The organism is Paractinoplanes aksuensis, assembly GCF_024137025.1.
Taxonomy (GTDB): domain Bacteria; phylum Actinomycetota; class Actinomycetes; order Mycobacteriales; family Micromonosporaceae; genus Actinoplanes; species Actinoplanes aksuensis.
Genome location: NZ_JAMYJR010000038.1, coordinates 57672 through 115342, shown reverse-complemented (window position 1 = coordinate 115342; position 57671 = coordinate 57672). Strand labels below are relative to the sequence as shown.

At 69.9% G+C, this 57671-nt stretch carries 31 protein-coding genes (2 of these 31 cut by a window edge); 8 read left to right on the top strand and 23 right to left on the bottom strand.

What is annotated here, in order from left to right; translation table 11 throughout:
* Together M1L60_RS33525 and M1L60_RS33520 are read right to left on the bottom strand one after the other, a co-directional pair.
* Positions 1–771 carry the 5' end (the start) of a penicillin-binding transpeptidase domain-containing protein gene (locus tag M1L60_RS33525; RefSeq protein ID WP_253241580.1) on the bottom strand. The gene continues 1113 nt to the left of window position 1, outside the view, so 771 of the gene's 1884 nt are visible here — the first part of the coding sequence; its start codon is at positions 769–771; its stop codon lies off the left edge, out of view.
* Positions 772–909: 138 nt separating this feature from the next.
* Positions 910–1575: a trimeric intracellular cation channel family protein gene (locus M1L60_RS33520; protein ID WP_253241579.1), complete on the bottom strand. Its 666-nt coding sequence runs from the start codon at positions 1573–1575 to the stop codon at positions 910–912.
* A 324-nt stretch (positions 1576–1899) separates the two neighbouring features.
* Between M1L60_RS33520 and M1L60_RS33515 the strand changes: the two genes are divergently transcribed.
* Positions 1900–2685 carry an SDR family oxidoreductase gene (locus M1L60_RS33515; RefSeq protein ID WP_253241578.1) on the top strand — a complete coding sequence of 262 codons (786 nt, stop codon included), beginning with the start codon at positions 1900–1902 and terminating at the stop codon, positions 2683–2685.
* Here M1L60_RS33515 and M1L60_RS33510 read toward each other — a convergent pair.
* Both M1L60_RS33510 and M1L60_RS33505 read right to left on the bottom strand, forming a co-directional pair.
* The gene (locus M1L60_RS33510) at positions 2654–3466 is read right to left on the bottom strand and encodes an alpha/beta fold hydrolase (RefSeq protein ID WP_253241577.1); all 813 of its coding nucleotides are present in this window, start codon (positions 3464–3466) and stop codon (positions 2654–2656) included. The genes M1L60_RS33515 and M1L60_RS33510 overlap by 32 nt on opposite strands.
* Before the next feature lie 126 nt (positions 3467–3592).
* The gene (locus M1L60_RS33505) at positions 3593–3901 is read right to left on the bottom strand and encodes an SDR family oxidoreductase (protein ID WP_253241576.1); all 309 of its coding nucleotides are present in this window, start codon (positions 3899–3901) and stop codon (positions 3593–3595) included.
* Between the two features lie 152 nt (positions 3902–4053).
* On the opposite strand from M1L60_RS33505, the gene M1L60_RS33500 reads away from it, so the two are divergent.
* On the top strand, positions 4054–4611 hold the full coding sequence (locus M1L60_RS33500; RefSeq protein WP_253241575.1) for a MarR family winged helix-turn-helix transcriptional regulator: 558 nt from the start codon (positions 4054–4056) through the stop codon (positions 4609–4611).
* On the opposite strand, the gene M1L60_RS33495 is transcribed toward M1L60_RS33500, so the two are convergent.
* Positions 4559–5887, bottom strand: a complete 1329-nt coding sequence (locus M1L60_RS33495; protein ID WP_253241574.1) for an FAD-dependent oxidoreductase — start codon at positions 5885–5887, stop codon at positions 4559–4561. The two genes, M1L60_RS33500 and M1L60_RS33495, sit on opposite strands and share 53 nt — an antisense overlap.
* 212 nt (positions 5888–6099) lie before the next feature.
* Here M1L60_RS33495 and M1L60_RS33490 point away from each other — a divergent pair, with 212 nt between their 5' ends.
* Positions 6100–7197: a sugar ABC transporter substrate-binding protein gene (locus M1L60_RS33490; protein WP_253241573.1), complete on the top strand. Its 1098-nt coding sequence runs from the start codon at positions 6100–6102 to the stop codon at positions 7195–7197.
* On the opposite strand, the gene M1L60_RS33485 is transcribed toward M1L60_RS33490, so the two are convergent.
* The gene (locus M1L60_RS33485; protein ID WP_253241572.1) at positions 7136–7753 is read right to left on the bottom strand and encodes a hypothetical protein; all 618 of its coding nucleotides are present in this window, start codon (positions 7751–7753) and stop codon (positions 7136–7138) included. The two genes, M1L60_RS33490 and M1L60_RS33485, sit on opposite strands and share 62 nt — an antisense overlap.
* Positions 7683–7961, bottom strand: coding sequence for an SGNH/GDSL hydrolase family protein (locus M1L60_RS33480; RefSeq protein ID WP_253241571.1), 279 nt, complete (start codon positions 7959–7961; stop codon positions 7683–7685). Before M1L60_RS33480 ends, M1L60_RS33485 begins: the two co-directional genes overlap by 71 nt.
* Before the next feature lie 332 nt (positions 7962–8293).
* On the opposite strand from M1L60_RS33480, the gene M1L60_RS48025 reads away from it, so the two are divergent.
* Together M1L60_RS48025 and M1L60_RS33470 are read left to right on the top strand one after the other, a co-directional pair.
* Positions 8294–10837 carry a LuxR C-terminal-related transcriptional regulator gene (locus tag M1L60_RS48025; RefSeq protein ID WP_253241570.1) on the top strand — a complete coding sequence of 848 codons (2544 nt, stop codon included), beginning with the start codon at positions 8294–8296 and terminating at the stop codon, positions 10835–10837.
* Between the two features lie 106 nt (positions 10838–10943).
* Positions 10944–13448: an AAA family ATPase gene (locus M1L60_RS33470; RefSeq protein ID WP_253241569.1), complete on the top strand. Its 2505-nt coding sequence runs from the start codon at positions 10944–10946 to the stop codon at positions 13446–13448.
* A gap of 5 nt (positions 13449–13453) precedes the next feature.
* Here the strand turns inward: M1L60_RS33470 and M1L60_RS33465 are convergent, their stop codons facing one another.
* Positions 13454–16174: a helix-turn-helix transcriptional regulator gene (locus M1L60_RS33465; protein ID WP_253241568.1), complete on the bottom strand. Its 2721-nt coding sequence runs from the start codon at positions 16172–16174 to the stop codon at positions 13454–13456.
* A 138-nt stretch (positions 16175–16312) separates the two neighbouring features.
* Between M1L60_RS33465 and M1L60_RS33460 the strand changes: the two genes are divergently transcribed.
* Positions 16313–17278, top strand: coding sequence for an enoyl-CoA hydratase/isomerase family protein (locus M1L60_RS33460; protein WP_253241567.1), 966 nt, complete (start codon positions 16313–16315; stop codon positions 17276–17278).
* A gap of 3 nt (positions 17279–17281) precedes the next feature.
* On the opposite strand, the gene M1L60_RS33455 is transcribed toward M1L60_RS33460, so the two are convergent.
* The 15 genes from M1L60_RS33455 to M1L60_RS33385 form a co-directional block, all read right to left on the bottom strand.
* On the bottom strand, positions 17282–20182 hold the full coding sequence (locus tag M1L60_RS33455; protein WP_253241566.1) for an AfsR/SARP family transcriptional regulator: 2901 nt from the start codon (positions 20180–20182) through the stop codon (positions 17282–17284).
* Between the two features lie 336 nt (positions 20183–20518).
* Positions 20519–21292 (bottom strand): GNAT family N-acetyltransferase, encoded by a 774-nt coding sequence (locus tag M1L60_RS33450; protein WP_253241565.1) that lies wholly within the window; start codon positions 21290–21292, stop codon positions 20519–20521.
* Between the two features lie 111 nt (positions 21293–21403).
* The gene (locus M1L60_RS33445) at positions 21404–21943 is read right to left on the bottom strand and encodes a cupin domain-containing protein (protein WP_253241564.1); all 540 of its coding nucleotides are present in this window, start codon (positions 21941–21943) and stop codon (positions 21404–21406) included.
* A gap of 149 nt (positions 21944–22092) precedes the next feature.
* Positions 22093–25338, bottom strand: a complete 3246-nt coding sequence (locus tag M1L60_RS33440) for a right-handed parallel beta-helix repeat-containing protein (protein ID WP_256517659.1) — start codon at positions 25336–25338, stop codon at positions 22093–22095.
* Positions 25335–28166: a hypothetical protein gene (locus tag M1L60_RS33435; RefSeq protein WP_253241562.1), complete on the bottom strand. Its 2832-nt coding sequence runs from the start codon at positions 28164–28166 to the stop codon at positions 25335–25337. Before M1L60_RS33435 ends, M1L60_RS33440 begins: the two co-directional genes overlap by 4 nt.
* A gap of 6 nt (positions 28167–28172) precedes the next feature.
* Entirely contained in the window at positions 28173–29534 is a 1362-nt protein-coding gene (eccB, locus tag M1L60_RS33430) for a type VII secretion protein EccB (protein ID WP_253241561.1), read from the bottom strand.
* A gap of 5 nt (positions 29535–29539) precedes the next feature.
* Positions 29540–30922 carry a type VII secretion integral membrane protein EccD gene (eccD, locus tag M1L60_RS33425; protein ID WP_253241560.1) on the bottom strand — a complete coding sequence of 461 codons (1383 nt, stop codon included), beginning with the start codon at positions 30920–30922 and terminating at the stop codon, positions 29540–29542.
* 13 nt (positions 30923–30935) lie between these two features.
* Positions 30936–34904: a type VII secretion protein EccCa gene (gene eccCa, locus M1L60_RS33420; protein ID WP_253241559.1), complete on the bottom strand. Its 3969-nt coding sequence runs from the start codon at positions 34902–34904 to the stop codon at positions 30936–30938.
* Positions 34901–35242 carry a hypothetical protein gene (locus M1L60_RS33415; protein ID WP_253241558.1) on the bottom strand — a complete coding sequence of 114 codons (342 nt, stop codon included), beginning with the start codon at positions 35240–35242 and terminating at the stop codon, positions 34901–34903. The genes eccCa and M1L60_RS33415 overlap by 4 nt, the downstream gene beginning before the upstream one ends.
* A 3-nt stretch (positions 35243–35245) precedes the next feature.
* Positions 35246–37741, bottom strand: coding sequence for a hypothetical protein (locus M1L60_RS33410; protein ID WP_253241557.1), 2496 nt, complete (start codon positions 37739–37741; stop codon positions 35246–35248).
* A 249-nt stretch (positions 37742–37990) separates the two neighbouring features.
* On the bottom strand, positions 37991–38782 hold the full coding sequence (locus M1L60_RS33405) for a hypothetical protein (protein ID WP_253241556.1): 792 nt from the start codon (positions 38780–38782) through the stop codon (positions 37991–37993).
* A gap of 125 nt (positions 38783–38907) precedes the next feature.
* Complete coding sequence (locus M1L60_RS33400; protein ID WP_253241555.1) at positions 38908–39204, bottom strand: WXG100 family type VII secretion target; 297 nt, start codon at positions 39202–39204, stop codon at positions 38908–38910.
* 29 nt (positions 39205–39233) lie between these two features.
* Positions 39234–39566 (bottom strand): WXG100 family type VII secretion target, encoded by a 333-nt coding sequence (locus M1L60_RS33395; protein WP_253241554.1) that lies wholly within the window; start codon positions 39564–39566, stop codon positions 39234–39236.
* Between the two features lie 341 nt (positions 39567–39907).
* Positions 39908–41200, bottom strand: a complete 1293-nt coding sequence (locus tag M1L60_RS33390; RefSeq protein ID WP_253241553.1) for an amidohydrolase family protein — start codon at positions 41198–41200, stop codon at positions 39908–39910.
* The gene (locus tag M1L60_RS33385) at positions 41197–42408 is read right to left on the bottom strand and encodes a cytochrome P450 (RefSeq protein WP_253241552.1); all 1212 of its coding nucleotides are present in this window, start codon (positions 42406–42408) and stop codon (positions 41197–41199) included. Before M1L60_RS33385 ends, M1L60_RS33390 begins: the two co-directional genes overlap by 4 nt.
* Positions 42409–42644: 236 nt before the next feature.
* Here M1L60_RS33385 and M1L60_RS33380 point away from each other — a divergent pair, with 236 nt between their 5' ends.
* Positions 42645–43061: a YbaB/EbfC family nucleoid-associated protein gene (locus M1L60_RS33380; RefSeq protein WP_253241551.1), complete on the top strand. Its 417-nt coding sequence runs from the start codon at positions 42645–42647 to the stop codon at positions 43059–43061.
* A gap of 43 nt (positions 43062–43104) precedes the next feature.
* Positions 43105–57671, top strand: partial view of a toxin glutamine deamidase domain-containing protein gene (locus M1L60_RS33375; RefSeq protein WP_253241550.1) — the 5' portion only. 1420 nt of this gene lie beyond the right edge of the window; only the first 14567 of its 15987 coding nucleotides appear in the window; it begins with the start codon at positions 43105–43107; its stop codon lies off the right edge, out of view.

Genomic DNA, 57671 nt, shown 5'->3' with positions numbered 1-57671 from the left:
GCCGAGCAGGGCGCGGGCGAACATCCGGCTCGGCGCCAGCTCCCGCTTCTGCTCGGTCAGCGTGACCCCGCGCAGCCTCCGCAGCGCCTTTTCCACCTTAGAGAAGTCGGCCCGCCGCAGGGTGACGACCTCGACCGGGCCGGCGGCGGTGGCCACGTCCCCGGGGTCGATCTGCACGCCGATCGTCTTCAGCGCCGCAGCCAGCTCCTCGGTGGCGGTGAATCGGGCCGGGTCCACCGTCACGACAACGACCGGCCGGGCCTCGACGATCGGCCGGCCGCCGGCGCCCAGGATCGCGGCCCGGTCGGCCTGGACCCGGCGCAGCGTGAGCTTGTCCCCGGCGACGAGTTCTTTCTGCACGATGGCGGGTTCCCAGATCACCTTCCAGCCGCCCTCACCGCGGGCGGTCAGCCGGACCGCGCTCTCGTACGACCAGGGACCCGCGGCGGCCAGGGTCCAGCCGACCTTGACGGCGCCAACCGCGTCGTCACCGGTCTCGCGGATGTCGCCGGCCCGGGTCATCCGCAGAGTCTCGAGCGGCATGCCGCCGGCCAACTCGGTCAGCTCGGCCTCCACGGCGGCAGCCTCGATCGGCTTCCCGGCGCTGTCGACGAAGTCCACCTCGGACAGCTTGCGGTCGTGCCAGGCGTCGAGGAAATCGTCCAGCGCGCCCCCGGCCCCGTCGGAGCCGCAGGCGGCCACGCCGGCGCCGAGCATCATCGCGGTCAGCAGGATCGCAGGCGCCCGCCGGGCGCTTCGGTCGAGTCGCATTCGTCGCTCCTTTCCTGCGTACGGGATGCCCGACACAGACAATCGGCCGGGGCACGACTTTCCGCGCCTTCACCGGCCGATCACCTTCATCGTGGCCGAACCGAGTTACCTGGATGTGGAGCGGAAGTTGAACCCGGCTCAGGCGGCCTCGGCGCCCTTGGCCCGCCGGGGCGTGAGGGCCCGTTGCTCGGGGAAGGTCCAGCCGAACCGCACCGCGCCCAGCCGGACGACCGTGGTGACGACGAGGCCGGCGAGGCCGGCCATCACGATCGGTGTGCCCAGGGCGACCAACACGATGAGGGTGGCCACCCCGGCCCCGGCGGCCACGGCGTACAGCGTGCCGACCCGCAGGAACGAGATCGGCCGGCTCAGGATGAGGTCGCGCAGCATGCCGCCGCCGATCGCCCCGATGACGCCGACGACCAGCGCCCCGGCCGCGCCGACGCCGAGCGACAGCGCCTTCGAGGCGGCGATCGCCCCGAACAGTCCCATCACCACCGCGTCCAGCACCGTGATCAGCCAGTGGACCCGCGCGAGCAACGGCTGCAGCACCATGCCGAGCACGGCCGCGCCGCCGGCCACCACCAGGTACCAGTTCTTCCAGATCACGACGGGCGGCTGGTTGAGCACGACGTCGCGCAGCAGGCTGCCGCCGAGCGAGACGGCGAGCCCGATGACGATGACCCCGAGCAGGTCGATGCGCCGGTGCTTCTCCCCGGCCGCGAACAGGGCGCCCTGCAGGCCACCGAGCCCAGCGGCGAGCAACTCGATCCACAGCGCCACTTGGAACGGTATGACGGACATGCGTCTCCCCCTTCGTTCTCGCCCTGCTTCCCTCCGGTGATGTGCAATATATTGCATGCGAATCACCTGCTCAAGGTGGCGTCACGCACACATCTCTCTCAAGGCGCAAAAGCTCGAGAAGTTCATTCACGCCGGACGCCGATCGGGTGATGACCGGCACCTTGCATCCCCGCCGCCCTTGCCCTTGACTCGGGGACAGCAACTGTCCTAAGCAGACGGTTATGCCGTCCGACGGATCCCGGTCAGTCGGCCCGCAGTCGCCGCGAAGTCATTCCCCGCACAGCTCGCCGACGTCGGCCGTCACGTCGCTAGCAAAGGAGAATCATGCCGACGACACTGCCCGCCCGCGATTCGCTCCACGGCCGCATTGCTCTGGTCACCGGCGGGTCGAAGGGCATCGGCCAGGCGGTCACCGCCCGGCTGCGCGAGATGGGCGCCGACGTGTGGGTCACCGCTCGCAACCAGCCGGACCACGAGGACGACGACCGGTTCATCGCCGCCGACTTCGCCACCGCCGCCGGCACCGATCTGGTTGCCCGGCGGCTGATCGACGCCGGCGGTGTCGACATCCTGGTGCACGTCGCCGGGGGCACGTTTTCCCCGGCGGGCGGTTTCGGCGTGCCGACCGAGCAGGACTGGCTGAACGACCTCAACCTCAACCTCCTCAGCGCGGTCCGCCTGGACCAGCGCCTCCTGCCGGGGATGGTCGGGAAGGGATCGGGCGTCGTGGTCCACGTCTCATCCATCCAGCGCATCAAGCCGATGCACTTCAGCCTCCCCTACGCCGCGGCCAAGGTGGCCCTCACCGCCTACAGCAAGGGCCTCACCAACGAGGTCGCCCCGCACGGCGTGCGGGTCAACAGCATCTCTCCCGGCATCACCCTGACCTCGACGCTCGAGGCCTGGCTGGAGCAGAGCTCGACCGAGCAGGGCGTCGACCCGGCCACGGTGGCCGATCAACTGGTCGCCTCGCTCGGCGGGATCCCGCTCGGCCGCCCGGCCCAGCCGGTCGAGGTGGCCGATCTGGTGGGCTTCCTGGTGTCCGACCGGGCCTCGTCGGTCGTCGGCGCCGAATACATCATCGACGGCGGCACTGTCCACACGGTCTGATCGCGCGGAAATGGTCCGGCGCCGGCAGCGTGGAACTGCCGGCGCCAAACCGTTTCCGGTCAGCAGTCGCGCGACGGGCCGACCACCACGAGCGGTCCGTGTTGCGATAGAACGCGAGGGAGCCGGTGAAGCCGTGTTTCTCGTACGAATCCACCAGCGTCTCGAAGTAGTCCTCAGGCATCCAGGCCGGCCGCTGCCCGGGATCGGGCCAGATGTCGAGCATTACCTGTCCCGGTTCGAGCACCAGACGCCGGTCGACGTCGCCGGCCTCGTACTCGTGGCTGAGCATGTGGAAGATGCCGCGCAGGGATGCCCGCGGACCTCGGCCGAACTCGTCGTCGGCCGGCCCGACGTCCTGCAGGTAGTCGAGGTAGAACCGCCGGCCGTCGGTGAACATGCTCCGGGTGCCCTCGGCCAGGCCGACCGGCGCCCGGGAGATCTGCGGCGGCGCGCTGATCGCTACGACGCCCCGGACCAGGCCGGGGCGCATCATGGCCGGGCCCCAGGCGGTCAGGGCCCCCCATTCGCGACCGATGACGGCGACCGGGCCGGTGCCGAGGTGGTTCAGCAGCGCGACGAGATCGCCGACGACGTGCAGGACGGTGTAGGCGTCGGCCGCCGAAGGGTGCTCGCTGTTCCCGAAGCCTCGCAGGTTGAGTGCGATCACCCGGTGCCCACCGGCGGTGAGCGCCTCGATCTGATGGCGCCAGGTGCCAGCGTTCTCCGGGAAGCCGTGCAGCAGGACGACGGGTGGCCCGGAGCCCTCGTCGAGGTAGGCCACCCGGACACCGTTGACGATGGCTTCGTGCCATCCGTATTCATGGGTTACCGTGATCAGGCCCAGTCGTCGTTTCGGGGCAGCAGAATCATCCGGTGCGCCTCGAGCGCGGCCGCCCGTTCATTCCACTCACCACGTTGCTGTTTGTTGTTCTGGCCTACGTTCGGACCGCGGCGGCTCGGCGCCGGTCCACAAGCATCGGCAGGTGGCCGGTCGCGCCACCGTCGACGTTGATGCGCTGCCGGCGTCGGTCCACAACACGTCGAGCCGGCCGTAGGTCGCCACCGCGGTCTCGATGACCGCCGCCATGTCGCTCTCGATGCTGACGTCGCCCACGTACGGCGTGACTTCGAAGCCATCCTCGACCAGTTCCTTCGCCCGGTCGGTCACGGCCGGTGACAGATCCATCATCGCCACCCGAGCGCCCTCCGCGGCCATCGCCCGCACCCCCCGCGAGACCGAGGCTGCCGGCCGCGCCGGTCACCACCGCTACCTTCTCTTTCAACCGGTCCATGACCATCCCTGGTATGTAGTTGAAAATTCAGCAATACGGGGACGATATCATCGGCGCTGAAGTTTCAACTACCATTGTGAGGACGGCCATTGTGGACGGTCGCTGGCTGAACGATGACGAACAACGGACGTGGCGCAGCTTCCTGATGGCCACCCGGCTGTTGTTCGATCAGCTGGAGCGCGACCTGAAGGAGGAATCGGACCTCTCCTTCGCCTACTACGAGATCCTCACCCGGCTCTCGGAGGCGCCCGGACGCTCGATGCGCATGGCCACCTTGGCCGCCGCCTGCGTGTTCGACCGCAGCCGGCTGAGCCACGCCGTCGACCGGCTGGTGCGCGAGGGCTGGGTGCGGCGGGTGCCGGTCGGCCAGGATGGGCGGGGGCAGCTGGCCGAGCTCACCGACGACGGCATGGCGGTGGTCCGGCGGGCCGCTCCCCACCACATCGAACGGGTCCGGACCCTGATCTTCGACCGCCTCACCCCCGATCAGCAGCGGGTGCTGGCCGAGATCAGCGAGATCGTGGCCACCGGCATCACCGACCCCATCCGGTTGACCCGGATGGGGTGGCCGGAGGCAGAGCTCAGCGGGCCGGCTGCACCCGGGCCGCCAGGGCCGGCTCGAACAGCGAGGTGATCGGGTCCAGCATGTTCGCCACCCGCAGGAAGGCCGCGCCGACGGCCGGGTCGGTCGCGGCCGCGACCCGCAACAGGTCGAGGTACTGGCCGGCGGCCTCGCCCTCGGGGCTCCGCACACCCTTGACGCCCGGGAAACGCAGGTCGCTACCGGTGGCCAGGGCCCACGGTTCGGCCAGCAGCTGGGCCGCCTCGGAGAAGTAACGCCGTTCCAGCTGGTCGAATCCGGTACGCAGCAACGACGCGAGCAGCTCGGCCTCGAGGACGGCCACCGTGATGCCCTGACCGTAGAGTGGGTTGAAGTTGCCCATGGCATCCCCGACGACCAGGTAGCCCTCGAGATGGCGGTCCAGCTTCTCGAAGTGCTTGAGCGAGCTGGCCGGGTTCCGCATCTTGGCGGCGTCGTCGATCGGCACGGCCGTGCGCAGCAGCTCGGCGATCTCGGGGGCGGCCAGGGTCGAGGCGAACGCGAGCATGCCCTCGTCGTCGGTCGGTGGCTCGTCGCCGAGCATGCCGGCCAGGAACACGGCGATCTGACCGTCCTCCTGACGTACGGCGGCGCCACTGCGAGGGTTGGCCGGGTAGGCGCCCGACACCACGGCCTGCCGCCCGCCCGGCTGGTCCGGCTCCTGCTTGAAGTGGCGGGTCACATAGACCACGTTCGTCCGGACCACCGTTTCCTCCGGAGCGGGGTAGCCCATCTCGCTCAGCCAGGTGACGGCCCGGGAACCCCGGCCCGCCGCGTCCACGACCAGGTCGGCGTCCACGTTCCGCTCGGCCGGCTTCCCCGGCGCGGGCCGTACCCGTACGCCGTTCACCCGGCCGTCAACGGCGAGCAGGCCGGCCACCTCGGTCGAGTCGGTGATGACCACGTTGCTCAACGAGGCCGTACGGCGGCGGATCAGACTCTCGATCAACGGGCGCGTGGCCAGGTAGTTCGGGGTGCCGGCCGATGCCGTGGCCAGCTTCCGGCCGTCGAGGTAGTAGTGGTAGTCGGCGAGCGCGTCGGCCCGGGGCGCCCCGGCTGCGGTCAGCTCGTCGAGGAAGCCGGGGAACAGCGCCTCCAGACCGGCGGCCCCACGGGCGGTGAGCCCGTGCACGTGCCGGCCCTGCGGAACGCCGCGCCGGGTGGCCGGACCGGCCGGAAGCTCGTCCCGGTCGAGCACCGTCACCCGCTCGAACGAGGCGCTCAGGGCGCGGGCGGCGAGCAGTCCCGCCACGCTGCCGCCGATGACCACCGCGTGCCGGCCGGACCGGGTATCCGATGTGTTCGCCATGTGACTCTGCCCTCCAGTAGTTTCCTCTCTCCTTTTCGACGTTCCGGCCCCGCCGCAGTTCATCGGGGTCCGGTCCCCGGGTGGCGGCCGAACCATCGACGGGCGGCGAACTTTACGGCGCGGACCACGTCCGCTCTGATGTGAGCCCGGATGGAGCGTTGCGCCGAGGTTCGCCGTCACGACCACTGCCGCTCGACCGGGAAACGATTCACATGCGAAAACCTCTTGCTGCGCTGATCGCCGCCTGCTTGCTGACCTCGGCCGGATGCGACAGCGGCACCGGGGAAGTCGCCGGCGGCGACGACCGCACTCCCCGCGAACAACGGCCACGGGTCGGCATCATCCTGCCCGACCGGACCAGCTCCGACCGCTGGAGCACCACCGAACCGAAAAACTTCGAGAAGGCCTTCGGCGAGGCGGGCGTGCCGGTCGAGATCCGGAACGCCGAGGGCGATCCGGCGGAGTTCCGGCGCCTCGGTCGCGAGATGCTGGAGACCGGAGCCAAAGTCCTCGTCATCACGAATCTGGAGGACGAAGCCAGCCGGACCGTCGTCGACGAGGCGCACGCCCGCGACGTCCGGGTGATCGACTACGACCGGCTGTCGGTCAACGCCGGCGCCGACTACTACGTGAGCTTCGACGGCCGGCAGGTCGGCCGGCTGCAGGGCCAGGGCCTCATCGGCTGTCTGCGCCGGGCCGAGGCCCGCAATCCCGTGGTGGCACAGCTCAACGGCGCACCGACCGACCTCAACGCGACCCTCTTCAAAAGCGGCTACGACGAGGTGCTGCAGCCCAGGTACGACGCCGCCCAGTCCACCAAGGGTCCTGCACAGTGGGTGCCGGGCTGGTCGGAGGCGGATGCCGACCGGTTGTTCCGGCAGATGCTCCGGCAGCAACCCCGGATCCGTGGCGTGCTCGCCGCCAACGACGGGATCGCCGACGCCGTCATCAAGGTGCTCGAGGAGGCCGGGCGGAGCGGCCGGGTCCCGGTGACCGGCCAGGACGCCACGCTGACCGGTCTGCACCACATTCTGGCCGGACGCCAATGCATGACCGTCTACAAACCCTTCGGCCCCGAGGCGCAGGCCGCCACGAACCTGGCCGTGGAGCTGTTCAACGGTGGCCGCCCGACCCTGACGGCCACTGTCAAGGATCCCGAATCGGGTGCGCGCGTTCCCTTCCTGTCGCTGACGCCCCGGCTGATCGACGCCACGAACATGCGGGAAGTCCTGGTTGAAGGGTTCGTCACTAAGCAACAGCTGTGCGGTGGCGAGTACAAGCCGCTGTGCGAGAAGAACGGCATCGGGTAGCCCGCCTCAGCGATCGATCACGGTCCGCCCCGGCGCCGACCGGCGCGATCTGCACCGTGGTGGCCGAGGCGATGAGCGGCTGGGTCGCCGCGGCGGTGACGTACTCGTTGTTGGCGTGGGCCCGCAGTGCATACGTTCCGTCGGTCTGGGGGATCAGGTCGAACTCCTCCCACAGCCCGATCGCCTCGCGGTTGGCGATCAGCGGCTGGTCACCGCCGCCATCGGCCGAGACGTACCGCTGGTTGTGCCGCGACTTGAGCCCGACGACCAGGGTGGGCTCGACGACCGGACCGGTGGGCGGGCCGAAGACGGTCAGGTCGATCACGTCGGCCATGGCCTGCAGACCGGCGGTATCGGGGTGCAGGTGGTCGCCGATGTCGAGGGCGGGAAGGAAGCGGCGGCGGTCGGCCGGGTCCTCGGTGGCGGTGGCGAAGTCGGCCACGGCGTCGCAACCGCTGCCGGAGCTACGGACGTACGCGTTGTATTCAGCCCGGGCGCTCGCCGCGGTCTCGGTCCACCGCTCGTGGCCGAAGAACGGCGTCAGGGTGGCGCACATGACCCGCACGCCCCGGGAGGTGCGCGGCGTTGATCTGGCCGGCGAGGGCGTCGATCAGCCGGGCCACCGGCGGGCGGTCCCCGAGCGGGTCGTTGATCGGGGTGTCGGCGATGACGGCCCACTTCACGCCGGGCTGGTCGAGCACGTCGCGCTCGAACCGGCGTACGGCGCTCTGCCCGCCGCCGCTGGACCCGCGCCGCCGACCCACCGATGCTGGTCCGCACGATCTGGCGCAGCGTCTGGTTCTCGAACGACTTGCCCTGCCCTTGGTGCTCCACGGCGCGGCCGCCCAGGTTCCCGTCCAGGGTTCCTCGGCCGCTCCCGCGGGTGCGGCCGACGGAACCACACCGACGCGGCCAGCGTGGCCACCATCGCAGCCGACCAGAATCCTCTTCGCACTACCGTGCCTTTCGCTCAGGTGAACCTGCGTTCGCTCAGCAGACGCGGAAACGGGGAAAAGGTCATCCGAGTCACGGAACGAAGGGGCACCGATCGGGGGTGAGACGGGTGCCTGAGCAACCATCAAGCTAGGTTCTGCAGGTGGGGGCAGCGAGCGGCGGAGACGATCTGGTCGGTCGGGAGCGGGAACAGTCCCAGTTGTCCGGGTTGATCACGCGGCTGCCGACCGCTGGAGGGGCGCTCGCGCTGCCCGGCGAGGGCGGCACCGGCAAGTCCGCGCTGCTGTCCTGGCTGGTCGACCGGGCACGGAGCCGCGGCGTCCAGGTGCTGACGGCGGCCATGGGCGAGGACGACTTCGCAACGCCGTACGCCGGGCTGCGCCGCCTGTTCCCCGAGGTGCCCTGGAGCGGGTCCGCGGCGTTGGCGGCCCTCGACGTGGTCGTCGACCGGTCACCCGTGGTGGTGGTGGTCGACGACGCGCACTGGCTGGACCCGGCGAGCTGGACCGCCCTGACCTTCGTCGCCCGCCGGCTGAGCCACCACCGCGCCGCCCTGGTGCTCGCCCTGCGGGAGAACACGGCCACGACGGCCCGGCTGCGCAGTTCGGGGCTGCCCGCCCTGGCCGTCGAACCCCTGGACCCGGCCGCAGCCCGGCTCCTGCTCGACCGTCACGCCGCCGGCCTCCGACCGGCCCAGTCAGCCCGCGTGCTGTCCCTGGCCGAGGGCAATCCCCTCGCTCTCGTCGAACTGGCCGCGACGGCCCGGACGGCCCGGCCCGGGCTCGCCGCCGATCCACCGCTCACCCCGCGTCTCGAACTGACTTTCGCTCCGTCCCTCGAAGCTCTGCCGGCCACGGTCCGGACCCTGCTGCACGTGGCCGCGCTCGCCGACGGACCGAGCGCCGACGAGGTGATCGGGGCCGCCCGGCGGCTCGATCCGCGAATCCGCCCGGGTGATCTGACCGCGGCCGAGACCGCCCGGCTGATCACCGTCGTGGAGCCGTTCGAGGTGCGCTTCCGCCATCCGCTGACCCGGTCGGTGATCCGTCACGCCATGGGGCCGGACCGTCGCCGCGAGGTGCATCAGGCACTGGCCGGCGGATTGGCCGCGCACCCGGACCGGCGGCTCTGGCACCAGGCCGGCGCGGCCGCCGGACCGGACGGTCCGCTGGCCGACCGGCTGGCCGAGGCGGCCGGTGAGGCGGCCGGACGGGGAGCGATGACAGCAGCCGCCCGGCTGTACGAACGAGCGGCGCAGTTGAGCCCGGACAGTAGGCAGTGGGCGGATCGATTGCTGTGGGCGGCCGCCACCACTCAGGATGCCGGTGACCCGGACACAGCGGCTCACCTCCTCGACGCCTTGCCCGATCACCACCTCACTGCCGGGCAAGAGGTTCGGCTGGCCCAGCTGCGCGACGACGGCGCGTACCCACAGCGGTTCCTCGACGCCACCGCACCGGTTTCGCCTGGCCTGGGCCTGCACGCGATCGAGTTCTTCCTGGCCGGTCCCGGTCAGGTGGCGCCGGTCGGCTGCGACGGATCGCCGGGTGTCGCCGAGCCGGCCGCGTTGTGTGTGCTGGCCCTGGCCGACCCCGTGGGCCGCGGCGCGGAGGTCCTGCCGCCGATCCGCCGGCACGCCCGCGAACTCACCGGCCCGCCCGGGGACCTCGTCCTCGTGGCTCTGGCCGGCCTCGGCGCCGGCTCGATGCCCGAGAGCTTCCGCCTGGCCGCGGCGGCGACCGCCCGGCTGCGTGGACAGGACGCCGACGGCCTGCTCGCCCGGGCCCTCACCGTCCAGGCGCTCGCGGCCACCCAACTGGGCAACGCCCTGCTGGCCGGGGAATGCGCTGCCGAAGCGGGCCGGGTCGGGACCGAGACCGGGCAGCCCCGTTGGCGGCGCATCGCCGACCTGGCCCGGGCCCGCGCGGCGGCGTTGCGAGGGGACGCGGACGAGGCGCTGGGGCTGGTGGCCGCCGTGCCGCGCTGGCCTGCGGCGGCGCGTCTGGTCCGCGGGGAGGTCGCCGCGGCCGGTGGGCGGCCCGATGTGGCCTTTGACGAGCTGGCATCGCTGTTCGACCCGGCCGCGTCCACCTTCCACCGGACTCTCCGCTTCTGGGCGCTGTCGACCTTCGCCGAGGCGGCGGTGGACTGCGGGCGTAGCCGGCAGTTGCGCGATCTGCTGGCCGGGCTGGATCGCGCCGGCCTGCCCGTGCTGGACGTCGCCCTGGTCCACGCGGATGCGGTGCTGGCCGACACCGACGAGGCCTATGCGGCCGCGCTGACCCACGCCGTCCTGCCGGAATGGCCGTTCGAGTTGGCCCGGCTGCAACTGGCCCACGGCAGCCGGCTGCGCCGGCAGCGCCGGACCGCGGACGCCCGGCCGCTCCTGCGGGCCGCGGCCCACACCTTCACCGTGCTGGGCGCCCACCCCTGGGCCGCGCGGGCCGAGGCCGGCCTGCGGGCCGCCGGCGAGCGGGCCGGCGTCGACGGGGATCCCCGGCAGCTGCTCACCCCCCAGGAACTGCAGATCGCCCTGCTGGTGGCCGACGGACTGAGCAGCCGTCAGATCGCGGCGCGGCTGGTCCTCACGCCCCGTTCGGTCGACAGCCACCTCTACCGCGTCTATCGCAAGGCCGGGGTGTCCTCACGGGCCGAACTGGCCAAGCTCATGCTCACGACGAGGTGACCGGGTCGGGCGGCACCGCCCGAGGTTTGCGGAATATTACCGATGCCGGGCCCGGTCCTCCACGGAAACATCCTCCCTGACAGCGCACAGGGAGTGAGGTGGGAACATGGCCCTGTTCGGCCGGAACGCCGACCAGCGAGCATTGAGGCTGTTCGCGGAGCGGGCCGGCCACGACGGCGGCGCCCTGGTGCTCACCGGTGAACCCGGGTCCGGACGGACGAGCTTGCTCGACGACCTGGCCCGCACCCGGACGGCCGACGGCGCGTGGGTCCTGCGCGGCGCCGGTGTGCCCGGGACCGTGCCCAGCGACTACGCCGACCTCGACCGCCTGATCGCGCCGCTGTACGAGCATCTGCCGGAACTGCCGAGCCACCTGCGTGAGTCGCTGTCGATCGCGGTCGGGCTCGCGGTGGGGCCGGCACCCAGCGAACTGAGTGTCGGCACCGCGCTCACCATGTTGCTGCGGCACGCCGCCCGGTCCCGGCCGTTGCTGATCGTCGTGGACGACGTCCAGCTCTGGGATCAGGCCAGCCGCGCCCTCCTCGATTTCGCCGGTCGGCGGCTCGACCACAGCCGGGTGGGCCTGTTGGTCGCGCTGCCCACGACCCACCGGCTCGACTCCGGGCTGGCCGCGCTCCCGGCCCACCAGCTGGATCCGCTGAGTGCCGACGCGTCCGAGGCCATGCTGCGGTCGACGGCCGGAGGTCTCGCCGACGGGGTCCACCGGCGGGTGCTGGCCGACGCCGCGGGTTGCCCGCTGGGCCTGGCCGAACTGCCCTGGGCGCTGTCGGCGGAACAGCGGGCCGGGCGTGAGTCGTTGCCGCCGGTCCTGCCGGTCACCACCCGCCTGACCGCCGGCTACGCCCCGATGATCGGTCGTCTGTCCCCCGGACCCCGCAACCTGCTGCTCCTGGCCGCCCTCGAGGGCACCGGTGACCTGCGGCCCCTCGGCCGGGCGGCCGGAGGAACGGACATCCTGGCCGAGCTGGCGGCCGTCGAGGGGGCGGGCCTGATCCGCATCGAGGGGGCGGGCCGGCTCAGGTTCAGCAGCCCGTTGGTGGCTCTGACGGTCGTGGCCCTCGCCGGCGCCGTCGAACTGCGCCGGGCCCATCACGCCGTGGCCGAGGCGCTGGCCGAGCTCGACCCCGCTCGCGCCGTCCGGCACCTGGCCCAGACCGCGCTGCACCCGGACGAGACCCTGGCCCGCCGGCTGGCCGAGGCGGCCGGTCACAGCCTGAACGGCGGGAACCTGGACCTGGCGGTGGACCTGTGGATGCGGGCGGCCGAGCTCACCCCCGCGCCGGAGACCCGGCAGGCGCGCCGGCACGCCGCGGCGGCGGTCCGGGTCACCGCGCTGGCCGATCCGGACGGCGCCCGGGAGCTGATCCGGACGGACTCGGGCCACAGCCCCGCGGCACTGGTCCAGGCGATCATCGACGTCCGGACGGCCCGGCGGGACGACTCCGGCCTGGCCGACGCCCACGAGCAACTCCGGTCCGCGCTGACGGCCCACCACTCGGTCGTCGCTGATCACCTACTGGCCGGAGCAGCCGCGACGGAAACGCTGGCGGCCTGGTATCTCGGCTGTGGCGAACGTGCGCCGGCCGACCGTTCCGGCCCGGTGGATCTGCTGTCGGGCGCCTTCCCGCAGTTCGGGGAGTGCGACCCCTTTAGCTCCGAGGACGTCGATCGGGCCCTGCGGCAGATGTACCGGACCCACGATCCCGTGGTGGCCGCGCAGGCATCGCTCGGCCTGGCCTACCTCGACCGGCTCAGCGAGAGCCACGACGTGCTGCGGCGCCTCGTGGGCGCCGGATCCGGACTGGCCGCCGCATCCGCGCTTCCGGTCATCGCGAGCTGGTGCCTCGCCGACTGGCCGACCGGCCGATGGTCCGAGATCGACGAGCTGACGTCCGACTACGACCGGCTCGCGGCCCAGCACGGTGCCGTCGACCTGCTCTCTCCCCTGCCGCACCTGGCCCGTGGCCTGCTGGCGGCCGCCCGGGGCGACCGTGCGCAGGTCCGGGCGGTCGCAGCCGACCTGACCGGACCGGCGCGGCGGCGGGCCGGCATCGGCCCGCTGCTCGCTCATCACGTGTCCGGGCTGCTGGCCCTCGGCGACGGCCGCTTCGAGGTCGCGTACCACCACCTGGCCCACCTGACCACCGGGGCCTCGGCATCGCACCGGTCGTGGGCCACCCTCGACGTGGTCGAGGCGGCCTGGCACAGCGGACACCACGACGCGGCTCGGGCCGCAGTCGACGCGCTGAGCGGGCTGCCCGCTACGCGGGTGTCGGAGCGGCTGGCCTGGCTCGTCCGGGCCGGCCGGGCCGTCGTCGGCGGGCCGGAGGCCGGGCCACTGTTCGCGGCCGTGGTCGGCACCCCGGCCGCTCAGCGGTGGCCGTTCGATCTGGCTCGGATGCATCTCGCGTACGGCGAGCACTTGCGCATCCACCGGGACGCCGGGACGGCCCAGTTCCACCTGCATCAAGCGGCGCGGATCTTCCAGCGGCTCGGCACGCCGTCCTGGCACGGCCGCGCGCACCAGTTGGTGCGGGCGAAACCCGGCGACAGCCCGCACGGAGCCCGGTCACCTCAACCCGTCGGCTGAGCGGGTCACCGGCCGTCGAGCAGCACCTTCGTCAGCTCGGCCCGCGACGACACCCCGACCTTGCGGTAGGCACGGGAGAGATGACTGTCGACGGTCCGCACCGACAGGAAGAGCCGGTTGGCGATTTCTTTACTGGTCAGACCGTCGGTCACGAGCTCGGCGATCTGCCACTCCTGCGGGGTGAGCGCCTGGCGTACGTCCGGTTGCCGCTCCACCCGTTCGCCGGTGGCCCGCAGCTCGGCGTCGGCCCGCTGGGCCCAGGGGACGGCCCCGAACGCGGTGAAGACCCCGGCCGCGGCGCGGAGCTGGGTCCGGGCGTCGCCCACCCGGCGTTGCCGGCGCAGCCAGACGCCGTACGCGAACCGCAGTCGAGCCTGCTCGAACGGCCACCGCGACAGATCGCCGAAGGCCAGGGCGGAGGTGTAACCCTCATCGGTCTCGGCCCGCACCGCCCGCGCGTAGTTGAGGCCCACCCGCAGCACCGGAATGCCGCGCTCGGCGAAGACACCAAGATCGACGATCAGGTCGTGCAACGCGTCCACACGGCCACCGAGGAGCGCGGCCTCCGCCAGGTAGGGCACCGCCCAGAAACGCAGGGTCGCGTGGTACGGGACCGCGCCGGGGTCGAGGATCGACGCGAGCTCGTCGTACGCGAGTTCCGGTTTCCCGGCCGCCATGGCCGCCGTCCCCCGGACCAGTTGGACGTTGGCCAGCATCGGATAGGCCCCGATCGGCAACAGCACCTGTTCGACCGCGTCCGCGATCCGCCCGGCCTGCTCGGCCTCGCCCCGAAGGGCGAGGGCCCGCCCCAGCATGAGCTCGGCGGTGAGCGCCCACCTGCTCTGCCCGAGCTCCCGGTTCAGACCACGCGCCTCGGTGGCCAGGGTCAGTGCGGTGAACGCTTCACCCAGCTGCGCCGCCGTGCTCGCGCGGTGCACCAGCGACATGGCCACATTGCCGACCCGGCCGCGGCGGCGCGAGATCTCCAGGATGCGGGCGTTGAGCTCATGGGCCTCGGGCAGGGCCCCGACCGCCATCGCCGCCTGCGGCAACCGGTCGGTCGCCTGCGAGGCCAGCAGCACCGGATTGGCGAGGAAGCGACGCAGCACCGGCAGGACGGCGGCGCACTGCTCCACCGGTGCGACACTGGCCCGGATGCCGGTGATCTCCCCCTCGTACTCCGGCCGTTCGAGCCGGTCGGCCAGCCCGACAACCCGGCCGGCCAGCTCCGGCCCGGGGTTGGCGAACAACAACCGCAGACTGAAGTCCGCCAGGAACTCGAGCGCGAACTCCGTCTCCCCGAGCTGGGCGAACGAGTCGAGGACGTCCACCAGGTGCGCCAGGTGGTCGTCGCCGACCCAGGCCTGACCGTCGAGGGCCACCCGGATGTTGGCCACAATCGTCTGCTCCGCCGGCGGCAGCGGGCGCTCGCTGAGAACTTCCACCATCCGGTTGATGGCGGCCGGTTCGCCCTCGTCACTGGCGATACAAATGGCTGTCATCAGCGCCTGCACCTGGGTCCGCGGATCCGCCGACAACCGGGCCACCCGCTCGAACGCCTGGCGGGCGGACGTGAGCGCACCTCGGCGCCGCGCGTCCTGCCCCGCCCGGGCCAGTTCGGCGGCCAACTGGTCGTCCGGCCCGGACGCGGCCTCGGCCCGGTGCCAGAGCTGCCGCCGGTCCTGCGGATCGATGACCTCACCCAGAGCGGCGTGCACCTGCCGGCGGCGGAGCGCTCCGGCCCTCTGCCGGACGGCCGACCGGACCAGCGGATGCCGGAAGACGACCTGGCCGTCCTCGAGCTCGACCGCCTTCTCGGTCACCGCCAGGCGCGCGTCCTCGTCCCGCAGAAGCGGATACAGCAGGCGCGCCGCCTGCCGGATCTCCTGTCCGTCCGAGCTGTCGTTCACGGCCGCAACCTCGATGAAGGCCCGCGTTCCGGCCGGCAGCTCCTCGACCGCGCGGCCGAACGCCCGCTCCAAGCGCTCGGTCAGCGGTAGCTGTCCCGCAGCGCCGACGCCCACCTTCCGTACCCCGGCGGCCAACTCGATGACCCCGAGCGGATTTCCGGCCGCCTCCGCCAGCACCACCTCCCGCAGGTCGGCCCGCAGATCAGGCGCCCGGCGGTCGAGCAGTTCGGCCGCGTCGGCGGCCGGCAGCGGCCCGAGGACGTACTCCGGCAGTTCCGCCAGCGCCAGACGGGCGGTGGTCCGTGTCCCGTCGCGCATCGACAGCAGCACCAGCACCGGGTCGTCCGCGACACGATGGCCGGCCAGGACCAACGCGCTCCAGCTGGCGGGGTCGAGCCATTGAGCGTCGTCCACGGCGATCAGCAAGGGGCCGCCCCCGGTCAAGGCCGCGATCAGATCGAGCAACGCCCCCGCGACAAGGGCCGGCGGCGCCTCCGCGGCCAGGGTCCGCAGCAGGTGAGCGACCTCGGGCGGCGACTCGCCGCGACGCAACTGCGCGGCGAGCAGGTGCAATCCGGCGTACGGCAGGTCGAACTCGTCCTCCACAGCGGTGATCGACAGGACGGCTGTCCCCCGCTGGGCCGCTCGCCCGGTCGTCCACCGCAGCAGAGCCGATTTGCCCACGCCGGGCTCGCCGCGCATCACCAGACACCGGCCCCCGCTCCGCAGCGATCCCAGCACCCCGCCGAGTTCGGCCTGCTCCCGGCCCCGTCCGACGAGGTTCCCGGGAGAAGTGTCCCTGTCCGTCGTCCCCATCAGGTGAACCTAGACGATCATCGGCCCGGCCGGACTCCCCGGGATCGGTTGAACGATCCGGGTGCCCCTGCGTCGGGACGATTGGCGGTCGCGTCGCTCGGGCCGACCGGACTCATGACAGCGAAGGGGAGACAAACGATGGCGACCTCAGCCGCCGATGTTCCGGTGCGGACACTACGACTGTCACAGGACGGCCCCGTGCTGACCGTTCTCGTCGAAGCTCCGCCCCACAACTACATGAATGCAGAGATGCAGCTGGACCTGCTGAATGTGGTCCGCGCAGTCGAGACCGACGAGACCGTGCGGGCAGTCGTGGTGACCGGCGCGACCGCCGGCCGCTACATCACCCATTACGACATCGGCGACCTGCTCGCCGCCGCGCAGGCGGCGCCGCTCCTGCCGGCCCCGTTGGCCCGCATGCTTATCCGCACCGTCCGGACGCTGACGTCGTTCGGCGGTGACCGCTTGCTAAGCCGGTCCAAACTCGCCGGCGTGCTGGCGATCACCCGGTTCCACGAGCTGGTGACCCGGCTGTTGCGGTCCCGGGCGGTGTGGATCGCCGCGATCGACGGACCCTGCGGCGGCGGGGGCCTCGAACTCTCCGTTTTCTTCGACGTGCGGCTCGCCTCCGAATCCGCGACCTTCATCCTTCCGGAACTGTCGATCGGGCTGACCACCACCGTCGGCGCGCAACGGATGGCCCACCTGATGGGCCCGGCCCGGGCCCTGGAGATGATGTTGGAGGCCCGCCAGTACACCGCCGCCGAGGCCCGGGACCGGGGGCTGATCGGGGACGTGGTTCCGGCCGTCCGCCTGGTGGCCGAGGCCCAGACGAGGGCCGCCCGGTACGCCCGCCGGTCGGGCCGCGCGCTGGCCGCGCAGAAACGCATCATCAACAACGCGTACGACATCGGGCTGCGACCGGGCCTGACGGCCGAGGGGGTGGCCCAGATGACCGGGGTGCCGACCCCGGGAACCCGGGCTCTGCTGGCGAGGTGGCTGGAGATGCAGGCCCCCGACGGCGAATCGGCGTTCCTGACGCACCCCGAGCCGTGGGCCGACGGCACCGCGCTGGACCCGCATGCCACCGTGCCGGGCCGGTGAGCCTCAGCGTCCTCCGCCGACCGGTGCCGGTTCGTGCTCGAGCCGGCTGAGGCGGTCCTCCAACTCGGTCACCTCGGGCAGGCGTAGGTGGACCGTCAGATCGAGAGCCTCCTGCCACGCCTCCCGGGCCCCGGCTGGATCCCCCATGGCCAGCGCGGTGTCGCCCAGATGAAGAAGGCAGGAGACGGTGTTCATCCGCCATTCCGACCGACGGAAGATCCCGACGGCCTTGCCCCAGATCCGGCGGGCGGCGGGCAGGTCACCTTTGGCCTGCAGGCACTTGGCCATGATCTCGTGACAGAAGCCCTGACCGTGGATGCTCTGCAGGGCGTCGGCGATCGGCAACGCGCGATTGATCAGATCCATGCTGATCTCGAAGTGGCCGAGGGACGTATGCGCGTCGGCCAGGCACCCCAGGGCGAGGACCTGGCTGACCAAATCACCCTGGGCCGCCATGAGCTGCACGGCCCGCTCGAAGTAGCCGATGGCCTCCTGGTGCCGGCCCTGCAGGTCGGTCACCTGTCCGAGGTTGCGGTACACCAGCGCTTGGCCCTGGCTGTGCCCGAGCGCGGTGAACAGCTCCAGAGAACGGTCGAGATGCTGGAGAGCGGATTCGTAGTGGCCGAGCATCATCTCGGCGCCGGAGAGGCTGCGGGCCATGAAGGCGGAGCCCAGGTCGTCCCCAGCCGATGTGGCCGCCTGCAGGCAGGCGCGCGACGTGGCGGCCCAGTCGTGACACCAGCCCTCGCGTTGATTGAAGAAGTGCAGGTTGACCGTCAATCGCCAGGCCGCGGCCACATCGCCGCCTTCGATCAGACGCTGGACCACCGCCTTGAGCACCTGCCGCTCCGCGTTGAGCCAGGCCCCGGCCTCGATGCCGTCGCCCGGGCGGACGGTGACCACGTCAGCCATCGCCGGCGGCGGGTCCAGCATGATGGAGGGCCCGAGGAGCCGGTCCGCCTCGTGGGCGCTCTGCCGGTAGTGGGCCGTGAGCCGCTCGAAAGCCCGGACCTGGGTGAGTTCGTCGTCGTGCCCCTGAACCAGTTCCTGGGCGTACGCCCGGATCAGATCGTGCATCCAGAACCGGCCGACCTGGTGCTCGGCCAGCAGACCGGTGCGTACCAGTTCGCCGACGAGCAGGCGGGCCTCGGTCAGCGCGACCCCGGCCAGACTGGCCATGGCGGGGGTCGCGATGTCCGGCCCGGGATGCAGGGAGAGCAGTCGGAACATGCGGGCGGCCGGCGGGCCGAGCGTCCGGTACGACCACGAGAAGATCGCCCGGATGTCGTTGTCGATGTCATCTGTCGAGAACCCGTCCAGGCTGCCCTGGGCATCGCGCAGTTCCCGGGCGATCTCGATCAACTTGTGGTCGGGATGGGTCAGGGCACGGGACGCGACCACGGCCAGCGCCAGCGGGAGTCGTCCGCAGCGCTCGATCACCTCGTCCACCGCCTCCGACTCGGCCGACGTCCGCTGCGAACCGATACGTGAGGTGAGGAAGCCGCGGGCGTCCTCGACGGAGAGCACGTCGAGGGTCATGAGGTGCGCGCCGTGGGCGGTGGCCAGCCCGGTGAGCCGCTTGCGGCTGGTCACCAGGGCCAGGCAGCCGGGCGAGCCCGGCAACAGGGGACGCACCTGCTCGACGCTGTGCGCGTTGTCCAGCACGACCAGGATCCGGCGGCCGGCCAGCACACTGCGGTAGAGCCCGGATCGGGCGTGGTGGCTGACGGGAATGTCGGCGTCCGGCACGCCGAGCGCGTTGAGGAAGCCCTGCAGGGCCTGCGCCGGGTGCAGGACGGACTGCTCCGGATCAAATCCCTGCAGGTCGACGTAGAGCTGACCGTCGGGGTAGGCGTCAGTCAGCTGATGAGCCAGGTGGATGGCCAGGCTGGTCTTGCCGATGCCGGGGATCCCGTCGATGGCCAGGACCGGCATGGAGGCCTGGGTCAGGATGTGGCCGTTGACCAGGCTGAGCGTGCGGCTCTGAGCGTCATCACGCCCGGTGAAGTGGGCGAGGTCGGCGGGCAGCTGGGCCGGCAGCACCGTGGTCAGCCGCGGAGCCGGGTCGCCGGGTGGCGGGGCCGGGGTTCCGGTGCCCCCCGGCGGCGACACCGGCGCGGCGTTCTCCTGTCGAAGAACCTGCTGGTACGCCTCCCGGAGCTCCTCTCCCGGGTCGACCCCCAGCTCATCGGCAAGGCGGCGCCGGACGTTCTGGTAGTGCGCGATCGCCTCGGCCTGCTGACCGTCGGCCGAGACGGCCAGCACGAGCCGAGCCTGCAGCGCCTCGTCCAAGGGGCGGTGCTCAGCCATGCGGCGCAGGACGGGCAGGACCGCTCGGGCTTTGTCCAGCCGTAGCGCGAGGGCGGTCGCCTCCCGGGCCAGGCCGGCGCACTCATGGTCGATCGCGTCGAAGGTCAGGTGGTCGTTGGCCACGAGCTCGGCCGCCCCGCCGCACGGACCGCGCCACAGGGCGAGGGCCGACTCGAAGGACGCCATGGCCTCCGTCCACCGGCTCTCCGACGCGTCCGATCGGGCCTGCTCGGCCAGCATCCGCAGCCGCGACAGGTCAAGATGGAACGGGTCGACCTGCATTCGATAGCCGGCCGCGTCCCCCAGCAGCCACCGCCCGGACGATCGGGCCGGCAGCGCGGGCTCGAAGAGTCGCCGCAACGTGCCCACGTAGCGGTGCACGACGTTCACGGCACTCGCCGGCGGCCGCTCACCCCACAGCACCTCGACGATGTTGCCGATCCCGACCGGTTGACCGGCATTGGCCAGCAACAAGGCCAGAATCAACCGTTGCTGCCGGGCGCCGAGGTCGACCTCGACGCCCGATCGCAGGACCTGCACCGGTCCGAGCACTCCGAAACAGAACGACAACTTGTCACCGACGGTCGGAGACACGTGACCAATCCCCCCACGTGCGCTAGGAATCGTGTCAGTCATGAGCGCCCAGGTGGGCTCCCAGCACGCTTCTTGCCGGCGCACAGAAGCAACTTGTGGCTGCTGCTCCGTCGCGCGCGTTCAATTACCGATTGTCACCATCTCGGTGGTTTCAGAGATAGTACGATCGGTCGTGTTAGCCGAACTGTACAACGACGATTCCACTCGCACACGAGTGCACATCACACATCACCGGTCCATATCGACGCCATCACCATCCGCAGTGACGCCGGACCACTTCTGGACTCTCCCCTGAGCATGAACACGGAAAGTAAACATCGGGCCGAGCTTTCGGGGTCAGGCGTGCAACATCGTCCAGGTCTCGACCACCTCGAAGCCGATCGACTCGTACAGCCGGAGCGCCTCCGGCGACGGCTGCAGGTACGCGGTCCGGGCGCCCCGGGCGACGCCGTCGGACACGACCCGCTCGGTCATGGCCCGGCCGTATCCGCGGCGGCGATGCGACGACACCGTGGCGATGTTGAAGACGCCCACGTGATCGCCGGTGTGAATGCCCAGCCCGACCGCGACCGGGACACCGTCCGCCTCAGCCAGGTAGCAGGTGGCCCACGGCACCTCGAAGACGGCCTCGCCCATGATCATGGCGCCGATGGACTCGGGGACGCCGAAGCCGGCCGAGAAGACCTCGAGATAAGCCGGCCGGTCGGCTCGGCCCGCCGCCCGGATCACCGCTCCGACCCCTCCGGAGGCCGCCGGGCGGAAATCGCCCAGCGGCCGGGTCATCATCGGCTGGAGCATGGATTCGGTCAGGCGGTACTCCGCGGCGACCGCGCGGACCTCGGCCGTCGGTTCGCCCCGCACCCCGATCGACCAGGGCAGGCCCCGACCGGCCACCGCGGCGGCGAAGCGGCGGACCTCGGCCTCGTCCTGAACCCGCTCCATGTTCCACACGCCGTTGAAGGTCGGCAGGGGCACGTGACTGACCAGCAGGTAGGCGCCATGGGCACCCTCCTCGATTTCGCCCGCCGGGCTGATCGAGGTCAGCAGGGTGCCGGACCGAACAAAAGCGTTCGCGGCGGCGTCGGCCCCGACCTCCGTCGAAGTGGACATACGGCTTGCCTCCCGATCTCTGAACAACTGTCGTCAGCCCTGACGACGCTCGGCCCAAGCCGAAGTTCATGGACGGTGCGGATGCCGGTCGGAGCGAGGTGAGGAACCCGATCAGGCCCAGTCGTTGTCACCGGGCAGCGGAATCACCTTGTGGGGATCCTGTTCGGCCACGATCGACGCGATCTTCTCGGGTGTCCACGGCGGGGGCATCTTGCCCGACGGGTCGGGGTCGTCGCCGTAGTCGAGGAAGAACTGTTCGGGTCCGGCCGGGGTATAGAAGACCAGCAGGGTCGCGGTTTCGTCGGTCAGATTCTTGAAGGCGTGCCGAGTGCCCCGGGGAATGTAGACGAAATCGCCCGGTCCGGCGTCGAAAGTGCCTGCTCCATTGATGAAACGAAATTCACCGGACGCGACGTAGAAGGCCTCGTCCTCATCGCCGTGAGCGTGGGCGATGTTGCCGAAGCCCGGAGCGACGTACATTTCCAACAGGGACAGCCGGCCGCCTGTCCGGTCGCCCGTGACCTTGACGCGACCCTGCTCCATACCACCGTTGAGCAGCTTGTAGGCGCCCTCGTCCTTACCTACCCGGAAGCCCCGGGCGGCGGTCCAGATGGGATCGTCGGGCGCGGGAACGGGCACTTGAACGTCCATGTCATTTGTCGCTTTCGCTGTCCAGAAGATTTGATCAGAAATTACGCCGTGCCGGTTTCGCAATCAACGTGACAAGAGGAACGAGAATACCTGTCCAGGAAATGAATCAAGGTGTCCCGGATACGTATCTCAGCTCCCTTCCGGCCGGCTCAGCCGACCGCGGACAGTCCCCCGGACATCGACGCCGGCGCGCCGCCGGTGAGGTCGGCCAGGGCCAGCGTCCGCGAGGCCGCGGTACGGGTCAGGGCGTGCGAGAACAGGTGGGCCGCGCGCACCGTCGGCTCCGGCAGGTTCCCGGCCAGCTCGGCGATGGCGGCGCGGACCTCGTCGGGGACGATGTGCCCGCGGCGGAGCAGGTGCCGGACCGCGATCTCGCCGAGCTCGGCCGCGGAGTAGGCCGGAACCGTCCACTGCTGGCCGAACGCCTCGTCGATTCCAGGGATCTCGCGGCGAAGCCAGGCCACCACCGCGGGCTCGGCCGTGAGGACCACGACCGGGGCGGCCGGGTCGGCGCGGAGCCGATCGACGAGCTCGCCGACGACTTCGAGGCCCGGGTCGCCGTGGCTCACGTCCACGATCAGCAGGCCGCCGGCGGCATCCAGCAGCGCCGTGGCGACCAGGTCCTGGGCCTGGCCGGCCCAGTGCGGGGCCAGGTCGCCCCCGGTCGAGGCCCGCACCTGGTGACCGATCGGCACGAGGCCGACCTCGGCCAGGACCATGCCGTAGAGCCGGGCGAACTCGGCCCGGCCGCTGCCCCGGGGCCCGGCTATGACGGCATTGGCCGTACGGCCGTAGACCCGGCGGCGGCCGTGCAGACCCGCCACCTCGAGCACCGCGCCGCCCATGGCCTCCCGGACCGAGTCGGCGCCGACCAACCCGGCGATGCGCTGCCAGGAGCGGGAGGCGGCGACGGCCGCCCGCGGATCGGCGGTGATGTCCGGGACGGCCGTCTGGTCGGCCGGCGCGTCGACCAGCGCCGCCAGCTCCGGCTCCACGTCGGCCGCGGTGAGCCGGTTCATCAGCGTCTCGGTCGACACGGGCGAGGCCGCCAGCCGCGACGCCTGATTGTTGATCATGGCTTCGAACAGCTTGCGGGCCACGCGGCCGTTGCCGAAGGTCGCGTTCTTCGGGATCCGGGTGAAGTACTTGGTCAGCGCGTCGACCGCGTCGTCGGTCAGCTCGTAGTAGTGCTTCGTGCACAGGTTCGAGGTGATGGTGACGAGTTCCTCGACGGAGTAGTTGGGGAACTCCACGGTGCGGGTGAAGCGCGAGGCCAGACCGGGGTTGGACTCGAGGAACCGTTCCATCAGCTCCGAGTAGCCGGCCACGATGACCACCAGCTCGTCGCGGTGGTCCTCCATCATCTTCATCAGCGCGTCGATCGCCTCCTGCCCGAAATCGGGCCCGGAGCCGCCGGAGCCGGCCGACAGGGTGTAAGCCTCGTCGATGAACAGCACCCCGCCCAGGGCCTTGGTCACCAGCTCGGTGGTCTTGATCGCCGTCGAGCCGATGTACTGCCCGACCAGGTCGGCCCGTGCTGCCTCGACCATGTGCCCCTTGCTCAGGATGCCCAGCTCGGCCAGGACCGACCCGTAGAGCCGGGCTACCGTGGTTTTACCCGTGCCGGGCGGCCCCGCGAAGACCAGATGCCGGCTCATCGGCGGCATCGGCAGACCCCGTTGCTGCCGCACCTGCGCCATCTTCATCAGGTTGATCAGCGCGGTGACCTCCTGCTTGACGCCGCGCAGACCGATGAGGCTGTTGAGCTCGCGCAACGGAGCGCTCAGCTCCTCGACCGCCGGCTCCTCGGGCGCCCCCGCCGGGGCCGCTACGGGCTCGGCCGGCCTGTCCAGGGCAGTCGACTCGACAATCAGCTGAGCCTTGTCCGCGCGACGCACGTCCTCACGGCCGCTGTCGCGCACGACACAGCGGACCAGCGTCACCGGCTGGGCCGTCTCGACCGCGCAACCGTTGCCGGTGCTGTCGAGGATCTCGCAGTCGGTGAAGGTACCCCGGCCGCCCTCGGCCAAGCGGATGCCGTCCGCACCGGACCGCCGGATCCGTAGACGGCTCGCGGTGGCCGTTCCCCCGTCGAGAACCAGCAGACCGTCGGCGGCGGCGTCGACGATCTCGGCGTCGGACACCTCCAACTCGGCGGCCTCGATCCGCAGCCCGCCGCCGCTCAGCGCGGTGGAGCGCAGGTCGAGCCGGGCACCCGTCCCAGCGGTCACGGCGATCGGGCCGGTGCTCGTCACCCGAAGGTCCCGCAGGGCGGCCCGGGCCGCCCCGGAGAGGGTGAGGATCGGCTCCGCGCCACCCTCCAGGCTGACTCCGGCGCCGTCGACCACCGCTCCGTCCCGTACGGAGATGCCCGCCCGGCCGGGCTGCCGGGCTCGCACGTCGCGCAGTGAGACCGTGCTCTCCCCGGCGATGACGGCGATCTGGTCGTCGGCGTCCCGCAAGGTCACGCCGGTCAGGTGCGGAGCGGCGCCGTCCACGTTGAGCCCGAGGGGGGTGTCGCCGATCGTGCAGTCGGTCAGCTCCGGCCGGGCCCCGCCGCCGACGTGAACGCCGGTGTGACCCGCGCCGGTGAAGGTGCACCCGGTCAAGCGGGGCCGGGCGCCGTCCGTGATGTGTGCCGACTGCACCGCGGCGCCGATGAAGGTCGAGTCGGTGATCTCGACGTCGGCCTCGCCGCGGCAGAACAGGTCCACGTTCCCGCTACCGGAAACGGTCAGACGCCGCAGCCGGGCCACTGCCTGCTGTTCGAGCACCACCGCAGGCTTGGCGGCGTCGCTGATCTCGCAGTCCTCCATGACGAAGCGAGCCTCGCCGTTGGCGCACACGCCATTGGCCCGGGTACCTCGCACGGTGACCCGTCGCAGGGTCAGCGAACCCTTCTCGCTCACCACCACACCGGAGGTGCCGACGTCGTGCACCAGGGTGTCCTCGGCCGTGCTGGCGGTGGCCGACAGCACCACGATCCCGGCCCCCGAGGGGGCGGTCACCTCGCAGCCGCGCAGGGCCAGCGATCCGTTGAGCCGGGCCAGCAGGGCCGTCCACGCGGAGCCGGAGACCCGGCAGTCGTCCAGCGCGACCTCGCCCGCGTAGACATCGAGCGCGGCCAGCTTGGGGTCCTCGCTGACCAGCGTGATGCCGCGCAGCTGGACGCCTTCGCCCCGCACGACCAGGACGCTGCCCTCGGTGCAGCGGACCTCGACCGGGCCGCCCGGCGCCGCGCTGATCGTGACCCGCTTGTCGAGCTCGAGGCGTTCGGCGTACTGCCCGGGATGCACGACGATCGTCGCGCCGGACTCAGCCCGGGCCACGGCCGCGCCGATCGTCGGGTAGGCGCCCGGCTCCTGTCTGCTCACGGTCAGAACCTGCCGGTTCATCGGCGTTCTCCTTCCTGATCGAGGCCGGGTAGCGCGCGGAATCGGCGCAGTTCGGCCGGTGCCGCCCGCTTGGCCGGTGGTGACTGCGACCAGCGCTCCAGACTCCGGTGCATGGCGGTCACGGCGAGCTCGTCCAGCGAGGCGAAACCCCGGTCGACCCGCCCCTCGTCGTCGATCTCGTTGGCGCCGATCTCGCGCAGCAGGATGCCGCCGCGCTGGTCGTCACCGGGCCGCCACGTCTCCAGCACCTTGAAGCTGGTCCCCGGCAGGAAGAGCACGCGGTCCTCGATGCCCTCGGCCCCGTCGGGTTCGAGCAGCGACGTCCGGCGCGCGGTCATCGACCAGATGAGCAGGTCGGTGTCGCCGTCCTGCCCGTCGTGGGGCTGGGTCAGCGCGTTGACCAGCGACCAGTCGGTGAGCAGCTTGCGCTGGCCGTACAACGCCCATTCCCGCTCGTCCGGCGTAATGCGGAACATCGTGCTGCCCCGGAACGAGGGCAGGCGCGACAGGCCGGCCACCACGCACCGCGCGAACGGCACGTGCGGTCCGGCCACGCCGGTACGCAGGGCCGAGTCGACCCGCTCACCGCGACGGGTGAGATAGAGCCGTACGGCGACCGAGTCGGCCAGCAGGTTGGCGGCCGGGGCACCGCCGGACTGCAGGCCGGGCTGCTCCGACATGATGCGCGAGACCGAGGACGCCATCCGGTCGAAGTCCTCGCTCAACGTCCGGCGCAGCCAGTCCCGCTCCTGGTCCAGGGACCGCTTCGGCAGTACGGCGGTGGCCGTGGCCGCCGGCACCGGCTGTACCCGCACGACAGTGGAGGCGGGCGGGGCAGTGGGCGCCGGCGGATTCGCAGGCGATGGTGTTTCCTCGGGGGCGTCCGGCGTTTGCGCCGCCCCGGCCGGCTCGTTTCCGGCCGGGGCGGGCATGTCGACGTCGACCGGCACGATCATGCCGACCGGTACCGCCGCGGCCGGCGAAGCGGTCGTCACGTCCGGCAGCACCACGGGCTCCACCGACGGCGGCGCGACAGGCGGCACAAGCGGCGACACGACCGGCCCCACCGACGGCGACGCGACAGGCGGCACGGGCGTCACGGCCGGGGCTGAGGCCGGCCGTGACGCCCGGTCAGCCGGCGCCTCCACCGGCGTCGGGGCCGCCGGTGCCGAGGCCGCCGGTGCCGAGGCCGCGGGCGCCGCCTGGACGGACGTTGACGAGGCGGAAGCTGCCGGGGCGGACGCCACCGGGGCGGGCGCCGATAAGGCGGGCGCTGCCGGGGGTGCCTGCCCGGGCGCCGGTGCCGGCTCGATCGTGGCGCGAGCGGGGCGCGGCGCAACGACCGGCAGCGAGGCCGTGGGGCCGGTGAGGGCTTGCGTCGGGCCCGGCTCGAGGCGTCTCGCGGGTGCCTCGACCACCGATGTGACGGCCACAGCGGGTGGGGCGACCGGGGGCGGGGCCACGGCGGGCAGCTTCAGATCGGCCAGAATCAGCGCGGTCGTCCGCTCGGAGTCACCGGCCGGCCCGGCGGCGTGGTCGATGGTGGCGTCGGCCCGGCCACCGGTCCGCACCCCCGGGCTCACCATCGAGGCGGCCAGCAGGGTCCGGGGCGTCGGACCGGGCAGCCGGTCGCCCAGGTCCAGGGCCAGCTCACGCATCCGGTCGGCGCGCTTGGCGTCCGAGTCGTCGAAGATCAGAGCAGCCCCCCGCGGGTCGAGCGTCGTGGCCCGCACCCGCTCGGCGCCGGCCGGCTCGTCGGTCGACCGCATCCAGAGGCCTGCCTCGACCACCTCCACCACCGCGTCCGGCGCGTACCAGTAGACGCGCGGGCCGACCTCCTCGGTCCAGCGCAGCGGCGGCCGGTGGCTGAGCACCTCCGGCCGGCGGGCCCGGGTGTTCTCGTGGGCCCGCGGGGTGTAGCGCAGCTCGGTGGCGAACGGCGACCAGCCCAGCGTGCCGTCCGGCCGCACGGCACGGACCTGCCACCGGCGCGGGGTGCCCGACGGCACGCCGGTGTAGCAGACCACCGGGGTTGCGAACAGGTCGGCCAGGGCCTGGCCCAGCGTCTCACCCTCGGGCAGCCGGACCCGCCCGTACTCGACGAACCGGGCCCGGGCCTGCAGGTCCGGGTCGAGGTCGCGCCAGAACCGGACGACGTCGTCCAGGGACAGCGGTGGCGCGCCGGGGCAGCCCAGCAGCACCGGCATCGTCTCGGGGTGGCAAGGCAGGTCCTCGATCAGCCGCCGGCGGTGCTCGGCCACCTGGCCGGGATAGCGCGTGTCGTGGATCCAGACAGCCCCAGGCAGCGGTTCGACCTCGCCGTTGGCGCTGGTCGGCCGGTTGTCGGTGACCGCCCGGTCCCAGGCCGGCACCGGGAACCGCTTGGAGTCCCAGCTCGGCGGACGCCCGGGCCGGAAACGGACCCAGCCGCTGCGCGTGATCGAGTGCACCAGCAGCGCCCCGCCCGCGCCGCGCACCAGGTCGCCGTCGGGGGCGATGACCGTACGGTTGAGACGCTCCGACAGCCACTGCCCGGCCATCGCGGCCGAGGCCCGGTTGCGTCCGCAGGCCATGAGCCGGATGCCCCGCCGGTGCCGGGGCAGCGCGCCGGCCATCGACTCCCAGGAGTCGATGGCCAGTCCGTCGCCGAGGTCGAGCACGACCACGTCGTTGTCCTCGTCCGCGGTCACCGACAGCGCGAGCGACTGCGCCTCGACACTGATGGCGTCGGGAGCGTGCAGCACGATCGCGTTACCGACCACGTGCTGGACGACCGGCGACTCGTCGTCGTCCCGGCGGCGTCGCGGTGGCCAGAGAGCGGGGGCCATGTCGTCCTATCCTTCTGCGATGACGGAGATGGACTCGCGGCTGAGCGACGGTCCCTTCCGCAGCGCGGCTAGCAGTTCCCGCGGGAACGGGACGGGTTTCACTCCGTTGAGCTTCAGGGAGGCTGCGGCGGTCGAGTCCTTCACCGGGAAAGCGACGCCGGCCGACGAGACGAAATAGAGCGGGACCGGCCCGGTTTCCGGTGCCGGGATCCCGAAGACGACCATCCCCGACCCGACCGGGCCGCGCACCGCACGGTCCGCGTCGCCCGCCGGACCAGTGACCGGCGGAGCCTCGACGACCGTGCTGCGCACAGAGGTGGCCGAGTCCGGCGCCTGGCGCAGGCACAGGGTCTGACCGCGCAAGTCACGGACCTTGGCGTCGGCCAGGTCGGGCAGCCGGTCCAGCAGGGAGCGGTCGGCCGACATCGGTGCGGCCAGCACGTCCGCGCTCGCCAGAACGACCGGCTCCGACCGGCTCCGCGCAGCGGCGAACAGGAACTCGGTGCGGCTCATGACGGCCAGACCGTCGGAGCGAAGAACGAAGTACTGCTCGGCCGGACCGGGGCTGTGCCGGAACAGCGAGCCGATCGGATACGCCCGGCCACCGATCCGCGGGCCGGCGGCGCCGCGCCGCGGGACCTCGGCCGGAGCCAGTTCCGGGCCGGCCGGCAGGTGACTGAGCCAGCTGCCGGAGACGGGATAGGCGCCGGCCTGCGGGACGCCCAGGGCGACCAGGACGGCGTTGTCGGCCACCCGCAAGCGGCGACCCTGGGTAAGCAGATAGAACCGGTCACGCGGCCCTCGCACCGCGGCGATCTCGTCCTCCGGTATCGGGCGGTGCGGAGCCCGCGGGTCCAGGTCGATCCGTACACCCGCGGCGGCCGGAGCGGCACCGGTTTTCGTACCGGCCGCCGGCGGACAGATCAGCCATGGCCCGGCCGAGAACGACTCCGGCCCGGGGATGTCACGCGGCCCGCCGGCGATGCCCAGGACCTCGCCCCGGGGCACCCCGGCCAGCGACTTGCGCGACACCAGCTTCACCTTCGCCGACGCGCCCTGCCACAGCAACGCCGTGGGCAGATCGGTCGGGTGCAGCGTGCCGCCGGCATAGACGTAGCGGTTGCCGGATTCCTTCTCCACCAGCACGAGGCCGGGTTCGCGGAACGACTTGCTGCCACCCGGGACGATCCAGCCGTACACGCCGAAGCCGGCAATCACCAGAACCGCCACCAGGATGCCGAAGCTCAGTCCGGTGAGAGCCCGGCGACCCGGCACCTCACCTCCCGAGGGATCGCCCAGGACGAGAGCGGAATGCAGCCGGGTCATCATGAACTGATGGGCGTGGACGTGGTCGCGTTGAGTCTGCACTGCGGTTACCCGAACAGTCCGCGGGCCCAGCCGTAGAGGCCGAGCACCTGGGCCAGCACCGGCAGCACGGCCAGCGCGGTGATGATGTCGAAGAAGGTGGCGGTGTACTCCCAGAACGGGAGCATGCGGCGTGGCCACGGCCGCATCGCCGCCATCACCAGCGGCACCAGCAGCACGATCAGGCCTATCAGCAGGAGGGCGTGCCAACCGGTCGAGGCCGTGGCCGAAAGCCGGTCGACGACCAGCAGGCTGCCCGCCACGCCGGCCACCACCAGGGCGATCCGCTGCCACAGGCCGAGGAACGTGCGCGCCCGCAGCAGCAGGGCCGTCGCGATGGCGGCGACCAGCGTCCAGCCCGACCAGCCGGGTGTCCGCAGGACGAAGAAGAACAGGACGGGAAGTAGCACGGCCGACGCGCCCAGGACGGCCACCAGGTAGGTGTCGGCATCGTCGGCGCGGGACCGCAACTGGTCCGAGGGTTCGGGCTCGATGTCGTACTGCATCTCCGCGCCCGTCTTGGGCAGCTGCGGCCCGCGGAGTCCGGACACCTTGACCGCGACCCGGGGCGCCAGCACGATCACCGCCAGCAGGGCAGCCGCGCCGACTGCGGCGACCCGGGGCCCGGACACCGCCAGACCCAGGTGACTGCCCACCACGGCGGTCACGGTCAGCGCGAGCATCCCCAGCAGGAGCAGCGGCAACAGCGGGAGATGACGGGCGATCGTGCGCTGACCGACGACGAGGACGGTGATCACCAGGATCACCACGACCGCGCCGGTGAGCACCTGGTAGGACGTTCCGCGTACGGCGGTCATGGCGGCCACCGCGGCGAACAGCGCTGACCCACCGGCAAAGAGCAGCCCGTACGCGCCGTCGTCGAGCTTGCGCCCGGCGACCACGGCCGCGGCCAGCAAGGCGACGGCGAGGGCGGCGGCCGGGCCGGCCTGGGCGATCGCCGGTCCCCGTTCGAGGATCACCCTGACGATCGCCGCCATCGCCAGCAACGAGAGCACCAGGAACAGGACCCGCCGGTACTCCGGCTGCCACCGGTCGGCGCGGCGGTTGATCACGGTCGCCACGCCGTCGGCCACGTCGTCGAAGTCCAGTTCGGGCAACGGGTCCTCGGCCCGGCGCAGGTGCAGTTCCTCGCCGTCGAGCCAGTCCAGCGTCTCCGGCGTGCCGCCGAGCTCGAAGGGCGCCTGACCCAGCCGTTGCAGCACCCAGCCACTGCCGCCGACGGTGTCGTCGGGGCCCGTGGTCACGACGTGGCCGGCCAGCACCGGCAGCAGCGACGCCACCGTCGAGGTCACGGGCACGGCCAGATCGGCTCGGCGCTCCGGTCCCACGACCGTGATGCGGCACTTGTCGGCGTGCACGACGGCACTCATTCTCTTGTTCCTCTCATTTGCCGGCGTCCGCGGACGCGTATCCCGTCTGCATCAGTCGCACACCACGGCGGGTGACCAGCTGGGCCCGCCCGGGCGGCAGGCGGCGCGGAACGGCCTCGCCGAGGAACTTGCCCTCCTCCTTGGGATAGGAGAACAAGGTGGCGGGCGTGCCGAGTTCCCACATCCGGCGGATGACCGAGTCCATCATCGCCCGGCCCGCACCCGAGGTGCTGCGGGCCAGGACGAGGTGGAAACCGACGTAGACGCCCTGCGCCAGCAGCGGCAGCAGCGGCTCCAAGGTCGATCCCATCCCGCCGCTGCGGGTCATCAGGTCGTAGTCGTCCACCACGACGAACAGCTCCGGCCCCTCCCACCAGTCCCGCCGGCGCATCCGCTCGGACGAGATGTCCGCCCCCGGCAGCCGGCGGTTCAGCGACACCGCGGCCTGCCCGGACAGCTCATGCAGCTTGTCCCCGGTGAAGGTCGTACCGACCTGGTACTCCTGGCCGATCGCCGTGTCGAGGTCGCGTCTCGAGTCGCCCAGCACGACCTTGGCCTGCTCGGGCGTGTACCGCCGCTGGATCGCCCGCAGCACCGCCCGGAGCATGTTGGTCTTGCCGGTCTCGTTGTCGCCGAACACCAGCAGGTGCGGGGTGACCATGAAGTCGTGCCAGACCGGGGCCAGCCGCTGCTCGTCCAGCCCGAGGCACACCCGCAGGTCGGGCTGTGGGTCCGGCAGCTCGGTCACCGGCAACAGGGGCGGCAGCAGCCGCACCGGAGGCGCCGGCGGGCCGGTCCAGAACGTCGCGACCTCCTCGGCCACCGCCTTGGTCGCCTCGGCCAGGTCGTCGACCGTGGCGAAGCCGTCGATCCGGGGCAGCGCGCTCAAGAAGTGCGACCCGTCGGCGGTGAGTCCGCGGCCCGGCTGGTTGGGCACTGTGGCCGCCTTGCGCGAGCCGTACTCCGAGTCCATCGTGTCGCCCAGCCGCAGCTCCAGCTTGGTGCCGAGCAGATCGCGCAGCCACGTCCGCATCTCCGACCAGCGGGTGGCAGTCACCACGACGTGCACGCCGAACGACAGGCCACGCGAGGCGATCTCCTGAATCCGGCCCTCGAGGTCGGAGAAGTCCTGCTTCATGGTGTACCAGCCGTCGATCACCAGGAAGACGTGACCGTGCCGATCCTCGACCTCACCACGGGCCCGGGCGGCCAGGTAGGTGATCATCGAATCCATGCCGCGCGCGGTGAACTCGGCCTCGCGCGCCTCCATGATCTGGCTGATCTCCTCCAGCGTGCGCACCACCCGGTCGCGCTCGAGCCGAGTGGCGATCGAGCCGACGTGCGGCAGGCCGGCGATCGAGGCCAGACCGCCGCCGCCGAAGTCAAGGCCGTAGAACTGCACCTCGGCCGGGGTGTTGGCCAGCGCAAGGGCCAGCAGCAGCGAACGCACCAGTGTCGACTTGCCGCTCTGCGGCGCGCCGACGACACCGACGTGGCCGTCCGCGGCCGACAGATCCACCGTCAGCAACTCGCGCAGCTGGTCCTGGGGTTTGTCCACCACGCCGACGGGCACCCGCAGGCGGCCGCGCAGCGCGGGGTCCTCGACCGACATGCCGCGCAGTGGATCGGGCACGACGCTGGGCAGCAGGGTGTCCAGCGTCGGGGCGACCGACAGGGGCGCCAGCCAGACCTGGCGCGCGGGCGGCCCGGCCCCGGCCAGCCGGTCGAGCAGCACTTCGACCAGACTCGGGGACCCGGTGTCGACGGGCCTCTCGTCGGCCTTCTCCACCTCGGCCGCGGCCACCGGCTCGACCGGTTCCGGCAACGGCAGGTGCCGCGTCGTGAAGGGGACCACGTCGGTGGCTACCACGTCGACGTCCTCGATCGCTGGGGCGCTCGCACTGCGGGCGGCGTAAGGCCCGGAAACGTACGCTCCTTTGAACCGGACCAGGTTGGTGGTGTCCACCTTGAGATAGCCGTTGCCCGGCTCGGGCGGCAGCTCGTAGGCGGCGCCGACCCCGATCACGGCCCGCGACTCCATCGACGAGAAGGTGCGCAGGGCCAACCGGTACGAGAGGTGACCCTCGACCCGGTTGATCCGGCCCTCGTCGAGGCGCTGCGAGGCCAGCAGCAGGTGGACGCCGAGCGAGCGCCCCAGCCGTCCGATCGAGACGAACAGGTCCATGAATTCGGCCTTGCTCGACAGCAGCTCGGAGAACTCGTCCACGACGATGAGCAGCACCGGGAACGGGACCAGCGGGGCTCCCGCGCCGCGGGCCTTCTCGTAGTCGAACAGCGACGCGTACCCGGCCGCCCGCAGCATCTCCTGGCGCCGGGTCATCTCTCCGTTGAGCGCGTCCTGCATGCGGTCGACCAACGGCAGCTCGTCGGCCAGGTTGGTGATGACGGCCGAGGTGTGCGGCAGCCGGTCCATGCCCAGGAACGTGGCGCCGCCCTTGAAGTCGACCAGCACCAGGTTCAGGATGTCCGAGGAGTGAGTAGCGGCCAGCGCCACCACGAGCGTACGCAGCAGCTCGCTCTTACCCGAGCCGGTGGCGCCGATCAGCAGGCCGTGCGGGCCCATGCCGCCCTGCGCCGACTCCTTCAGGTCTAGCTCGATCACCTCGCCGTCCTCGGTCACGCCGATCGGCACCTGCAGTCGGTTGCGCTGGGGGTGCCGGGACCGCCAGAGGCCGGCCACGTCGAACGTGTAGGCGTCGCGGATGCCGAGCAGCGTGGCCAGATCGAAGTCGCTCTCGAGCGGCTCGTCGACGATGTCGAGCGTGCCGCTGGTCCGTTTGGGCGAGATGACCCGGGCCAGCGCCTCGGCCTGCGTCTCGGACAGGGCGTCGCGCACCGCCGTGCCGGTGGCGTCGCCGGCCGGGTACCGCACGTCGGCGCCGTCGACCGTGAGTCTGAGCACCCGGGGACCACCCGGCATGGCGCCGGTGAGGTCGAGCAGCACGACATTGCGGACGCCCGACCCGAGCAGCCGTGAGCTGTCCGGGACGTCGGCCAGATGAGCCACGATCACCAGGAACGGCTCGGCCGAGCTGGGACGCGCGGTCCGGTCGTGGTCGCCGCGGTCGGCCGGCTCCGGCCCGAGCAGGTCGAACAGGGCGTCGTGGTCACCGGCGAAGAGCCGGACCGGGCCGGCCGTGTCGAGGTCGGTGGGGTGGGCGTTGTGCGGCAGCCACTTGACCCACTCCCAGGGTCCCCGATGCACCTCGGGGGCCAGAACCGCGATCCGCAGCTCGTCCGGCGCGTGCAGGGTCACCAGCTGAGCCACCATGGCCCGGGCCAGCGCGACGGCGGATCCGGCCTCGCCCTCGAACTCGATGCTCGTGAAGCTGCGCAGGTTCACCGAGATCGGGATGCCGGACACCGCCCGATAGGCCTCGGCGAAGCGGCGCAGCGCGATCGAGGACAGCGGTTCGAGATCCTCGACTGGCTTGGTCTCGGGCGGCACGAAGGTCCGCATGGCGTTCTGGCGGCCCAGACCGATCCGGACGCGGGCGAAGTCGTCATGGGTGGGGCGGCGTTCCCACAGCCGGCTGCTCATAGCGACCGACCACAGCCACTCCGGCTGCGGGTTGTCCCACAGCACATGGCGTCGCTGCTCGTCCGCCGCTGCGCGGGCCTGCTTGCGCAGTTGCGCGATGTAGCGCAGGAAGTCCCGGCGCTCGCCGAGCATCTTGCGCTTGCGCTCGGCGGCGCCCCGCCCGATCTGCACGACGCCCATCAGCACCATGCCGCCGGCCATCGCGCCGGCCATCACGTACATGATCGGCGATCGGCTGTAGAGCCCGAACATCGCCATCATGCCACCCATGCCGAGTCCCATGGGCACGGTCATCGCGAAGGAGCGGAAGTCGAGCGGCGCTTCCTCCGCCATCACCGGCGGCTCCTGCAGGCCGACCTCGCCCGTGGGCGCCGGCGGACCGGCGGCGCGCGGCGGCCGTTTGACAGTGACCGTACTCATCCCAGGGTTCCCGAGTACTGCGGACCGTCACCCCAGGCGCCGGTGTCCTGCTTGAGCAGACCGACTGCGTATCGGTCCTTGCGGAAACGCTCCAGGGCGGCGTCGTCGTCCTCGTCGTCGTCCTTCTTGGCGGCCTGCTTCTTCTTCTCGGCCTCCTCCTTGGCGCGCTCCTCGTCCCAGAGACGCTTGTACTCGCGCATCTCCTGGAAGATGTCGTCCACAGTGCGGTCCGGGCCGCCGCAGAAGATCGGTTCCGGCTCTTCGGTGACGGCCGGACGCGCGGTGGACCGCCGCCAGACCGGCCGGGGCGCCGACCCGGCGGTGTTCAGCCCAGTCATCGCTCAGCTCCTGTTCGTCGGTTCCTCGTGCGGCAACGGGTCCTCGCCCAGCAGCCAGCTTCCGTCGGTGTCGTCCCACGCCGCCAGGTCCGCCTCGACCTGGTCGAGGTCGAGGCGGGGCACCAGGTCGTCGGGCGGGTCGGCCGGGGACTGCTCGGTCCAGGCACCGGTCGCCTCGACGAGCAGTTCGGCGGCCTCGGGGCGGCTGCCGTCCGGGTCTTCCGCCGCCTCGCCGGCCGGGGCGAGCGGTACGGGGATCACCGGATCGGCGCCCAGCCGCGTGGCCTCGTCCGCCTCGGCCCGCACCGGTTCGACTGCGACCGCGACCGGTTCGGCGGCAACGACCGGTACGGGTTCCGCCGCAACGACCGGCACCTCTTCCGTCGCACGGACCGGTGCCGGTTCCGCCGCGACTTCGGTCACCGGCTCGGCCGCTACCGCCGGGTCGGCCGCGCCGTCCGGCGCCGGGCCCTCGCCACCCTTCGCCGGGGTGGCAGGGCGGTCACCCGCTCCCGTCGGCCCCGCGGGCGGGCCACCAGGACCACCGAGGAAGGGCGACGCGGGTACCGCGATGTTCTCAGCGACCGCAGATCCCGGCCCCCACTCGACGCCGTCGGCCGTGACCAGACCAGCCGCCTCGGAGCGTTTCTGATCGCTCGCCGGGCCGCCCGGCGAGCCGGGCGCGCCGCTGCTCGGCGGCCCGGCCGTCACCGGGCCCGCGGACGCGGCCGGTCCGGCCTCGGCCGGGACCTCCGGCGGGGCGGCGCCGGAACCCGCCACCCGGCCGGCCGCCGTGCCACCGGTCGGCACGGCCGGTCCGTCGACCTCGTCGAACTGCCAGTCCTCGGCGTTGCCTTCGACCAGCCCGGCCGCATCCGGCCGGTCCGGAACACCGCTGCCGCCGCCCTGGGGCCCGGACGCCGGGGTACCCGGCGCCATCGGTCCGCTGCCGACGCCCGAGCCCGGGATCGATCCGGCCGGCCCCGTAGCCGTCGCCGGGGTACGGCCGGCGGGCAGGCCGGCGCCGCCACCCGTCTGCAGGCCGGCGCCGCCGGACGGAGTGAACCCTCCGACCTCCGGTGGCTCCAGTCCCGGGCCGCCGCCGGGCGACCACGCCGCATTGTCGCCTTCGAGCAGGCCGCTGGCGTCAGGGCGATCGGGCACGCCGGAGCCACCGCCGCTGCCGCCGGGCGCACCCGGAGGCACGCCGGGCGGCACGCCTCCGGCGCCACCTGGGTTCAGGCCGCCCTGACCTCCGGACAGATTCGGAGCGCCGGGCAGATTCGGGACGTTCACGCCCGGTCCGACTGCTCCCGCGCCGGGCCCGGTCGGGATGGCCGGGGGACGGGGCAGCGGAGCCGGAACGCCGCCCGGACGGTCGAGACCGGCCGGCAGGTTGGCTCCGCCGCCGGCTCCACCCGGGTTCCGGATGTCCAGCGACGACGGGGCGCCCGGCGGCCGGGGGACATTACCCAGTCCACCGGTGTTGCCGCCGGTGGGACTGCCACCGGGGCGAACCGGCGGAGGCGGGACGTTACCCCGCTCCGGCCCGCCGAGATTCGGGACGCCGGGAGGCGGCGGAACATTGCCCAGATTCGATCCGCTCAGGTTGGGGGCGCCTGGCGGCGGCGGAACGTTACCCAGGTTCGGCCCGCCGGCGCCGCCAGGCCCGCCGAGATTGGGCGCGCCCGGAGGCGGTGGCACATTGCCGAGCTCCGGGCCGCCCGCGCCTCCAGAACCATCCAGATTGGGGAGTCCGGGCGGTGGCGGCACGTTACCCCCACCACCTCCTCCGCCTCCACCACCGGGTGGGGGCACGTTGCCCAGCTCGGGCACTCCCCGCGGTGGCGGCGCACCCCCCGGAGGAGGCGGCGCACCCCCCGGAGGAGGCGGCGCACCCCCCGGCGGAGGCGGCGCACCCCCCGGAGGAGGCGGCGCACCCCCCGGCGGAGGCGGCGCACCTCCGGGCGGCGGAACCGGCGCCGGGACGTTCGTTGAATCGATGCCGGGGGGTGGCGTGAAGGAGTCGACCTTCACGTTCTGGTAGACATCCGCCAAGGTGTCGATCTCGCGCACCATCGCCTGGGCCATCGGCTTCTCGTACGGCCCGCCGGTGATCGCCACCAGGCCGTCCTCCCCGACCGGGCTGCCGTACGCACGGGCGAGCACGGCATATTCGTGGTCCCAGTGGCGGACGGCGTACTGGGCCCAGGCCAGAGCTTGACCAGCATGGTTCAGCTGCGCCGGGACGTTGTACGTGTTTCCGGTGGCCCGATTACCGATGATGCGTTCGCCGTGCGCGTGCACGTACTTGACCACACGGTCGACCTTCGCGAGGAAGGCCTCGGCGGCCGGGCCCTGCCAGGGCTTGCCCTCACCGGCGATGGACTCGGCCTGAAGCCGCAGCACATTCTCGACGTACCACAGCGCCTTGTACACCTCGCCGAACGCCGCGCCCGCCTCGAGAAGGGAGGCCGGATTGACCAGGGAAGCGGCCAAGCTCCGAGCACCATCGCTCCCGAGCGCCGCGCCACCGGTGACCGCGGCGCGAAGGCGACGCCAGCCCCCGGGCTCGTCGGCCCACCCCCGATACTCCCGCAGATTGTCCGTGGGAACTTTGCCGGTGTTCGCGAAGGTGGAAGTCGGATGATTGCTAGGGATGTCAACTGCTGCGGGATTTGCCGCGTCCGGCATGACCTAACCTCGGGAAGAATCGGAATGTGGTCGAGGGCGGAGAGGGCCGCCTGATCAGCCGTCGGAAACGGCGGCTTCCTTGTCGCCGACGTCGCCGAGCATGCTCAACCTGCCTTCGCTGCCGCCGGTGAGTTTCTTGAAGTTGTCGGCGGAAAGGCTGTTGAGCTCCTCGGCGTCGGAGTACTCCTTCGACACCGACTTGAGGTCCCGGGCGAATTCGGAGAGGAAGGTCTGGAGTTTGTCCAGCATCACCATCGTCTCCCCGGCCAGACCGGTGCCACCGTCCGGCGCACCCACGAGAAGCTCACGAGCGACGTATGCAATGGCAAATCCACCCGGCCGCGGGTCGATCTTCTGCAACGTTCCCTTCGCGTCCGTCAGAATGCCGGCACCGTCCGGAGCAAGGGTTTGCAGGACCCCGACGAAATGATCGAGGGCCGCGGTGCTGACTGACACCGAGCCCAGTTTCGCCTTGTCGTCACCCCGAAAGAGTTTGAATTCCGGTACGTCCATGTTCTGCGACGGGGCGACGAGGTACTCCTTGTCCGGATCGAACGCGTCCGGCGACTTGATCCCCTCGCTCTCGTGCTCAACCACGTTTCTTTGCCAGGCGTCGCCGGCGGTCTCGCTCCGGTACCACTGCCAAGCCGCCATCTCGTCCGGCGTGTAGTGGCCCTGCAACTCGTCGGTTTCCCGATCGATCTGGGAGGTTCGGTGGTCCTCACTCATCTTGGTCAGCACGGCCCGAAGCCATTCGGGGGGAACGTTGTGGGCGGTGCTGTACTCATTGAGAAGACCGATGGAATCGGCGGCGGCGACACTCGGGACACTCGTATCGACAGTCATGGCTTGAATCCCGTCATGCAGTGGTAAGTGACCCCCGTTTCGGGGGAGCTCTCGTCAGTCAGAACGGTGGCGGCCTCCACCGCCCGGCCGCCTGGCGTTCCCAGGCGGCCGTGGCAGCATTCTGCTCAGTTGCTCCCGAACGCCCTGGCAGCACCCTTGTCGGTGATGCCGTACTGCTCGATGACCTGGTTCAGGGTGTTGGTGGCGTGATTCAGAATCTCGCTCATTCTCACCGCGGTGGCCGCCCAGCGATCCTTGGCCACGTCATAGGCAGCCCTCGCATCCTCGCTCTCCCAGCCGGCCAGAGCGCCGAGGACCTGGGGGTCCATGGCTGCGAGGTCATCCGTGATCCGCTTATTAGCGCCCCGAACCTCCTCGAGAACAGCCAGCGCCGCGGGGAAATTGACCGTGAAGTCAGACATGAGAATTTCCTTTCTGTACGGGCGGTGTCTCAGATTCCCGGAATGCCACCGGAAACGGCATTGTTCAGGCCGCCCACAATGTCCACGGCCGACGCTCCACCGGTGCTGTACTGGTTCATGGAAGCAAGCATGTTGTCGCGCAGTACGTCCAGATCACGAATCACGCTTTCGAACTGCTGGTCCCACTGCGCCATGGCATCCTGGAACTTCCGTGACGCCTCGCCCGTCCACGAGACACCCAACTGAGCAACGGCGCCGTCGATGTTCGCGTTGACGGCCCGGAAGCCACTGTTCGTTCCCTCGAACGCCTCGGCCGCTTTTCGCATGCCGTCGATCGCGGTGGCCAGATTCTGCGTTGCCACTGTCCTATCCCTTCAGACTGTACGGATGTGGGCCGAATCGCCGCCGGTCGGCGATCGCAGCGCAAGTTTGGGTGGTCGCGCCGTTGCCGCCAATGTCAGGTGCGAGCACTGCACGAGCGTCCTGCCGGATTGCACGGCGAGCGGGTTCGACCGCATCCGTCCCTACGACGACCCTCCCAGCCGGTCCACGTCTTCCTCCCCTACCGACGTAGCTGCGACGGCCGAGTTCAAACCGTGAACCTCAGGCTTCCCGGGCCGTCTTCCAGGTTGAGGTGGCAAGCCGGCGCGCCCCCGAGCGACGGCCCGGCCGCCGACGGACGGTCCCGGTCGATCGGGGTTGATCACCGGGACCGTCCACCCCGGGCGCCGTCCCGGGGTGGACGGGGCCATGGGTGCGTCGAAGCGGTCGCTCCGACGTGCGGGCCCCGCACCGACCGGACGAGCTTGCCGCCGCGGAAGACCGCCCGGAGGTCGAGCAAAGCAGCCGGATCAGTGAGCGGATCCCCGTCCACGACCACCAGGTCGGCGTCCAGCCCCCGGCGGACCGAGCCCTTGTGACTGGCCAGTCCGCACGCCTCGGCCGCACGGGCCGTGATGGCGGTCAAAGCCTCCGCCGGCGTGAATCCGAGTTGATGGACCAGCTGGCCGGCCGCGTACGGCAGGACGCCGTGGGGCTTGAACGGTGCGATGCCGGCGTCGCTGCCCACCACCATGCGGGCACCCCGCCGGGAGAGCTCGCCGTTGAGCTCGAACCAGTGCTCGACCATGGCCCGGTCCGATGGCGGTACCTGAGCCCACAGTTCGGGGCGCAGCCCGAGGGAGGCACTGACCATGACACCGCTCGCCGCCACCTCGTCGAGCAGGTCATCCGGCGGAGCCGAGCCGTCCGACGTGACGAAGGTGACGTGCTCGATGCTGAAGACCCCCGCTCGTACGGCATCGGCGACAGCGTCGGCCCCGTGGGTGTGGGCGGCCACCTTCAGGCCGAGCCGGCCGGCCTCCTCCACGACGACCTCGAGCTCGGACCGGGTGAACTGCGACAACGCCGGATCCGAGCCGGGCGTCAGGTTGCCGCCGCTCACCATGACCTTGACGACGTCACAACCGCGCGCTGCCCGTTCGCGGACCGCCGCCCGCAGCCCTTCGACCCCGTCCACCGCGCCCCCGAGGAAGTGGCAGTGTCCTCCCGGGGTGGTGATCGGCGGTCCGGACGCCACGATGTGAGGTCCGGCCGCCAGGTCCGACCGGGTCTGTCCGGCCAGCCGGGTCGACAGGAAACCCCGGTCACCCAGGTCCCGCACGCTGGTTACCCCGGCGTCCAGGTGTGCCGCGGCGGCCTCACGCATCCGCTCCAGAACCTCGTCGTCGTCACGGCCAGCCAGGGCGGTCACGGGGTCCGCGCTGCCGTCGAACACCAGGTGGACGTGGGTATCGATAAGACCAGGCAGCAACCACGAGCCGGGTCCGAAGTCGAGCAGCGGAAGATCACCGACCCGATCCACGTCGGTCACCTCCGTGAGGATTCCGTAGCGGGCGACAACCGTGACGGCACCCGGGTGACCGGTCCGGCCGTCGAAGAGTCCACCGGCCCTGATGGCGATCCCGTCATCCCTGGCCTCCGGCGAGCGGCTCATCCGGCAACCACCAGTTCGTGAACCCCCCGATGGGACAGGCTCCTGATCCACCGGGGCTTCTCGGTGACCAGGGTGATGTCCGGTCGGCGGCGCAACAGGGCGCCGACCGCTGTCCGGGTCTCCAGGCGGGCCAGGTGCGCGCCGAGACACATATGCAGGCCGTGACCGAGACCCAGGTGCCGGTTGTTCGCCCGCCGGATGTCGAGGCGATCCGGGTCCGCGAACACCGCCGGATCGTGGTTCGCGGCATGGGTCAGGCCGAACGCCAGCTGGCCGGCCGGGATCCGACCACCGCTGAGCTCGATCGGCTCGGTCGCGATCCGTCCCAGGCCACCGCCCGACCCGTCGTACCGCAGGAACTCCTCGACCGCCGACACGATGAGCGCCGGGTCGTCACGCAGCAGCCCGAGCTGGTCCGGATGACGCAGCAGCGCGAGCACGCCCGTACCGACGAGGTTGGCGCTGGTCTCGTGCCCGGCGACCAGCAGCATGGCGCAGGTCGAGATGATTTCCTGGTCGGTCATCGCCGGGTCGTCGTCACCGGCCCGGGTGAGCTGGGTCAGCAGATCGTCGGCGGGCCGTCGGCGGCGTTCCTGGATCAAGCCACGAAAGAACGCTTCCAGGCCGACGACGCCGTCGTAGGCGGCGATGACATTGCCGTCGGGATCCCCGGTCCAGGTCAGCGGCTTGATGGCCGCGTCCGCCAAGGCCTTGAACGAACCGATGTCGGAGTCCGGAATACCGATCATGCGCGCGATCAGCCGCAGGGTGACCGGAACGCCGTACTCGTTGACGACATCGAAGGTCGCACGGTCGGCCAGACCGTCCAGGGTGTCGTCGACGATCCTGGTCAGGTCCGGCGTCAGACTGGCCACCGCCGCCGGCGAGAGGGCCGTCATCAGCAGGCGGCGCAGCCGGGTGTGCTGGGGCGGGTCGAGGAAGACCAGCCAGTCGAAGAAGAACCGCCGCACGACCGCGACCCGGTCGGCCAGCTCCGGGGACACCCCGGTGAAGAAGGCCTCGACGCGGTTCACCGAGGTGCCCGGATGGCGAGCGAGTGCCGTCACGTCGGCGTGGCGGGTGACGTACCACAAGCCCTTGGTCTCGTCGAAGAAGACCGGATCGTGCATCCGCATCCGGTCGTAGGTCGGGTACGGATCACTGAAGTAGTCGTCGGAATCCAGGTCGTACTTCGATTCCACCGGCATTCGCGGTTCCCGCTTTCTCTGTGCTCAGGGTCTACCGCTCAGGACGGGATCAGCCGCCTCTGGTTCACCACAGTGGAGGGGCGTGGCCCGGTTCATGTGGTCGTCGTCACCATCGACCGTCTCGCAGACGAACTGTCGTGAAGACCTGCTGCACGACCGTTCCGTAGCTGGTTTCGCCCCTTCCGGACCGGCCCGGGCCGACATTCACTTGGCGGTTCGAGGAAGGGAGGCGCGACATGGATCTCAGCGCGCGTGTGGAAGGACTGTTCGCCGAATTCGAGCGCCAGCGCAGCAGCTTGAACGAGGCTCAGGAGAAGATGCGGGAGGTCTCGGAGACGGCGACCTCGCCGCGGCGTGAGGTGTCGGTCACGGTCGGGCAGAACGGGACGCTGACCGGTATCCAGTTCCCGACCAGCGCGTTCCGCCGGATGACCCCCGGGGAACTCAGCACGGCGCTGATGACCACCTACGCCGAGGCCAAGGAGAAAGCCTTGACGCGCTCGGCCGAGATCCTGCAGCCGCTGATGCCCGAGGGTGCCGACGCGGCCACGCTGATGCGCGGGGCCACGGCCTCGGAGACCTACATGCCCGATGCGGCGTCACTGCCGGCCGAACTGCGCGACATGTTCGGAATTGAACGACCTCATCGCTGATCCAGCGAGCCCTTTTTTCCGCAGCTGAACGGCAGGCTTCACCGTGGTCGACATTCATATCGAGGACCCCAACTACCAGTGGGTGTACGACGCGGTCCTCTACACCGTGGGCGAGCAACTGCCCAAGGCTGACATCCCCCAGGTCCGGGCGATGGTGGCTGACCTGATCAACACCGCGACCATGGTGAGCCAGCAAGTCGACGGGACCGCCGCATTGAGCCGGCGCGTGCCGCAGGTCCTCAGCGGTAACGCCGGCGACGCCTTCGACGAATACGCCAGCACCATCACCCGGGACCTGCCCACGGTCAGCGAGATCACCACGTCCCTGGCCGGCGCCGCCGACGGCTTCGCCCTGGACACCGAAGCCGCCCAGTACGTCGTGCTGATCGTCGCGTTCTGGACCGTCCTGGAAATCTTCAAAGCCATGCTCACCGGGTTCGGCGCCGCCGCCGCCCCCGCCATCATCGCCGCCGGACGCAAAGCCATCAAAGAAACCCTCGACGAACTACGCGGCGCCCTGACCACACGCCTGCACGCACTCAACGACAACATCACCCGCACCCTGACCGGCGTCACCGTCACCCGCGGCGTCCCCGAAGCCGGCGAGAAGGCCGCCCGGAAGAAATTCTCGGACCTGACGACACCCGAGAAATTCCGATACCTGGGCTGGGAACTGGCCAAGGAAGGCGCGCAGGAAGCCGTCGAAGAAGGCAGCCAGGACGGCGCCGCCCAAATGATCCAGGTCTTCGAAGGCAAACGCGGCAACCTCGACGAACTGCAAATCTTCATGTCCGCCGCGTTCGGCGCCGCCACCTCCGCCTTCATCACCGTCTACAACAAAGCCGGCCGCACCGCCATCCGCGTCACCGCCGGACGGAAAATCTCCGACTACATCTTCAAGAAAGAACACACCAACAACTTCAACCGCCTGACCGTCCGAACCCTCGTCCAAGCCATCATCGAAACCCTCGGCGAAGGCACCACCATGTCCCTGATCGGCGGCGGCGGCTTCAACGCCGGCGCCACCCTCTCCTCCGCCTTCCTCACCGGCATGGGCGTCGGCGCTCCCCTGCTCCTGGTCGAAGTCCCCGAAAAGACCCCCACCGGCAAAGACAACAACGGCGGCAAAAACAACACACTGACCGAACCCGGCGCCGACCCCAGCGCAAATGCAGGCAAGGGCGCAGCCGCCGACACAGAGCCTGGCGCGGGAGCCGGCGCGGGTGCGGGCGCGGGTAGTCCGGCCGCAGCCGGCGCGGAGGGCCGGCCCACCGCCGGCGGGACATCCGCCACGGGCGATCGCGGGGCTACGGGCGGCGCGGCCACCGACGGTGCCCCTCAGTCGGCCGCCACCAACAGCAACGCGAACCCGGCCACCGTCGTCGACGCTCCCACCTCGGCCAACCCCGCGACCAGCAGCGGGTCCGGCAGCAACAACTCCGCGCCGAACGGTGGGGCGGCGACAGGCACAGCCCCGGCCATCAGCAACAGCGGAAACCCGGCCACGACCGGCTCTTCCCTTACCAATGCCGCTGCGGCAACGATCGGCAACCCCAGTGCCACCCCCACCACAGCGGCAAGTCCTCCCGCGGGCTTGGGAGCTGCTGGTGGCACCTCCACCACCGGCGATACGAGCTCGCCCAGCGGTGTCTCCACCACCGGTGGCAGCCCGGCCGCGAGCGGCAATGCGGCCAGCTCCTCTACCACCAGCAGCTCTACCACCAGCTCCTTTACCGCCAGCAGCTCTGTAGCAGCCGGCACATCGGCTGCCAACGGCAAGATCAGTGAAGGTTCGGGCAGCACCACGACCACGGCGTCGCCGGCCACACTCGCCGCGGCGGGTGGCATGTCGTCGTCGATCGACGCGCCCTCGTCGCCGGATCAGTCACCGGGATTGTCCGGGATGGACATCGCGACCAGCACTCCGGCCGTCGCCGCGGCCGCTACTCCCTCCGCCTCCGCTACTCCCTCCGCCGCCGTGAGCGGGACCAGCGCGCCTTCCTCGGGCACCACCGCCAGTGGCTCCCCATCGGCTACCGCGAGCACATCAACCAAACAGCCGGTCGACTCTGCCAGTGCGAACAGCACACCGGCCGAAGCCGGACTGGCCGGACTGGCCGGACTGCAATCCGTCCTCGTTCCCGCCCCGGCAGCCACCACGATCAACACAGCCACCGACGCGTCGGTCACACCCCCGACTACCCCCGACCTCGTCGCCCACGAGGTCCGGCCCGCTCAGCACGGCGCCGGCACCACTGAGACCGGCACCCGGCTGCCGACCGGGCAGGCAGTGGCTTCCCCGCCTCCGCCAACCGACAAACGCCCGGAAAAAAGCAAAACCGCCGGCGCCGGCCTGGCGACCGACCATCGGGACCAGCTGGACCGGGCCAAGCGTGAGTTCACCCGCCTCGGCAAGCAACGGGACACCGATCCGCAGAAGACCCCCGAGCGACGCGACCCGTTCGAACGAGCAATCATCGAGGCCCGGGCCCTGGTCGGCCGGCACGGCGTGCGCCTGCCGATCGTCATGAGACACGGCGAGGCGGACCCCCGATTCGACGGATCGGATGCCGGCTGGACGCTGACCGCCATTCTCGCCGACTACCTAACCACGCCCGGCAACGACAAAGCCGGAGCGGACACCCTGGCCGCACAACTAATCACCCAGTACCAGATCGAACGCGACACACGGGCCGGACTGCTCGGCGGTATGGCCCCCAAGCCTGCACCAAGAGTGCCCGGCCCGCGGACTCGCACCCCCTCGCGTCCGGACCCCGCCGGGCGCCCACCGCAACACCAGGCGGACCCACCGCCCGTGCCCACCGCGCAGCCCCAGAAGCGCAACCCGCTGCCACAACCTCCCATCGGTAGGGCGGCGAGCACACCGCCACCGCCGGTAACGACGGCGGCGAGCACACCGCAACCGCCCCGGACGCGCGCCCCGCTGCCGCAGCCACCCGCGACCATACCGCCACCGCCCGCGCGTCGGCCGCGCAATCCGCTGCCGGCGCCATCCGCGCAGACGGCGTCTGGAGTTGCGAATCCCTCGACGCCGGCGAGTAGTTCAAGTCGGACAGCTCAGGCTGCCTCACCTGCACCGACCAGTAAGCTCCCACCAGTCCCGGTTCAGCCGGCTCCGATTGCTCCCGCTCGACAGTCCCCGGTGGCGCCGTCCGCATCCCCGTCAGGCCCAGCTCCTCAGGCGCCGCCGAGCGTCCCTGCACAGCGTCCGATGCCCCCGGCGGAGTCTGAGGAATCGGGCTCCAGGCCGTCTACCAGGCGTCCGGCGGTTCAACCGGAACAGGCGGCGGCAGGCACAGCGCAGCCCGGCCACCGTCGGCCCCGGAGGCCGATCACGAACTGGACCCGGGAGCTCAACGACCTGCCTGCTGACGAAGTGGACAACTATCGAGCGCAGGCGCGCTGGTTCGCCGACCAGCACTCACCGAACCACCTCGACCCGGTGCCGAGCGAGTGGCAAGCCCGACGACTGTACGACGAGCATCTCGACGAACTCGCCTATACCTACGCGGCCGGCTTCGACGAGACTGCTCGTCACGCCGTCCTCCAAGATCAGGAACAGAAGGTCTGGTTACGTGAGCTGCTGCAGAACAAGACCATCGAACGGTTCCTCGAGAACTATGTACCCGAGCCGGGCCGGGCGACGTTGGGCGTGGTGGATGCACAGCGCTCGGCCACGGTCGGTCGGATTCGGTTGGCGCTCGACCTGTACGCGCCCGACTCGACGAGACGCGGACCTGAGGAACGGCTGAGCGCACTCCTGCTCGTGCTCAAGCAGGAAAAAAATGACCTCGCAAACAATTTGACCGGCTTGGAACTGCACGACCCGCTGGCCACCTATGCGACCTACCTCGACGACACGGTCAGAATTCTCGAGGACAAGGCCACCGAGAAAGGCCTACGCGTCGAACACGGCTCACGCCTCGATGAAGATCAGCAAAAGCAGGTAGCGGACCTGGCCAGACAACTCCGCAGCGAAAAGAGCGCCATGCTGACGTGGGCGCCCGGCGACGGCGGCCTGGAGAGGCTTTTCGAGCAGGTTCAAACCGACTTGGACCTGATCCTGTTCCCCTCCCACACCCCGGAATCCGGCACAAGAATCCGTGAGCAGTTGTCGGGTCGCCTGACCGCGCTCACTCGACAACTCGGAACTCTTCAAGCCAAGTTGGAGGTCGTGCGGCAACCGGCAGCCGAACCGGTCTCGTCCGCCTCCCGTGCCGCGCAAGCCGATTTCAGCGCCAATGAGAGCGGTAAGGCAGCACAACGTAACCGGCGGCAGGGCCGAGTAAGGCGTCTGAGCAGGACAATTACAGCACTGCAACAAACCCTCGCGAAGCCGCGGGGCGAGGGGAAACCGCGGCTCGAACCGCGAAAGCCCCAGGATGATGCCGGACGCCGTGCACCGCAGCAACAGCCCGCACCGCCTCCGCAGCCTCCCACGGTCACGCAGACAGCACCCGCAGAATCCGGCCGTGAAGCCACGCGCACGGGACGAGTCCCGGCGGACGGATACTGTCAGATGTACAGCACCATCGGCTACAACCCGACACTGATTCACGACAAACTCTCGACCGGCAACTGGGCCGACCAAGACATCCTGGAATGGCTGCAGGACACCGCGCGAGTACGCGCCGACCTGCAGGCCAGTGCCGAGCTGGGCTCGCTCGGGCAACGGCCGGCCGATGATCTTCCCTTCCGGGCGGCCGAGGCTTTCCGCCAATTCGTCATCGATACCTTGGACCAATACCAGGACAATCCGGCGGCCCTGCCGGCAGATATCGTAAAGCTCTACCGCCTCAACGGTATCGTCAATGAACGTGTTCCCGACCCCGGGCACTTGCGTGCGACGATGCGAGACGCGGGCATAGACAAAGTGACGATGGCTTCGCAAGTACCACATGGCTGGCTACGAGAGCGTTACGTCGAGAAGCGAGTCAGCGATCTGATCGCGCAAAACCCCGGCATCGACGCCGGAGCCGCCCGAAGAGAGGCCGAAAGCAAATTCGCCGTGAAGCCCGGCGACTATGAGGTGTCACCTGAACAGTACCAAAATCACGTTAAGATGTTCAACTACATTGCTCCGGACGGCCTCGATCTCGAGGATGCCCCCGTTGACAACCTGCAGCAGATGCTGTCGAACCATTACTTTAACGATCCACCGGTGACCGCGGGCGAATTCCGCGAAATTCGTGAGGCCCTCGACGGATGGTCTTACAAATACTACGATCGAGTCGGAGAGGCGTTCCTCGGTCTAATCTCTTTCGCTTTGAGCACACCCATCAAAGTCGAGAACGACAACGGCAAGGGTGAACGAATCGAGGCATTCACCTTCAACGGTGGCCGCAAGGATCTCTCCGCAGCTCAGCACGACACGATCCGGCTCGAAGCCCGCCACTTGCACTACGCATACGTACTGAGCCCGGACGACCCAGCAGCCCGCAACCCCCAGCCGCCTCACGCGCCGGAAAAAACGAACGCTCAAGGTGACAGCGCTGACGCCGCCTCCCCCCTCACCGGCAATCCCCGGCGCCGGCCGCCGCTACCGCCCGAGAACGAAAGTGATCACAGGCCCTCCGCGATCTCGGCCGCCGGAACCGCTGGGATGGAAGCCGGGCGACAGAATTCCCGTGGTAACCGATACGACTCCCACGAACGAGGCACCACGGCAACATCGCGGCCCCTTCCAGCGCCGACCACCGGCCCCGCGAATGCCGCACCGCCGCACTCGCCGCCGACTGGCAACCCTTCTTCCAGCGAGCTTGCGATCCATTCCCTCACACCACCCCCAGCGTCCTCGTCCCCGGGAAACCCATCTTCCGCATCGGCCACGTCCACCACCTCCCGATCCGGCTCCGGTACAGCCCAGCGGAACCGGCGCCCCCTGCCCACCCCGCAAAGCAGTCATGGTCGAGAGGGAACCGGAGCACCGACACGAGACGACAGTGACCCATCCGGCGCCTCCGTCAACCCGCGGCCCGCACCAAAGCCACACTGGCTGTACGACTCCACCACGTTCACCGAAGAGCCGCCGACCGACCCGCAGAACCCCCGGGACCGGCAAAACCTCACCAGTACCGGCTACGCCCCCGATGGGCAGATCATCGCCAGGCGAGACCTCCGCGCCCGCCAGCTCCCACTACCACCCCGCACCGACTCGAGCCAAGGTCGTGGCAATACGGGTTCCTCCGGTCCGGGCCGTCCCATCACCTCCTGGCTCCCTGACGACGAAGCCGCCCGCACGGCCTACCCGGCCCTGTCCGTCGTCAACTCCGAAACCGGCGACTCCACCACCAACTGCGTCATGACGGCCATCGCCATGGACCTGAGCCTGGCCGAAGCCACGACTTTCACCGCCCCGGCCGACCCCCCGCGACCCGAACGCTGGCTGGCCAACTACCAACAAAGCATGCTCACCACGCAAGAAGGCGAGCAACCACCGCTCTACAGCACCACCCTCGACGCCGTCACCCACGCCATGAACAGCGCCGAACCCGGCGCCCGCGGCATCATGCTCGCCCGACGCGGCAACACCACCTCACACGCTTTCAACGTCTACCGCCACCACAACGGCGTCGACTTCCTCGACAGTCAACGCCAAGGCCTTGCCGTCGAACCCGGCGACATCACCGAATGGGTCTTCATCCCGCTGTCCGCCGGTATCCCGGCACCACAAAACGCCCACTCCCTCCACCCTGAAGACCTCGACCCCAGCGACACCGCCGGCACCGCAACCGACGAGACGCCGTCCGATCTGCACCAGCTGTCCCGCCTCGTCAACCCCGCCGACACGGCCGGCGACGCCTGGGACGTGCCAGCGGATAAGCTTCCCCCGAGTCGGCTCGACGACGCCGCCCGACGTGAGGTTGTCAGCACCGGCCGGCCCGCTTCGCTGCCGTCCCTCTCGATCCGTTCGGAGTCCGGCCGTGTAGAGCGGCCCAGGCGTACGAACATTCACCGCGAACAACTACGGCAGAACCGGATTCACCGTACGGTCGATCATGCGAACGGTTCCGACCAGCCGGACGGCTCCGCGCAGTCACCGCAGTCGACACCAGCCCGGCGCGCTGCCCGCCCCTCGTGGAGCCGGCCATCCCGGCCCGGGTGGCTTCGTTTGTCCTATCTCAAACTGGTCGTCCAACCACGTCCGGAGATCACGCCGGGTGCCTCCGGCCGAGACGCCGCCCCCGTGGGCCGCCGGTCCGGGAAAGCCGCCTGGCGAAGCTGGTCCCGCCTGAAGATGATCGTCCAACCTCGTCCCGGCGCCGCGCCCCGGCCTCACGTCCGGGTCGTCGATATCGTCCGCCGCCCACCGAGCAGACGCCGATGGGTCAGGTGGCTTCTGCGTCACGAGAAAACCACGCGAGTCGACGTCACGGTCACGACGGAAATCGTCGACTACCAACGAGACACCCTGCCCAATTCCTTGAGCCACAAAGCCCTGGGCCGGCTGATCTATCTCGCTACCGAGGCTTCTCACCGACTGAACCCGGAGGACGCTGACCGAGAGGGCCGGACCAGTGAGGACTTCGCGGGCGTCCTGCTGTCCGACGCCCGCCGCGGCCTCTTTCCGGGCGGGCTCGCCGCGATCGACTCCACCACCGACCCCCACGACGATCAAGGCCACGGATGGCCCACGCAGTCCCTGGCGGACATCGAAGAGCAGCTTCGTGCGGCCGGCCCTGGGACAACCGCGTTCATCCGCCGCGATGTCCTGGGCTTCGAGCCACACGCCTATCTGCTGTACGTCACCGCCGACAGCCAGATCTCCTATGCTGACCTGCACGATCAGAGCCAAGTTGGCATCCGCCCCCGGGTAAGCCTGGAGCTGACCGGCGGGCTGAAAGTGCGCCTGGTCAACCAGCGCGGTCAAATCATCACAACGACCGCGCACGACCCTGCACCGACAGCCGCGCAGCCAACCGGGCCGCTGCCATGGACAGGCAGTTGGGGCCCCGTTCTGCCCGCGCGGGAGCAGATGAAGTCGGAGTTGAACAGGCTCGAGACCCTCGAACCCGAACGGCATCGGACACTGATCGCGGGAGCCGCCCAGCGGAATCCGAGCACGACCGACAACGCGACCACCATCGCGTACGTTCTCCATCGTCACGGAAATTCAGCAGCCACCGACGTGGCAAACTGGTTGGACAGCGGTGCCCTGCCCTCCATGAACGGGCCCGTGCGGGTGCCGGGCGACGGATACTGCCAGCTGTACAGCATCATCGGCGCCGGATCGGAGAACCTGCTCGAACTCACACGCAAATCACCTGAAGAGCTCGAAGAACTGCAGAAAGCGGCGGAACCCCCGGAGCACGGGACGGCCGAGGAAGTCGAGGAGTCCAGGGATCTTCGGGCGCGCGAGGCACGAAAAATCCTCAGGGAATACACCGCCCTCAACGACTGGCTGTCGGACCCCGCGAAGGTGCGCGCCGATCTCGACTACTACGCCACGACCTCCGTACGCGACCGGCACGGCCTCCTGCCCGCGGACACCTACCCCCGCAAAGTCGCCACCATTCTGCTAGACAAAACCCTCGACTATCTGGAAAGCCACGCTGATCCCGGTACGTTTCCCGCCGAGGTCCTCTTGCCCTACCGAGTACACAAGGCGCTCGACGAAGACGCTCCCCTGGACATCGACGGCGCCCGGGCAGAGCCGGTGACCATGCGCGAGTTCGGGGAACTCAAGGCGGCCGCGGCGAACTGGCACGAATCCTGGTCCAGCAACATAGGCGAGGCCTTCCTGCCCCTCCTGGCCGCCGCGCTGGACCTCAACATCGGAGTCCGCGGGGCAAACGTCAACGCCTCGACCGGTCCGACGTACGCGGCCCCGCAGAACTTCGGCCACCCCGACAACCCCCGTATCGAAGTGGCCCGTCACGCCGACCACTACGAACTTCTGCCCGACCCGGCCCCAGTCGCCCGACCGGACTCGAATACCGAGGCCCCCCTTTCCCCCTGGACCTCGTCAACCGGCGTGCAGACCTTCATGTCGACCGCCGGATACGACTCCACGGGCCGGATCGATGTCAAGCCGGCTCGAAACAAACGGCCAGAATTCAAACCAGCCGGCCCAACGGCAGCAGAATCCGCTGTAATTGAATCGACCGAGACGGATGGGCCGCTGATGCGCGCGGTCCGGGAAGATCCGACGTTCAAAAAATTCCTCGGCGAGAACCATCTCGCGGAGACGGGCTTCTCCCGCCCTCTCCAGTCCGGACTCGCGGCGAACCACCGCAACGACGAGGATCAGTTCGTCGGCCTGTACGGAGTGCTGGCCGCCGCTCGTGACGATGCCAGCGACAACTCCCGGCTGACCGAGGTAGCCGATGCGGTGGCCGCTATCAGCCCGCAGCTGGCCTCGGCGGGCCTGATGGACCTCCCGTTCGCCGACCTGCACGACAACGAACTGGCCGACCTCCTGGTCGGTTCGATCGATCGGCTTTCCCGGACGCCTTCACCATCCGCTGTCGAGAACGAAGCCATCCAAGTTCTCGGAAGATCACTGGACGCCCTGACACAGGCACACCTACCCTCACTCTCCGAACATACGAGGATCGCCGAACTCAGTCATCTGTCCGCCGCATTGGACCGGACGTCTGAATTCGTGGAGGCCAATGCAGAGACCGGACTTTCTCGACTAAGCGAACCGATCGATCGAGTTCGCAAAACCTTGCCTCGGCCCGTCGCGTTGCTGGCTGACCGGGCGCAGGTGGCCCCGTGGGCGGAACCGGAACCGCTTGTCACCGATACACCCGTCCCGTCGCAGTCTCACTCGTTCGGTCACCGAACAACTCTGGGGCGGGCCTTGGCTCGTATGCGGAACATGTTCCACAAAGCGGCTGTGCCCACACCCGCCACCCTGATACCCGCCGAAAACGCAGCACTCGACACATTCCACCGCTGGTACGGAAAACAACCCCAACGCGATAACCCCGAAGACCCCACCAACAAACTCCTCAACAACGCCATCAGCATCGTCAAGAACAGCGACATCACCGTCACCACCACCGACAACCCCCACACCAACCCGTCCAGCAACTCCTACGCAGTGCCGGCTAATCGCGACGACGTCGGCGATGAGAGCCCCGAGGCTCGAACACCAGCCGATGAAACGTCTGCCCCGGCTGATCGAGCGCGAGCCCGCCTCGCGCTCGAGGTGCCCAACAGTCCGAGATCCCGGCCGGCCCCGCGGTCTCACACCGACCTGGCGCGTATCGCCGACGAAGTGCTTCGGGAGGCCGCGGACTTCGACGACTGCGTCGTGCTCCTCACCGCACTGCGGGACAAGCTCTACCCCTCAGGTGTCCGGGCCGGCGTCACCCTCGACGACAGCAGCATCGGCACCCGCCGCGCCACCGAGCAGTTCGCGTCACGGCACGGATGGCCTCGCGCATCGTCATGGCATGAAATCGAAGGCGCCGTCCGCGCAGCCGGCCCGGGAAGCACCGGCTTCGTCCTGTTCGACCGTCCTCTCGGCGCCAACTCGAGCGGCAGCGACCTCGGCCACGCCGTTGCCGTCCACAACTCCGGAAGGACCAGCCCGGACGCTGAGTCTGATCAACTGCACTGGATCGACCTTGATGCGCAGTCCATAACCAGCACCTTCGACCGTCCACAGAGCCCGGAGGAATGGGCTGAACGCCGCGGCGATCTGTTGGAATCGGCAATCGACCTACGCGCTCTCGTCGTCAACGGATCGGCCGAGGTCCAGCATCAGTCCTCGGACGACGTCCCGTCCGACTCCACCGCTCGTGCCCTCACCGACGCGTCCGCCTCGCGCTATGGCCGCAGCGGGCTGGAAGCCGAGATCCATTCCGGCTTCGTCAGCATTCCTGGACAACGTCTCGGTTACGTTCCACCGCAATACGGAAAGGTGATTATCAACCCCTCTACTGGACTGTCCGTCATCATGGATACGGGTACTTTCCGGTGGCTCGACGACCACTACGAGTACGTGTGGCCGAAGCAGGAGAACGGCGAGGTGATGTCGATTCTTGAAATAGTCTCCGACCCCATGCCTAATCTGCTGCGCGAGGGCGATCAGACGACCCGGCGCATTGCGCAGAACTCACGGGAGGAGCGGCACCAGGTCTACCAGACCTTGACTCGTCTCCGACCCGGCCCCACGGCCGATCTTCGAGAAACTCGGGAGACGACGCTCTCGGCGATCTTCCCGCCGTCCAGGGGATGGATGTTCGCCACGTTGCCCGACGGGAGCTCGCCGGCGAACTGGACCTATACGCCGGTGAGGTCGCCAGACAACCATCTCTCAGTGGCACCGCAATACACCATCGGCGTCGAGATCGGGTCGGTACACAATTTCCTTTCCATGATCAAGAACTATTTCATGGAAGACCAGCCTCCACCGAACGCGCTACAGAGGCAGCGCTGGGGAAATGAACTCCTCAATGATGGCCTTGCGCTTTCCGACAGCATCGCGAACGAAATCAGGAATGATCCCGATTTCTCTCTCAGCCCGCAGGAGTTCAGAGAGTTGCGGGATATCGTTCTTCTGGCCTACACGCACGGCATCGGCTACGCCCTCGGCATCATCACGCCGCGCAATTTGATCAAAAATCAGGTAACCGCGTTGTCGAGAGTCAACCTCTCGGCCGTTCGGTCCCGGGCTCTGCCGAACGTGCAGTATGTCCTGCACCAGCGCCGAGACCGCATTCGCAACAAGTTCCAAGGCGCCGTAGCGGAGAAGGTCCCCGACTATCACGAGCGCTATCAGCGGAGCGTCGGGTTCACACTCAACGGCACGGTCTTCGAATCCGCGCCGATGTCGGCGGCCGGCCCCGGAGTCACGGTAGGGGCTTACATCGACGCAGCGCTCCTTCCTACGCATCGCCCGATCCATCAGTCCGAGGCATTCGGACGCATGACAGTCCTCCCCGATCTGGACTATTCTCGTCCTCCGGGTCACCGCGGACTCCTTCCATTGGAGCTTCGCCGGGTAGGCACCGTCGGTCTGGTATCGCCGGACACGGCGGAGACCACCCTGGAGCAATTGGTCAACGTAGCCCGGCTGGCCACCGCTCAGGCCAGCTACGACAACTTCTCGCAGCCGCACTACATCGAGGCTCTGCGCAACGCCGTCCCGCCCCAGCAATGGACAGCTCAGCATCAGGCAGCGGCACAGATGTTCCTCGCTGATCGCCTCCTCGATCCACCAACCGGCCGGGACTCCGTGGGTTACCTCGGTCAGCTCGCCCAGCTGGCCGAGTACTTCGAGACAGCGACCAGCCGCCCCGGCGAGACTTATATTTTCCTGCCCGCCGCCACCGCCATTCAGCTCATGCTTGCTCTGTACAGCTCGAACTCGCCGAACGCCTCCCACGTCCAGGCCGCACTGGGCAGCCTGACCCAAGTCCGGGCCAGGTTCGCGATCTACTTGCTACCCCGGCTCGACACTGCGAGCCAGGACCAGCGCATGGCGCATGCTGCCGCACAAAGCGCAGTCCTAGTAGTTGACAACCTCGCAGCGAGATTGAGGCGGCAGCTGAGCTCTGTTCGTCCGGCCGCGCGAAGCCACGCGTCGGTTTCCTATTCGGGGGCACCTCACGGTGGCAGCCGGTCCTTCTGGGGACAACGTCCCGGCGATGTCGGCAGCTCGGGCCCAGGCCGTCCGATCACCTCACGGCTGGCCGACGACCAGGCTGCGCGCGTCGCCTATCCGGCCCTGGCCGTCGTCAACTCGGAAGCCAGCAACTCCACCACCAACTGTGTGCTAGCCGCTATCGCATTGGACATGAGCCTGACCGCAGGCGAGACCATTTTTCTCGCTCCTGACGATGACGCGCAGCCCGAACGTAACCTGGTCAACTACCAACAAAGTGTGCTCGACACGGCCGAAGGCGACCAGCCACTGCTCTACAGCAGCACCAGCCTTGATGCCGTCGCCGACGCCATGAACGAATCTGCACCCGGTTCTCGCGGTATCATGATCGCTCGACGTCGAGATGCGATCTCGCACGCGTTCAACGTCTATCGCGCCGCCGACGGGGTAGATTTTCTTGACAGCCAACGCCGGGGTCTCGCGGTCGAACCAGACGACGTCATCGGGTGGGTGTTCATACCTCTCAGCCCAGGCATTCCGGCACCACACGATGCCGCGGCTATCAGCCTCGACGCGCATAGCACTGGCGATGTCAACGGTGACCAAAGTCAAGACGAACGTGCAGACGATCGTCAACAGCCGACTACCGAACCGGACAGGCGATCGCGTCAAGCAGCAGCGGAAAAGATCGCACCGTACAAGGACAGGACGTCGGCCGTTCTCGACGACACAGCGGGAGCGACCGACGCGAAGCCCCAGTCCACGGACCAGACCGTCGGTCGCGGTCGGCGGCTCAGTGAGGCGGCACCGCCGATAGGCATCAACTACACCAGCGACGGACGCTTGACCACCACGTTCCAGAGCGCACTTCTTCATCCGGCGCGCTCTTCCATGGCTGTCGCCGCGACACAGGCTCACCCGCTCTCGGCCGACAACGATCACGACATCGACGAACTCGTCTCACCAGCAGCACAAACGGCGATCAACGCCATGCCCCCGGTGATCGACCACGACCCCGAGCCGTCCGCCACCCTGACACCCCGACCGACCACACGTGGGTTCGCCGATCCGAGGAACACTCCTTCGGTCAGCATTGACTACGATGCTGACGGGCGACTCGTGATCGACCAGCACAACAGGCGCCATCCGATGAACGCCGACCCGACGGCCACGGCCGGAAGGAACGTCGGTGTCATAGCGTGGCTGACGCCTTCGAGCGTCGAGCCCTCATCGTGGCGGTTTTTGCCCGCGGCACTGTCACCGCCAACTGATCGGCAACTCGTCACGCTGGTGGTCGCCGACGACGTGATGGTGTCGGTCGTCAATCAAGCCGCCGAGGTCCACGCGACCGCCGACACACGCTGCGAGATTCAGATTCGGGAACTGAGCAGGCTCCTCCATCCCCGCCTGCGTCTTTCACGGTCGGTCGAAGAATCGGATGGCGGCAGCACCACTGTGACCGGGCGAGTCCTTCCCGCGCAGGTCTGGCAAAGGCAGGTGACGTGGGCGGAGGCCGAGATCGCTCTGAAGGCGGCCGAACCGGGAACCACGATCCTATTCGTCTGGCAGCGAGCGCACGGTCCCGGACATGCCCTTGCCGCCCATCGAACGGTTTCGGGTACATGGTGGTTGGATCCGACACGTAACAGGCCCGAGGATCGCGTGAGCACTCGTGCACCCGCGCTCTCATCGATCTACACCCGCGCCGTGCTGATCGATTCGAGCAGCACGGTACGAAGTATTCCCCAGAACGAGGGCGGCAGACTTGCCGAAACGCTGACCGATCCACCGACCGGCCGCACATTCGGGTATATGGGCTATGAGGTGGAGACTAACTTTCAGACAAACGTCCCTGAGGAGGAGTTGAGGGAACAGGGCATCAAAGACATCGCCGTGTCCAGGAACGTTGATGTGCATCTCGATATACGAAACCGCGTGATCATCGAGTTTGTTTCACCGGCCATCAATGTTTTGTATGACGAAACGGAAGGAAGGAACAACGACGAGGTCGTCGACGCTATCGATCACGA

Excerpts from the sequence above, each read along its gene's own strand:
- M1L60_RS33495 (WP_253241574.1), bottom strand. The coding sequence starts at position 5,887 with ATGGCGAACACATCGGATACCCGGTCCGGCCGGCACGCGGTGGTCATC.
- M1L60_RS33485 (WP_253241572.1), bottom strand. The coding sequence starts at position 7,753 with ATGTGCGCCACCCTGACGCCGTTCTTCGGCCACGAGCGGTGGACCGAG.
- eccD (WP_253241560.1), bottom strand. The coding sequence starts at position 30,922 with ATGAGTGCCGTCGTGCACGCCGACAAGTGCCGCATCACGGTCGTGGGA.
- M1L60_RS33385 (WP_253241552.1), bottom strand. The coding sequence starts at position 42,408 with ATGCCGGTGGAATCGAAGTACGACCTGGATTCCGACGACTACTTCAGT.
- M1L60_RS33405 (WP_253241556.1), bottom strand. The coding sequence starts at position 38,782 with ATGACTGTCGATACGAGTGTCCCGAGTGTCGCCGCCGCCGATTCCATC.
- M1L60_RS33515 (WP_253241578.1), top strand. The coding sequence starts at position 1,900 with ATGCCGACGACACTGCCCGCCCGCGATTCGCTCCACGGCCGCATTGCT.
- M1L60_RS33380 (WP_253241551.1), top strand. The coding sequence starts at position 42,645 with ATGGATCTCAGCGCGCGTGTGGAAGGACTGTTCGCCGAATTCGAGCGC.
- M1L60_RS33440 (WP_256517659.1), bottom strand. The coding sequence starts at position 25,338 with ATGAACCGGCAGGTTCTGACCGTGAGCAGACAGGAGCCGGGCGCCTAC.
- M1L60_RS33445 (WP_253241564.1), bottom strand. The coding sequence starts at position 21,943 with ATGGACGTTCAAGTGCCCGTTCCCGCGCCCGACGATCCCATCTGGACC.
- M1L60_RS33435 (WP_253241562.1), bottom strand. The coding sequence starts at position 28,166 with ATGGCCCCCGCTCTCTGGCCACCGCGACGCCGCCGGGACGACGACGAG.
- M1L60_RS33415 (WP_253241558.1), bottom strand. The coding sequence starts at position 35,242 with ATGACTGGGCTGAACACCGCCGGGTCGGCGCCCCGGCCGGTCTGGCGG.
- M1L60_RS33390 (WP_253241553.1), bottom strand. The coding sequence starts at position 41,200 with ATGAGCCGCTCGCCGGAGGCCAGGGATGACGGGATCGCCATCAGGGCC.
- M1L60_RS33450 (WP_253241565.1), bottom strand. The coding sequence starts at position 21,292 with ATGTCCACTTCGACGGAGGTCGGGGCCGACGCCGCCGCGAACGCTTTT.
- M1L60_RS33460 (WP_253241567.1), top strand. The coding sequence starts at position 16,313 with ATGGCGACCTCAGCCGCCGATGTTCCGGTGCGGACACTACGACTGTCA.
- eccCa (WP_253241559.1), bottom strand. The coding sequence starts at position 34,904 with ATGAGTACGGTCACTGTCAAACGGCCGCCGCGCGCCGCCGGTCCGCCG.
- M1L60_RS33505 (WP_253241576.1), bottom strand. The coding sequence starts at position 3,901 with ATGGCCGCGGAGGGCGCTCGGGTGGCGATGATGGATCTGTCACCGGCC.
- M1L60_RS33470 (WP_253241569.1), top strand. The coding sequence starts at position 10,944 with ATGGCCCTGTTCGGCCGGAACGCCGACCAGCGAGCATTGAGGCTGTTC.
- M1L60_RS33400 (WP_253241555.1), bottom strand. The coding sequence starts at position 39,204 with ATGTCTGACTTCACGGTCAATTTCCCCGCGGCGCTGGCTGTTCTCGAG.
- M1L60_RS33490 (WP_253241573.1), top strand. The coding sequence starts at position 6,100 with ATGCGAAAACCTCTTGCTGCGCTGATCGCCGCCTGCTTGCTGACCTCG.
- M1L60_RS33520 (WP_253241579.1), bottom strand. The coding sequence starts at position 1,575 with ATGTCCGTCATACCGTTCCAAGTGGCGCTGTGGATCGAGTTGCTCGCC.
- M1L60_RS33465 (WP_253241568.1), bottom strand. The coding sequence starts at position 16,174 with ATGGGGACGACGGACAGGGACACTTCTCCCGGGAACCTCGTCGGACGG.